The sequence below is a fragment of the Leptolyngbya sp. PCC 6406 genome (assembly GCF_000332095.2).
Lineage (GTDB): Bacteria > Cyanobacteriota > Cyanobacteriia > Phormidesmidales > Phormidesmidaceae > PCC-6406.
Genome location: NZ_KI913949.1, coordinates 5,065,096 through 5,122,766, shown reverse-complemented (window position 1 = coordinate 5,122,766; position 57,671 = coordinate 5,065,096). Strand labels below are relative to the sequence as shown.

Annotated in this window: 48 protein-coding genes (2 of these 48 only partly in view); 29 read left to right on the top strand and 19 right to left on the bottom strand. The window is 56.6% G+C overall.

The window, feature by feature from the left end; genetic code table 11:
• Positions 1–75, top strand: partial view of a GntR family transcriptional regulator gene (locus tag LEP6406_RS0222925; protein WP_008308021.1) — the final stretch only. It extends 702 nt beyond the left edge of the window; the window shows 75 of its 777 coding nt (coding positions 703–777); its start codon lies beyond the left edge, outside the window; its stop codon occupies positions 73–75.
• 71 nt (positions 76–146) lie between these two features.
• Here the strand turns inward: LEP6406_RS0222925 and LEP6406_RS0222920 are convergent, their stop codons facing one another.
• On the bottom strand, positions 147–497 hold the full coding sequence (locus LEP6406_RS0222920; RefSeq protein ID WP_027269372.1) for a rhodanese-like domain-containing protein: 351 nt from the start codon (positions 495–497) through the stop codon (positions 147–149).
• Positions 498–1,291: 794 nt separating this feature from the next.
• Between LEP6406_RS0222920 and LEP6406_RS0222915 the strand changes: the two genes are divergently transcribed.
• Both LEP6406_RS0222915 and LEP6406_RS29395 read left to right on the top strand, forming a co-directional pair.
• Complete coding sequence (locus tag LEP6406_RS0222915) at positions 1,292–2,476, top strand: MFS transporter (RefSeq protein ID WP_008309223.1); 1,185 nt, start codon at positions 1,292–1,294, stop codon at positions 2,474–2,476.
• An 11-nt stretch (positions 2,477–2,487) separates the two neighbouring features.
• Positions 2,488–3,036: a hypothetical protein gene (locus LEP6406_RS29395; protein WP_008309225.1), complete on the top strand. Its 549-nt coding sequence runs from the start codon at positions 2,488–2,490 to the stop codon at positions 3,034–3,036.
• Between the two features lie 45 nt (positions 3,037–3,081).
• On the opposite strand, the gene LEP6406_RS0222905 is transcribed toward LEP6406_RS29395, so the two are convergent.
• Positions 3,082–3,762, bottom strand: a complete 681-nt coding sequence (locus tag LEP6406_RS0222905; protein WP_008309227.1) for a Mo-dependent nitrogenase C-terminal domain-containing protein — start codon at positions 3,760–3,762, stop codon at positions 3,082–3,084.
• A 307-nt stretch (positions 3,763–4,069) separates the two neighbouring features.
• The gene (locus tag LEP6406_RS0222895; protein WP_008309229.1) at positions 4,070–4,627 is read right to left on the bottom strand and encodes a YdcF family protein; all 558 of its coding nucleotides are present in this window, start codon (positions 4,625–4,627) and stop codon (positions 4,070–4,072) included.
• A 269-nt stretch (positions 4,628–4,896) separates the two neighbouring features.
• Between LEP6406_RS0222895 and LEP6406_RS0222890 the strand changes: the two genes are divergently transcribed.
• From LEP6406_RS0222890 to LEP6406_RS0222870, 3 genes are all read left to right on the top strand, one after another.
• Complete coding sequence (locus LEP6406_RS0222890) at positions 4,897–5,601, top strand: hypothetical protein (protein ID WP_008309231.1); 705 nt, start codon at positions 4,897–4,899, stop codon at positions 5,599–5,601.
• Between the two features lie 184 nt (positions 5,602–5,785).
• A complete protein-coding gene (locus LEP6406_RS0222885) occupies positions 5,786–6,754 on the top strand; it encodes a protochlorophyllide reductase (protein ID WP_008309233.1) in 969 nt (322 codons plus the stop codon).
• An 829-nt stretch (positions 6,755–7,583) separates the two neighbouring features.
• Positions 7,584–8,120 carry a GIY-YIG nuclease family protein gene (locus tag LEP6406_RS0222870; RefSeq protein WP_008309236.1) on the top strand — a complete coding sequence of 179 codons (537 nt, stop codon included), beginning with the start codon at positions 7,584–7,586 and terminating at the stop codon, positions 8,118–8,120.
• On the opposite strand, the gene LEP6406_RS0222865 is transcribed toward LEP6406_RS0222870, so the two are convergent.
• From LEP6406_RS0222865 to LEP6406_RS0222855, 3 genes are all read right to left on the bottom strand, one after another.
• Complete coding sequence (locus tag LEP6406_RS0222865) at positions 8,117–9,751, bottom strand: CHAT domain-containing protein (protein WP_008309238.1); 1,635 nt, start codon at positions 9,749–9,751, stop codon at positions 8,117–8,119. The two genes, LEP6406_RS0222870 and LEP6406_RS0222865, sit on opposite strands and share 4 nt — an antisense overlap.
• Before the next feature lie 66 nt (positions 9,752–9,817).
• On the bottom strand, positions 9,818–12,163 hold the full coding sequence (locus LEP6406_RS29390) for a PP2C family protein-serine/threonine phosphatase (RefSeq protein WP_008309241.1): 2,346 nt from the start codon (positions 12,161–12,163) through the stop codon (positions 9,818–9,820).
• Positions 12,164–12,350: 187 nt separating this feature from the next.
• Positions 12,351–12,695: an NAD(P)H-quinone oxidoreductase subunit M gene (locus tag LEP6406_RS0222855; RefSeq protein ID WP_008309244.1), complete on the bottom strand. Its 345-nt coding sequence runs from the start codon at positions 12,693–12,695 to the stop codon at positions 12,351–12,353.
• A 202-nt stretch (positions 12,696–12,897) separates the two neighbouring features.
• On the opposite strand from LEP6406_RS0222855, the gene LEP6406_RS29385 reads away from it, so the two are divergent.
• The 6 genes from LEP6406_RS29385 (at position 12,898) to LEP6406_RS0222820 (ending at position 19,547) form a co-directional block, all read left to right on the top strand.
• Positions 12,898–13,656 (top strand): histidine phosphatase family protein, encoded by a 759-nt coding sequence (locus tag LEP6406_RS29385; protein ID WP_008309245.1) that lies wholly within the window; start codon positions 12,898–12,900, stop codon positions 13,654–13,656.
• A gap of 1,271 nt (positions 13,657–14,927) precedes the next feature.
• Positions 14,928–15,824, top strand: a complete 897-nt coding sequence (locus LEP6406_RS0222845; RefSeq protein ID WP_036031485.1) for a hypothetical protein — start codon at positions 14,928–14,930, stop codon at positions 15,822–15,824.
• Between the two features lie 373 nt (positions 15,825–16,197).
• Entirely contained in the window at positions 16,198–17,196 is a 999-nt protein-coding gene (locus LEP6406_RS0222840) for an IS110 family RNA-guided transposase (RefSeq protein WP_027268693.1), read from the top strand.
• A gap of 57 nt (positions 17,197–17,253) precedes the next feature.
• Positions 17,254–17,775 carry a hypothetical protein gene (locus LEP6406_RS0222835; RefSeq protein ID WP_008316787.1) on the top strand — a complete coding sequence of 174 codons (522 nt, stop codon included), beginning with the start codon at positions 17,254–17,256 and terminating at the stop codon, positions 17,773–17,775.
• Positions 17,776–17,843: 68 nt separating this feature from the next.
• Positions 17,844–18,413, top strand: a complete 570-nt coding sequence (locus LEP6406_RS0222830) for a dihydrofolate reductase family protein (RefSeq protein WP_008316784.1) — start codon at positions 17,844–17,846, stop codon at positions 18,411–18,413.
• 399 nt (positions 18,414–18,812) lie between these two features.
• Positions 18,813–19,547 (top strand): succinate dehydrogenase/fumarate reductase iron-sulfur subunit, encoded by a 735-nt coding sequence (locus tag LEP6406_RS0222820; RefSeq protein ID WP_008316780.1) that lies wholly within the window; start codon positions 18,813–18,815, stop codon positions 19,545–19,547.
• A gap of 16 nt (positions 19,548–19,563) precedes the next feature.
• On the opposite strand, the gene LEP6406_RS0222815 is transcribed toward LEP6406_RS0222820, so the two are convergent.
• Complete coding sequence (locus LEP6406_RS0222815; protein ID WP_008316778.1) at positions 19,564–20,943, bottom strand: (Fe-S)-binding protein; 1,380 nt, start codon at positions 20,941–20,943, stop codon at positions 19,564–19,566.
• 74 nt (positions 20,944–21,017) lie between these two features.
• On the bottom strand, positions 21,018–21,803 hold the full coding sequence (locus tag LEP6406_RS29380) for a hypothetical protein (protein WP_008316775.1): 786 nt from the start codon (positions 21,801–21,803) through the stop codon (positions 21,018–21,020).
• 591 nt (positions 21,804–22,394) lie between these two features.
• On the opposite strand from LEP6406_RS29380, the gene LEP6406_RS0222805 reads away from it, so the two are divergent.
• From LEP6406_RS0222805 to LEP6406_RS0222760, 9 genes are all read left to right on the top strand, one after another.
• Entirely contained in the window at positions 22,395–23,342 is a 948-nt protein-coding gene (locus tag LEP6406_RS0222805; protein ID WP_008316773.1) for a COX15/CtaA family protein, read from the top strand.
• Positions 23,343–23,573: 231 nt separating this feature from the next.
• Positions 23,574–24,575: a heme o synthase gene (locus LEP6406_RS0222800; RefSeq protein ID WP_008310107.1), complete on the top strand. Its 1,002-nt coding sequence runs from the start codon at positions 23,574–23,576 to the stop codon at positions 24,573–24,575.
• Positions 24,576–24,617: 42 nt separating this feature from the next.
• Positions 24,618–25,301, top strand: coding sequence for a Bax inhibitor-1/YccA family protein (locus LEP6406_RS0222795; protein ID WP_008310105.1), 684 nt, complete (start codon positions 24,618–24,620; stop codon positions 25,299–25,301).
• A 98-nt stretch (positions 25,302–25,399) separates the two neighbouring features.
• Complete coding sequence (locus LEP6406_RS0222790) at positions 25,400–25,750, top strand: phage holin family protein (RefSeq protein ID WP_008310102.1); 351 nt, start codon at positions 25,400–25,402, stop codon at positions 25,748–25,750.
• Positions 25,751–25,774: 24 nt separating this feature from the next.
• A complete protein-coding gene (locus LEP6406_RS0222785; protein WP_008310100.1) occupies positions 25,775–26,230 on the top strand; it encodes an NfeD family protein in 456 nt (151 codons plus the stop codon).
• Between the two features lie 461 nt (positions 26,231–26,691).
• Positions 26,692–27,537: an SPFH domain-containing protein gene (locus LEP6406_RS0222775; protein WP_008310096.1), complete on the top strand. Its 846-nt coding sequence runs from the start codon at positions 26,692–26,694 to the stop codon at positions 27,535–27,537.
• A 120-nt stretch (positions 27,538–27,657) separates the two neighbouring features.
• Positions 27,658–28,767, top strand: coding sequence for a dual-specificity RNA methyltransferase RlmN (gene rlmN / locus LEP6406_RS0222770; RefSeq protein WP_263971214.1), 1,110 nt, complete (start codon positions 27,658–27,660; stop codon positions 28,765–28,767).
• Between the two features lie 94 nt (positions 28,768–28,861).
• Entirely contained in the window at positions 28,862–30,250 is a 1,389-nt protein-coding gene (locus tag LEP6406_RS0222765) for an MFS transporter (protein WP_027269365.1), read from the top strand.
• Between the two features lie 271 nt (positions 30,251–30,521).
• Positions 30,522–31,385 carry a transglutaminase family protein gene (locus LEP6406_RS0222760; protein WP_008310090.1) on the top strand — a complete coding sequence of 288 codons (864 nt, stop codon included), beginning with the start codon at positions 30,522–30,524 and terminating at the stop codon, positions 31,383–31,385.
• A gap of 3 nt (positions 31,386–31,388) precedes the next feature.
• On the opposite strand, the gene LEP6406_RS0222755 is transcribed toward LEP6406_RS0222760, so the two are convergent.
• From LEP6406_RS0222755 to LEP6406_RS33135, 3 genes are all read right to left on the bottom strand, one after another.
• Complete coding sequence (locus tag LEP6406_RS0222755; protein WP_008310089.1) at positions 31,389–33,209, bottom strand: ABC transporter substrate-binding protein; 1,821 nt, start codon at positions 33,207–33,209, stop codon at positions 31,389–31,391.
• Positions 33,210–33,453: 244 nt separating this feature from the next.
• Positions 33,454–36,951, bottom strand: a complete 3,498-nt coding sequence (locus LEP6406_RS30645) for a substrate-binding domain-containing protein (RefSeq protein ID WP_008310087.1) — start codon at positions 36,949–36,951, stop codon at positions 33,454–33,456.
• Positions 36,952–37,162: 211 nt separating this feature from the next.
• Positions 37,163–37,327 (bottom strand): hypothetical protein, encoded by a 165-nt coding sequence (locus tag LEP6406_RS33135; RefSeq protein ID WP_008310085.1) that lies wholly within the window; start codon positions 37,325–37,327, stop codon positions 37,163–37,165.
• A gap of 258 nt (positions 37,328–37,585) precedes the next feature.
• Here LEP6406_RS33135 and LEP6406_RS0222740 point away from each other — a divergent pair, with 258 nt between their 5' ends.
• Entirely contained in the window at positions 37,586–39,805 is a 2,220-nt protein-coding gene (locus LEP6406_RS0222740; RefSeq protein ID WP_008310084.1) for a phosphoketolase family protein, read from the top strand.
• Positions 39,806–40,510: 705 nt separating this feature from the next.
• On the opposite strand, the gene LEP6406_RS0222735 is transcribed toward LEP6406_RS0222740, so the two are convergent.
• From LEP6406_RS0222735 to LEP6406_RS0222710, 6 genes are all read right to left on the bottom strand, one after another.
• Positions 40,511–41,023, bottom strand: coding sequence for a DUF1993 domain-containing protein (locus LEP6406_RS0222735; RefSeq protein WP_008315391.1), 513 nt, complete (start codon positions 41,021–41,023; stop codon positions 40,511–40,513).
• A gap of 1,289 nt (positions 41,024–42,312) precedes the next feature.
• Complete coding sequence (locus LEP6406_RS0222730) at positions 42,313–42,651, bottom strand: type II toxin-antitoxin system PemK/MazF family toxin (RefSeq protein ID WP_008315408.1); 339 nt, start codon at positions 42,649–42,651, stop codon at positions 42,313–42,315.
• Positions 42,651–42,887 carry a ribbon-helix-helix domain-containing protein gene (locus LEP6406_RS0222725; RefSeq protein ID WP_008315407.1) on the bottom strand — a complete coding sequence of 79 codons (237 nt, stop codon included), beginning with the start codon at positions 42,885–42,887 and terminating at the stop codon, positions 42,651–42,653. Before LEP6406_RS0222725 ends, LEP6406_RS0222730 begins: the two co-directional genes overlap by 1 nt.
• Positions 42,888–43,220: 333 nt before the next feature.
• The gene (locus LEP6406_RS0222720) at positions 43,221–43,733 is read right to left on the bottom strand and encodes a hypothetical protein (protein ID WP_027269363.1); all 513 of its coding nucleotides are present in this window, start codon (positions 43,731–43,733) and stop codon (positions 43,221–43,223) included.
• 1,467 nt (positions 43,734–45,200) lie between these two features.
• Complete coding sequence (locus LEP6406_RS0222715; RefSeq protein ID WP_008313600.1) at positions 45,201–45,509, bottom strand: HigA family addiction module antitoxin; 309 nt, start codon at positions 45,507–45,509, stop codon at positions 45,201–45,203.
• A 9-nt stretch (positions 45,510–45,518) separates the two neighbouring features.
• The gene (locus LEP6406_RS0222710) at positions 45,519–45,800 is read right to left on the bottom strand and encodes a type II toxin-antitoxin system RelE/ParE family toxin (RefSeq protein ID WP_008313601.1); all 282 of its coding nucleotides are present in this window, start codon (positions 45,798–45,800) and stop codon (positions 45,519–45,521) included.
• Positions 45,801–45,963: 163 nt separating this feature from the next.
• On the opposite strand from LEP6406_RS0222710, the gene LEP6406_RS0222705 reads away from it, so the two are divergent.
• From LEP6406_RS0222705 to LEP6406_RS0222685, 5 genes are all read left to right on the top strand, one after another.
• Positions 45,964–47,298 (top strand): omega-aminotransferase AptA, encoded by a 1,335-nt coding sequence (locus LEP6406_RS0222705; protein ID WP_008313602.1) that lies wholly within the window; start codon positions 45,964–45,966, stop codon positions 47,296–47,298.
• Between the two features lie 569 nt (positions 47,299–47,867).
• Positions 47,868–48,344, top strand: a complete 477-nt coding sequence (locus LEP6406_RS0222700) for a porin family protein (protein WP_008313603.1) — start codon at positions 47,868–47,870, stop codon at positions 48,342–48,344.
• Between the two features lie 266 nt (positions 48,345–48,610).
• Positions 48,611–49,378, top strand: a complete 768-nt coding sequence (locus LEP6406_RS0222695) for a YebC/PmpR family DNA-binding transcriptional regulator (RefSeq protein WP_008313604.1) — start codon at positions 48,611–48,613, stop codon at positions 49,376–49,378.
• A 31-nt stretch (positions 49,379–49,409) separates the two neighbouring features.
• Positions 49,410–50,390: a methyltransferase domain-containing protein gene (locus tag LEP6406_RS0222690; RefSeq protein ID WP_008313605.1), complete on the top strand. Its 981-nt coding sequence runs from the start codon at positions 49,410–49,412 to the stop codon at positions 50,388–50,390.
• Positions 50,387–51,691, top strand: coding sequence for an FAD-dependent hydroxylase (locus LEP6406_RS0222685; RefSeq protein WP_008313608.1), 1,305 nt, complete (start codon positions 50,387–50,389; stop codon positions 51,689–51,691). The genes LEP6406_RS0222690 and LEP6406_RS0222685 overlap by 4 nt, the downstream gene beginning before the upstream one ends.
• 194 nt (positions 51,692–51,885) lie before the next feature.
• Here LEP6406_RS0222685 and LEP6406_RS0222680 read toward each other — a convergent pair whose 3' ends face one another.
• The gene (locus tag LEP6406_RS0222680; RefSeq protein ID WP_008313610.1) at positions 51,886–54,036 is read right to left on the bottom strand and encodes a polyribonucleotide nucleotidyltransferase; all 2,151 of its coding nucleotides are present in this window, start codon (positions 54,034–54,036) and stop codon (positions 51,886–51,888) included.
• Positions 54,037–54,466: 430 nt separating this feature from the next.
• On the bottom strand, positions 54,467–54,952 hold the full coding sequence (locus LEP6406_RS0222675; protein ID WP_008313612.1) for a DUF1643 domain-containing protein: 486 nt from the start codon (positions 54,950–54,952) through the stop codon (positions 54,467–54,469).
• Between LEP6406_RS0222675 and LEP6406_RS0222670 the strand changes: the two genes are divergently transcribed.
• Positions 54,936–56,810: an ABC transporter ATP-binding protein gene (locus LEP6406_RS0222670; protein WP_317133861.1), complete on the top strand. Its 1,875-nt coding sequence runs from the start codon at positions 54,936–54,938 to the stop codon at positions 56,808–56,810. The genes LEP6406_RS0222675 and LEP6406_RS0222670 overlap by 17 nt on opposite strands.
• Before the next feature lie 89 nt (positions 56,811–56,899).
• Positions 56,900–57,671, top strand: the 5' portion of a protein-coding gene (locus LEP6406_RS0222665; RefSeq protein WP_202807549.1) for an Eco57I restriction-modification methylase domain-containing protein. The gene runs 764 nt beyond the window's last position; the window shows 772 of its 1,536 coding nt (coding positions 1–772); the start codon lies at positions 56,900–56,902; its stop codon lies beyond the right edge, outside the window.

The following is a 57,671-nucleotide window of genomic DNA, read 5'->3' as shown; positions in this document are numbered from 1 at the left end:
AACTTCCTGCCCGTCGCGCCAGAGTCAAAAATACAGGGAGTGACAGAGTATTCCACCCCTGAAAAGCCCGTTTGACCAATACAATACTCTCCTAGGGCGCGTGGAGAATTAACGGGGAAACCCTTGCGGGGCAGGCATGACCACACCTAATATCGAGGCACAGCGGGATCTACCCGAACTGAGTAGACATCAATGCCCCCAGTGACATTTTTCACGGCTGTGAATCCCTGACTCAGAAGCCACTGACACATCTGAGCCGAGCGCATTCCATGGTGACACAGCACAATCGTCTCCCGATCTGCCGCCAAGCGGCTGTGGATCGTGTCCCCCCATTCAGCAAATTGGCTCAGGGGCAAATTTTCAAACCCCGCGATCGCGGCCAGTTCTAGTTCCTGGGGCTCACGCACATCCACAAGCTGCACCTCAGGGTCGGCAGTGGCCAACACTTGAGCGAGGGTTTCTACGTCGATGTCTTGAAAGGCAGGTGATGAAGTCATGGAAGAAATTTTATCACTCCATTTCTCCATCGCTGATATCGCTGACGAAGACGCTCCGCATAGGCGAAGCCAGTCCTCATCCTGCACTGGGCGCGGAAACCGCGCCCCTACGGCGGCACCCCAATATCGTTCACCCGCGCACCAGACAACCACCCTACGGCTAAATCAGGGCAAGCCCTATGCCCTCCGGGCAGGCTCCGCCTTAGCGTTAGCCATGCCCGAAGGGCTATACGGCTTCGTTGCTCCTGCGGAGCCGCTACGCGAACAGGACAGGCAAGGGATTGCCCCTACGGAAAACAGGGGAGGCAGAGCCTCCGACGGAGGTACCCAGGCAGAGCCAGGGCACCAGAAAACACCCCATCACCCCACACCCACTTCTGGATTTCCCGACCAACACGAGCCAAACCCGCCCCTACGGCGACATCCTGCATTGGGCGCGGAAACCGCGCCCCTACCCCCACGCCCCCATATCGGTCACCCGGCAACAAGGGCAACCACACGGGATTGCCCCTACGGATCCAGATCAATATCGGTCACCCGGCACTGGGTAGGGCGGGTTTTGAGCCTCCCATTTGGGATTTCCCAGTAGACACGAGCTAAACCCGCCCCTACAGGATTGACCCCAACACCCCATCACCCCAACACCCCATCACTCCCCCACTCCCTATCACCCCACCCCCTACACTGACAAAGGACATTCAACCCCAAAGGGAGACTGATTAAGATTGCGTCAGAGAATTCAGAAGTGGCTACCGCAGCTAGACCATCGAGTATGGATTCTTGCGGGAGGGCGAATGCTGTCCCAGTTAGGCATTGGCTTTGTCCTGTTCTATGCCCCCATCTTCTTTGTGAGTCAGGTGGGGCTGTCGGCAACCCAGGTGGGGCTGGGCATTGGTAGCGAGGCGCTATCGGGATTAGTGGGGCGGTTTCTGGGGGGATCCATGGCCGACTCGCCCCGGTGGGGACGACGCAAGACCCTACTGATCTCGGCCCTGATCTCAGCCCTAGCAGATGGGGTACTGCTGCTGACCCACGATTTTCCCACCTTTGTTATGGGCAATTTGCTGATGGGGCTGGGGGTAGGGCTGTACTGGCCATCTACAGAAGCGGTGGTGGCAGATATCACTCCCAGTCAAAACCGCAACGAAGCCTTCGCCCTCGTTCGCACAGCGGATAACCTGGGCCTGGGGTCCGGGGTGGTACTGGGGGGCATTTTGATCTCCACCACCGCCTCCTACCGACTGCTATTTGCCATGGATGGGATTACGTTTCTGCTCTTTTTTGTGGTCATTTATGCCGCGATCGCAGAAACCCTGCCTCCCGACCGCCAACAGCGCTCTTTTCTGACCGGTTGGGGAACAGCCCTCCGCGATCGCAGCCTGCTGATCTACGCCGCCGTGAACATTGGGTTTACCAGCTACATTGCCCAGACTCAGAGCACCTTGCCCCTGTATCTGAACCGCTTTGTACCTGCGGGAGATTTTGGCATCGGGCTGCCGGAGGTGATCCTCAGTGGCCTATTTGCAGGCCATGTTGCCCTGACGGTAATTTGCCAATTGCCTATGGTGCACGCTCTGAAAGGGCTGAGTCAGCCGCGATCACTGATGCTCTCTGCGGTTCTCTGGGGTATCACCTTTACCCTAATCTGGGGGACGGGTAAAGGACTGATCCCAGCAATTTTAGGAGCAGCATTGGCCCTGACGACAGCATCCCTGGCCACCGCTGCCCATACTCCCGTGGCCTCCTCCCTAGTCGTGACCTTGGCCCCGGAAACCCTGCGGGGGGTCTATCTGTCGATCAATTCCATGTGCTGGGCCATGGGCTACTTTATCGGTCCCCCTCTGGGTGGTTGGGCTTTAGATCAGCCCCGCGCCATCGCCGATGGCTTTTGGCTGGTGGCGGCTCTGAGCATCTTTGTCGCCATTGCAGTACTGGTCTACCTGGAACGCTGTTTGCAAACCCGATCCGAGTCGCATTGAAATCTAATCCCATGGCTCACCCGCGACGATTTTGGCTCCGCCGTGCCCCCTGGCTCTTGGGGGGGCTGCTGCTGGCGGGAACTTTGGGGAGCTGTCAGGCGGAGGTGGTTGAAGACTACACCGTCACCGCCATCACCACCTATACCTGGGCCGCTGACTATCGGCCAGCGGGGGTCAGCCCCGATCGCCCCTCAGATACTCGACAGGAAACCTTTGCCACTAGTCAGTTGGTGATGGAAAATAACCAGCGCCCTGCCAATGCGGTGGGAGCCGCTGATGCCCAGGGACTCTGGTGGCCATCTCTACCACCCCAGCCTACGGTGGATGAGCTAGAGGCCCGCCAACGGGAGCGAGAGCGGGCATCAGCACCCCGAGTGATTCAATCGGTGGCATACCAACTCACCTTTGCCCTGGAAGGTGAGCAGAGGACGCTACCGATGCAGTATCCGGTGTATCGCAAGGCGCTTCAGGCTCAATCGCAAGGAAGTGCGATCGCGATTACCCTCGCGCCAGGTCAGGGCCTTGTTACCCAGGTCGAAGCAGTCAGCACTGCTCCCTAGAGTCGCTCACGCCACCGCCACGATGGTTTTTGAGAGGGAATACGCTTAAAGGTAAGGCGTGACATCTTCGCCGTAGTCATCGGCAAGGTAAGACAAGGCCCGGAACCGGAGTCCCACCAATTGCTCATAGAGGGGATTGAGTTTGCACATGGGGGGGATGTGGACGATCTTGCGACCAAACAAAGTCACATCGCGCTCAAAGGGGCATTGGGAGGGAATTAGCTTGCACATGAAACGGGCAAGACGAGGGTCGTGGACCTCCAATTGATCCAGCCACTCACGGACAGGCTTCAGGGGTTCCAGGCCATGGTCATCCTTGGGGCCAGGAAGATTGGGATCAGAGTCCGCCTTCAGGTTGTAGAGGGTGGAGCGCACCGACTCCAAAATGGTGGCATCTAGCTCCAGCACCGTACAAAAACTGTGGAGCTTTTCGTCCTCTTCCGTAGAGTAGACCCCATCCGCCAACGCCACCATCACCGCCATCCGCAAAAAGTTCTCAGCGGCAGCGCTGTTTGGGCCTAAGGTTGTCGCCAATTCCTCCGGCGTCACGGACTGGAGGGCATCAAAAAAATCAAGACTGGGGGCCAGCTCATCCTGGGTGATGGCAGTGATCAGGTTTTTTTCTTCCTCATCAAAATGACCATCAGCCCAGGCAATGGTGAGCAAACCCCGGAGCCATACCTTAATCTGTTCGGGGGTGTAGAGAGATTGAACGGCGGACGGCATGGAACTACCTAACGCGACGCTGCAACGGACCGAGGCCCAATGCGACTCAATTCTAGCCGTTTATGCTGAGAATACCCTGATTGTCAGGGTCTCTGCCAAAGCTCTTTCGCAGCCTCTGCCAAAGCTCTTTTTCCATGAAAACTCTCAATGGATGAGCCCAAAAAGGGGCATCAACGTAAGCCTAGACAATATGGGCTCAGAGGAATTCAGGAGTCAGGAGTCAGAATCCAGTACTCTCCTAGATTCTGGCTCCTAACTCCTAACTCCTCCCCACGAGATTTGTCCCGCTTTGAATGGAACACTAGGATTAGCTGACAGATTGCCGTAAGGAGGATCCAGTACGCCCCGTAAACACCCAGAAGAGAGCACGGGCTCCATCCCGCATTCCCCGTAGCAGCGGCTCGGGGTCTGGGTCGTTAGAGGGCACCACAACGGGCTTGAAGGCAATGTCGCGGCTACCCAACACGATCTGACCGATAATTACTGCCCGCCGCATGTGATAGTCAGAAGTGATGAGATAAACGCTGCGGATGCCAGCAGCTTCCAAGTCATCTACTAGGGTTGTAAAGTTGGTGACGGTATCGACGGCCTGATAGTCGAGCCGCAGGCGATCTCGACCGATGGCGGCCTCCTGAAACAGCCACTCGGCGTATTCGGGGTTGCTGCCCGAGGAGACCCAAATCTCCAAATCAGGATGCTCTTGGGCAAACTCTGCGGCGAAATGTTCCCGCGTTGTGGATCCCCCCAGCACGAGGATGGCCTCTGGTTCGCGCAGGTGGGCCTTGACTTGGCTTTGCCCTACCCAAAAGAGGGCTAACGCCAATATTAAGAGTGGCCAAACTCTAAAGGCGCGGCGCGATCGCATTCCCAAGATCCTGATTGAGTTCCAGCTCTTAAGGATAGCCCCTCAAACGGATAGTGGAGGGAATCCCTTGGCTTGTTTTCACCTTTGGGTCAGTAGGGAAGGTGCGGAGGTAGTGACTTCCAGCTCTTAAGGATAGCCCCTCAAACGGATGGCGGGGGGAATCCCTTGGCTTGTTTTCGCCTTTGGGTCAGTAGGGAAGGTGCGGAGGTAGTGACGCACTCCCCTCTTGTCCCCTTGAGATATCCCCATCCCTAAGAGCCAGGAGGCTTATGGTTACCCTCGATCACGATCTGCAAAACCTACGCAGCCACGTCCTCGACATCCTCAGCGCCTATGTGCAGGATCACGCCCCCACCTTGGCCCTAGATGCCCTGCGGCCCACTCTGCTGGCGATCATACCGATGGTGGCCGATGGCTCCCTGACGCGGGCTGAAACCGAAGCGATTATGGCCCATGTAGGGGAACGCTTTAACCTGCAAGCCATTTTGCAGCGCGGGGTTGCTCCGGCTTGGCGGGGCGTCGCGGCCCAAGTGGCCCGCTGTTTGCAACAAGGGGATTTGGAGGCAGCGCTTTGGGACACGATCCATGCCTACCTTCAAACCCACCAACTGCCTCTGGTGGAAATGGGGGAAACGCTGATTGAGCGCCTGATGGCCCTGGTGTTGCAGAAGTCGGGAAAGTTCAATATTGACGTGACGATTGATCCCGAAACCCAGCGGTGGCTGGTACGCCAGGTCAGCTTCAAGCTGCATTGGTTGGAAGCCTCTCCGCCGCCCTCTAAAACAGCCTTGGAGATTGCCCAGCAGATTCAAATCGAGGCGGCAGATTATCGCGATCGCACTAAGCCCCTCAACTATATGCCCGCGATCCATGGCTACGAGGGCAATGAAGTCAGTTCCACCCTGGGAGGGCCGTTGGAGATTGGCATCATCCTAGCCCCAGAGGCTGATGGTGAGCCTCCTGTTGCCCCGTGAGCAGCCTCTGATTCCCCGGCAATTCCCTGGATGATCCCTCAGCAATTCCCTGGAAACCCACCGCGAAGTAGCATTGTCGTTGAAAAACTTAACGCCCTAGACCCACTAAATCCCATTCGAGGGGCTCGTCCTTGTGAGATTCTGAACAAAATCAGTAGTTGTACTACAAACCCCCTTAATAACTATGGAACAGCAACAGACCCCCACCGCCATCATCACCGGAGCCTCATCTGGAGTGGGGCTATATGGTGCAAAAGCCCTAGCTAAAAAAGGCTGGCACGTCGTTATGGCCTGTCGCAATCTAGAGAAAGCAGAGCAGGCAGCCCAGTCCGTAGGCATAGCCCCCGGCAGTTACACCGTTTTGCCCCTAGACCTAGCCTCCTTGGCTAGCGTGCGCAAATTTGTCCAGACCTTCCGTGAAACGGGCAAGACCTTAGAAGCCCTGGTTTGTAATGCCGCCGTCTACCTACCCTTGTCGAAGGAGCCCCAGTACAGCCCCGACGGGTATGAACTCAGCGTTGCCACCAATCATCTGGGCCACTTTCTCCTCTGCAATCTGATGCTGGAGGATCTGAAGCATTCCCCCGCCCCAGAAAAGCGGCTGATCATCCTGGGTACCGTCACCGCCAACAAGGCAGAACTGGGGGGCAAGATTCCCATCCCCGCACCCCCGGATCTGGGTAACTTTGAGGGCTTTGAGCAGGGCTTCAAGGCTCCTATCACCATGATCAACGGCAAAGCGTTTAAGTCGGGCAAAGCCTACAAGGACAGTAAGCTCTGCAACATGCTCACCACCCGCGAGTTGCATCGCCGCTTCCATGAGAGCACGGGGATTGTGTTCAACTCCCTCTATCCGGGCTGCGTTGCGGATACCCCCCTCTTCCGCAACCACTACAGCCTATTCCGCACTATTTTTCCCTGGTTCCAAAAGAACATTACCGGGGGCTATGTCTCCCAGGAACTCTCTGGAGAGCGGGTAGCGATGGTGGTGGCCGATCCTGAGTTTCACCAGTCCGGTGTCCACTGGAGCTGGGGCAACCGTCAGAAAAAGGGACGCGAGGCTTTTGTGCAGAAGCTTTCAGCGGAGGGTAGCGACGATGCTAAGGCCCAGCGGATGTGGAGTCTGAGCGAAAAGCTAGTGGGATTAGCCTAGGGATAGGTGCTGCAATAAAATAACCTGGGTTCGGGATAAGGAAAGGAGGGGCTTTGTAAGCTGAAGGGTGAAAAACCAAGTATCAGCAGGCCCCCCTATTATCGATGACTTCTGCCAGCAATTTGAGCCCCGCTGGCAACGATCTCGGCATCGCAGCCCTACCAATTTCATGGTCAATGTCATCTTTGGCTTAATTGCTTACTGTCATCAGCCCAAGAAGCCATCGCTCAATCTTAACTTTGCTCTCCCTCAATCCGCTTAACCCGAACTCAGGTTAGTGTACTAGGCGCTGTGGAACATCAAAGCCAGATTCCTGGTTATGGGGCAGTTAAAGCCCCTCGCTTGATTTAGTAGAGCGGGCGTGGTCATGCCTGCCCGGTAAGGGTTTCGCCGTTGATTGTCCCCGCGCCCTAGATCAACTGCTGGCTGGATAGAAAAAGGACGGTTAGACGAAACAGATTGAGCCCAATAAAGCCCAAGAGCACAATGGCAATGATGACGTTAATAACGTTGCGGACAGACTGCATAATTTCTAGGGGCGATGCTTAGGCGTAGAGATCAAATAACGTGGGATAGCCGGGACGGCTGTCCACGGTCAGGCATCTTGCCTGACCCACAAGAATTGCACATTATTAAGGATTCGGGTTCCTTAGAAATGGCTCCAGCAGAGCGATGGTTAGAGACCGACCCAAAGGGGCTATCGCGTTCCCTTCACCTTGAAACACCGGGTTAGGGCGCGGCAAAAACGGCAACGATTCTTAACGGGACTATCCCCCCTCCTAGGGGCTTCGCTATAGCCTGGAAAGACTGCCTGTTGCGAGCCCTGCCCATGACCTCCCAAGCCCCTGCCTCGACCCTAGCGACCCTAGACCTCCTACCCTATCTAGACGCCGCCGGAGAAATTCCCACCACCCATCAGGGTCGGGTCGGTATTTACGCCATTTTTGACCAAGCCCAAGTGTTGCAATATGTGGGCTATTCCCGCGATGTTTACCAGAGTCTCAAACAGCACCTGGTGCGCCAGCCCCACGCCTGCCACTGGTACAAGGTGCAGACCATCGACCGTCCCAGTCGCACCCTACTAGAGGGGATTCGTAGTGCTTGGATTACGGAGAACGGTACGCCCCCCGGCAACCAGGATGAGGCAGCTTGGACCGCCGCCATCGATGCCGCCGCCACCATGACCCCGGAGGAAAAGGCCCACTATGCCACCCTCGACGAACTCGGGCAAATCAAGTTTTTGAAAAATATGGCTCGCCGTTTGGAAGGCGATATTTTCGCAGCCCTGGAAGCGCGGGGGGTCACCATGGCCCTACGCTTTAATCCCAAGCTCAAGGAATCAGGGCTTCTGGACCTGAAATCCTAACTAGGCACCTCTAGGACGAACTCCATCAGACGCCCTTGGGGACTGCCAAAGCGTAGCTGGGTGCCAGTGGTCAGAGCCACTTCCTGGCGATGGACTTGGGACCAGCGCCCATTGGTTTGGTAAAGGGTGCCATAGCGGGAATAGTCCCTCAGGTAGTAGGTCAGGGTGGGACCAGACTCCGGGGTCCCACTGGAGGTTTGACGACAAAAAATTTCAGCGTGTTTGCTGGATACCCAGGGTTCGGGAATAACCAAGTCATTGTCGGGCAGACGGCCCACCCGCATCATGCCCCCGTAGATGGGCCATATCAAGGTGGGATTATCGACGGAGCGGATGGCGGCAATTTGCTGGGGGCCACTGCCGCCCCCCGGCAGGCGGGTAATTTCAGTATCGGGGATAGCCAGAACCTGACCATCAAAATCGGGGTGCATATACAGCACGGGCAGGGTCCAGGCAGGCTGGTTGAACTTGTAGAGGGTGAGGAGTTGTTGCCGTGCGATCGCAACCGCCCGGTCTACGGAATGCTGCTGAGCTAGGGCCTGGGTAAAGGCTTGGATAAAACTCAAGGCTTCCTCATCGGCGATAGAGTCCCGCATGGCGAGCACAGCAGGAACGCCATGGTGCAGTAACACCTCCGCTAGGCTACTGCGGGCAATGGCCTGTTGGCGCTGCTGATCGGGCTGAGCCCCCCAGCATGTGTTGAACACCGCTACCTTAACCCGACAACGGGTTAGCACTTGGGCTAGTTCGGTGCCATTGAGAGGAGCCTGGGGCTGAAGGAAGAGGAACCCGCCATCGGGGGCGGGCACGCCATGGCCGGCATAGAAGAAAACATTGTATTGTCCCCGTTCCAGAGCCTTAGTTAGGGCAGCAGGGGAGGGCTGGAGTAGCACATCTACTTGGCAGTCCGCCATCAGGCCCCGCCGTATGGCCGAGGTCATGTCCCCCTGGAGCAAGCGCTTGAGGGTATCAGCCTCTGCCTGAAGTTGGAGGGTTGCGATGCTCGCAGAAGGAGAACTGGTGCTCCCAGGTAGGTCATCTTGGCCCAGCACCAGCAAAATCTTGAGACTGCGATCCAGGTGCAGCTCCGGTAGGGGATCCACATCACTGGTGGTACGGCTAAAGCGCACACTTTCGGCGAGGGAAAAGGCTTGCCGTCCTGGCTGGGACTGCATAATTTCCCAGGGTAGGGAGATCAGATCGGGATCGCGGATATCCAGCCCTAGGCGTAGGGGCTTGTCCTGTCCCATGGCAATGCCCAAACTTTGATCCAGACTGCTCTGGATTGGCCCGTCAAACAGCCATTCCCAGAGCTGGAGACCCAGGGTCTGCATGAGACGGCTGGTGTAGCCCTTAGGACTCGTTTGGCCTCCCGAATCCGTCAGACCATCCGCAACAAACTGGGGCACATAGGCCGAGGGGACATGGGGAACCTGGGGCAGCCCCCGGAGAGAAAAATACTCTAGCCACGTTTGCCACAGACTTTGCTGATCCGCAGACCAAACCTGATCGTGGTGAACATAACCACCGGGATAGGGCGACTCTACGACCCAGATAGCATAGTGATTGCCGCTGGCGCTAGAGAGCCGCTCGATAGCAATTCGCAGAGAAACGGGATCAGCAGATGTCATTACAGGGAGGCATCAAGGCGGCACGGGGACGGGGACTGACAGCGGGGAGCATTGGTCCAGGGGAGCCTAGGAGCAGGCATTGGGGGTGCCGTCCTGGGGGGTGAGGCGCTGTACCGTTGGCTGAACGGTAGTTTCTAGAATCCAGCCCTCATCTCCGGGCTGGGCAAACCGAAGGGCGTTATCTCCCTGGGAAATCGGCCCTTGACCACCGCCACTGGGCAGGTTACTCCCTGGTTGATTGGTAACCCCAATACTTGAGGGTTCCCCGAAAGAGGCCCCTGATGAAGATTCCCCGGACGGAATAGAACAGACTTTTAACCGCATCCAAAGCTGATTGTCTGGTTCTTTTTGGCGGGTGACAATCTGTATTGTGCTCCCCACAGGCAGAACCAAGGCAGGCTGCGTGAGGGCATCGGGTGGGGGAGAGGCAGGAATTTCGGGAACCAAGGTCAGCCTACCAGACTGTGACGGGGGAACTGGGGATCGCACCTGAAGCACCTCCCCCACGGCAAGATCAGTCACCCCCGCTGGCGTCCCAGGGGGAGCGGCGGCAGGGGACAGGGGTTGGCCCGCTCCGGTCGGGGTAGATGCGGACTGTCGCAGGCGGGGTTGGCCCCAATTCCACCAGGCCAATGCGGCTCCAGCCCCGAGGGCCGTAACCACAATCCCGCTCAGCAGCAGGGGCAGGAGCCGCAGGTGGCGCTTCGTGCGGGACGCGGACGGGGAAGGAGCAGCCATCCGACTGGACTTTGAAGGGGTGGTTTCCACCTTGGGAATGGCCAGGGTGGCTTCTAGGGTGGGTAGGGTTTCTGCCGAGGGCACCGTCATGCGGAGCAGCCCCAAGGTGACGTTGTCGTGGCCGTTGTGGGTATTGGCAAGCTGAATCAAGCGTTGACCGGCGATCTCTACGGAAGGGCTTCCCTGAAGCACCGGCAGGAGTTCCTGGGACCACAGCCGCTCCACGAGATCGTTGTCACTGAGGCCATCGGAACAGATCAGCACCAAGCTATCCTCTGCCAATACCTGCATCTGGACGGTGGGATGGAGGTACTGGGAATCTGCCATGCCGATGGCCTGCACCAGGGAGCCGGAACCCGGATTTCGCAGGGCCTCATGGTAGAGGCTATGGCCTAGGCGCATTTCTCGACTGGCCACATCGTCATCAAGGGTGATCTGGCGACAGCCTCCGGGGCGAATCTGGTAGGCTCGACTGTCTCCGAGGTGGGCTAGGTAAAAACGGGCTCCGTAGACAACGGCAATGACGAGGGTGGTGCCCATGCGATCTCGGGCTTGGCGCTGGGCTTGATCATTTTGTTCTGATAGGGTTTGGTTGGCTTGGAGAACCGCTTGCTCTAGGGCCGTTGCTAGAGTGGCATGGGATAGATTGGGCGTAGCCAAAAGGTGCTGGAGGTGCTGGGTTACAGTTTCAATAGCCACACGCGAGGCTACGTCGCCCCCCTGGTGCCCGCCGATGCCGTCACAGACCAGTAGTAATGGTGCCGGATTACGGCCATTCACCTGGGCGGCGACCACTGGGCTTGCACCGACGGTACCCGAGGGAGGATAGCAGGCATCTTCGTTGCGCTGACGGGTAGGCCCCTTATCGGTGTAGGTGACAAACTGGACGAGGCGTTGGGCCGGAACGGTGAGTTGCTCTAGGGCTTGGAGCAGAGATTGTTGGAGGGAGTATGGGGTAAAGGCCCCTTGCCGGAGTCCTTGGATCAGGGCTTCTAGGTAGGGACGCAATGGGGGCTGGGCCTCACTGATTAGCTCCTGCCACTGCTGCCCCAAGGCCACCAGATCCACCGAGGTCTCTGCCAAATCCACCTCCAGAGCTAGGAGGCGTAGATCCGCACCATCTACCCGCACCAGATCCTGCTGGAAAAGGGAGGCGATCGCCTTTTGACCCTGGAGGGGTTCCCAGAGCTGGGCCACCTGCCACAGCCAGGAGATTTGGTGGATAGCACTGGCAGAGGGCCAAGCCTCGATCAAGCTAGGCAGGATTAGGGGAGGCTGGGCTGGATCCGGTGCTGTTTGTACCGGCACCTCTTCCAGTAGCAGCAGCGAGCCGGAACCCGTGGGGGACTCGACTAAGGCGAAGGGTCGGGGAATGGTCCGGAGATGGGGAGACAGGTAGAGGTAGGGTAGGGCCTCGGCGGGCACATCCTCTAGCGAAATGGGGGGTCGCGAAGGGTGAATATCTAGGAGAATCTGAGACTGTACAACCCGATAGCGTCCTGCCAACAGCGTGCCTGGGGGAAGCTGATCGGCTCCCACCCCCACAGCCCAGAGAAACCTTCGAACTAGGGGCCAATGACACTTTTGGCAGACGGTGTGGGAGTCGCCATTAGCAGCCTGACAGTTGGGGTTAAAGCAATGAATCACGGGCTTTTGCAGAGGGGACAAGGGCATGTGGAGGGGACGGTGCGCTCCGCCCTAGGGCGTGTGGGCAATTAACGAGGAAACCCTTGCGGGGTAGGCATGACCACGCCCGCCCTACTGAATCAAGCTAGGGGCTGTAACCGCCCTATAACCAGGAACCTGGCTTTGATTGTCCACAGCCCCTAGTAAACCTGGAGAGTGTTTCTGCCACTGGATTCTAGGCGTCGGGTTTGGCAACGACCTGGGGTAGCCCCATGCTGTAGTTGATGGCGCGACTGCGAATGTTGTAGCTGATTTCGCCCTGTTGCAATAGGGTCCGAATGAAATGTTCGAGATCCGACCCGATGCGGCGCAGGTTGTAGTCGGTTAGGTCTGCGCCGCTGGATGCCTCCACCAGCCGTTCAAATTCCTGATAGACCTGCTTGAGGCTGTCCTCAGACCAGTTGAATTCATTGTCGGGATCAACATCCAGGGTGAGGACGGACTCGCTGGGGACGAAGTCGTCGTTCTGCAATTCAGCCGTGTAGATTTGGACGTGGCGGGTGGTGGATTTCAGCATCATGGCACTGAGGCGCGGGGCTAAAGGTTAAGGTCTGATAGCCATTGTAAGAGGATGGTTGAAAAGTTCTAGGGCGTGTGGACAATTAAGGAGGAAACCCTTGTGGGGTAGGCATGACCACGCCCGTCCTACTGAATCAAGCTAGGGGCTGTAACTGCCCCATAACCAGGAATCTGGCTTTGATTATCCACAGCCCTTAGCACCAATGAAAGTTCTGCTGATTCGCCATGGGGAATCGACGGGGAACCAAGAGGGACGGATGATGGGCCATGGGGTGGATGGCCTCACGGCCCGAGGCCGGACCCAGGTGGGGCAGCTAGCCTGCTGGCTTCGGAATCAGGGGTCGCCCACTCACATCTATACCAGCCCTCTGCAACGGGCAGTGGAGACGCTGGATATTGTGTTAAGGGTGGGGGTGGGCTCGGCGGGGCTACCCCAGGACTGGGGCGCAGCGGAAGCGTCCCCGCATCTGGTAGAGAATGGGGGACAGGCCATCGTGGTAACGGCTACGGCGGCGATCGCGGAATTTCAGGCGGGCATTTTTACTGGGCTAACTTGGTCTCAGGCTCAAGCCCAGTATCCTGACCTCTGCGCGGCGTTGGAAACTAATCGGGATTGGATTCCTATCCCCGAGGCGGAAACGCCTCAAGCAGGCCGAGATCGCGCCCAAGCTTTCCTCCAGAATTTGCTGACTCAGCATCAGGATCAGGATTGTCTTTGGGTGATCAGCCACCAGTGGATTTTGGAGCATCTGGTGGCGCAGGTCATGGGGTGCGATCGCACCTGGCAAATCCCTATGGCCAATACGGCCCTGTTTGAATTCGAGCTAGACTTGGGCCGCTGGTCCCAGACCGATATGGCTCGCCATACCAGTAATCTTTGGCAGATTCGCCACTTTGGCACCTGTCCCCATTTGGATGCGGGAGCGGGGAGGGTGACAGGTGACAGGAGTTTTGAGTTTTGAATTACCCGTAGGGGCGCGGTTTCCGCGCCCAAGGCAGGATGTCGCCCTAGGGGCGGGTTTGGCTCGTGTTGGTCGGGAAATCCAGAATGGGAGGCTCAAAACCCGCCCTACCTTGTGTACGCCCAGCATGGGCGTGAACTAATGGGGTGAAAGTCCCCTGTGGGAGAACCAGCCATCCAAATGCTCGCAAGTCATAGGAGCCGAGAGATGGACAACCACTAGCTTAAGGCAAGGGTGTTTCCGCGAGGAAGGGTCTGAAGGAAGCCAGCGGCAAAAGTGCGAGCCGACGAACAGAAACGTCATAGAAGGCCGAGTCCCTAGGGCGAGTTGGCACAACACAACAAAGCCTTTTGGTTCAGGGGATACGGTAAATGACGCGGCGGTGCACCGACAGTTCACGTTCTTATCTGGGGAGGTCTGCCTTCAAGGCAGCTTTGGAGGCTAAGGGAGCCTGATTGAGGTCTGGCCGGAAACGGCCAGGTAGCCACAGAACCCTACGGTCATCAAGGCGGCCCGACGGTTGGCAACAACCGCCGCCGGAGGCAGAAGTCAGCCGAGGCCATAGTAGTCAAATGCTGGTCTGTAATGGACCAGACAGGGCGAAGGGCCGAACCATGGAAAGCAGAGAGGAGCCACCGGGGCTCGTTCTGAGCGTTGAACCCGTTCGGGGGAGCTATAGGAACGGCGCTTAATGGTGTAGCCAGCTTTGGGAGTCAGAGTCGAAAGAATCTTGACTTCTAAACCTTTCTGAGGAACCGCCCGGTGCGGACCCGCACGCCGGGTGGTGTGGGAGGGGGAGATCGTGAGGTTTTCCCCTATCCCGATTGGTCGGGAAATCCAGGATGGGAGGTTCAAAACCCGCCCTACCCAGTGCCGGGAAATCCAAGATTGAGGTTAATTCCGTAGGAGCAATCCCTTGCCTGTCCTATGCCCAGTGAGCGAGTGGTCAATATTGGGCTGGAACACTCTAACCTGACATAGGATGTGAAGTTGCGATGTAACCGTTCACATCGCCCCCTACCTTCGAACGAGGAATCAAGGGTGATAGCGGTTTAGCCGGGGGGGAGTGAATCATTACGTTGCGATTGTAAAGTTCTCGATCAATTGTCCGTAACTGGTCTAATATCAGCTTCGACCGAGGTGCTTTTCAGGGAAAAGGAGACCCATCCCAACATCAATATTCGGTGTAGGGTTCTGTTTCTAGGGGAATCCCGTGGGGACATGTTGTGCTGGAAACCATCTGACCTCTTGGGGCCACAATGCTACTCACCATGAGCCAATCTACTCCCGTCAACGATATTAGAGGCCAAGCCCGCCAGGGAAGTGTGGCGGCTATCATTCAGGTGCTCAACGACACCCTGGTGGAGGAGGGTATCCGCACACGGGCGGTAATTGCCAACGGCATGCTGCAATTGCTCTGTGAGGCTCCGACGGTGGATCAACTACCCCAAACGGAGGTGGTGGAGCGGGTCCGCACCATTTTGGAGGATCTGTCTCCCCGCAAGATCCGTCGGGTCCATCTCTACAGCCGCATTGTGCGAGAACAGCAACTCCTCTGGCTGGAGGAGATCACCCGTAATGTGGATGACCAACTGTTGTGGTCAGAGGTGATCAGTCTTAAGCAGCCCAACCCCTTCACCCGCTTTTGGCAGGATCTTCGGGAACCGAAGTCTCACTACCCCATCCCCAAGGGGGAACGGATTCAGCGCATCAATTTCCAACGGCAGCATTTCTGGCGGGGACTGTTAGGGGGAGCCAGTCTATGTCTCTTTCTACTCTTGGTGGGATGGGCGGTGAAAAACCGTCTGGGTATTACCTTGTCCCTAGGCCAAGCCTCAACGGAAGCGGAGGTGACACCGGAGCCAGTGGACATTCCCCCTGCTGTACCGCCTCAGCAGGATCCTTTTGTCCAGGCGGTGCGGCTAGCGGAGTTGGCGGTGAACGATGGTCAGAATGCGACGACGGCGGCAGCTTGGCTGGACTTGGCCGCCCGTTGGCAGCGGGCCTCGGACCTGATGGCGGAGGTGGAGACGGAAGATGCCCGTTACCGCACGGCCCAGGACCGGGTGGTTGCCTATCGTCAAAATAGTGAGCAGGCGCTGTTGCGATCTCAGCAAATTCGAGAAGCGGAGCAGGCTGACGCGGCGGCGGAAGAGACGCCGGAATAGAACCCAGTGCATCCCCGCACGCCACTAGTGGTCTGTCAACTTTACCTTTGTGAGTCTGCGTAGGTTGGGTGAAACGAAGTGGAACCCAACAGCGGTAGGCCATGTTGGGTTCCGCTAGCGCTGCACCCAACCTTGTATGTAAGCGGCCTGCCATCGAGAGTTATTTTGGAAGCAGACCGTCAGGGGAGAACTCCGAACCCAACCCCAAGCCTTCAAGCTTGTTTCGTAGATTCATTGAGCCTCCCCCCTCCCCCAAGGGCATCGCCAATCAGCCTGGACAGTATCATGAGCGGCCCGACTGGGCACCTCGAATTTAGCAAGGATAGTGCGATTGTTGAGCCCCTGCCAACCTCTATTCTCTGGAGCCAGTCCAATGAGTACAGCCCCCATCATCTTCCTCGGTATTGATATCAGCAAAGCCACCTTTGACGTAGCTTTACTGAGTGGTGGTAAGCGTAATGGCAAATCCTCTAAACACGCCAAGTTTGACAACACCCCCAGCGGCTTTGAGCAGTTGAGCCATTGGCTCCAAGGGAATGCTCTCGGGGCAATTCATGCCTGTCTGGAGGCGACCAACATCTATGGCCATGACTTAGCTACCTATCTCCATGAGCAGGGCCACCAGGTCAGTATCGTCAACCCAGCCCGCATCAAGGGGTATGCCAAAAGTCAACTCAGCCGCACCAAGAACGATGCCGCTGATGCCGCCCTGATTGCCCGCTTTTGTCGAGATATCCAGCCCAGTCTGTGGCATCCCACGCCAGCGGCGATCGCCCAGCTCCAGAGCCTCACCCGCCGTCTGAAGGCGCTGGAGCAGATGCTCACCCAAGAGAAAAATCGCCTTGAGCTCTGTCGTGACTCGGAACTGAGAACGGATATTGAGGCCCATATCGAGTTTCTCGAAAAACAGGCTAAGGCTCTCAAGGAGCGCTGCCAGCAGCATATTCAAGGGGAGGAATCGTTGGCGGAGCCCTGCCGCTTGTTGACCTCCATTACTGGCATTGCTGAACATAGCGCTAGCATTATCCTGGCGGAAATTGGCTCGATTAAGGTCTTTGGCTCTGCCGCTCAACTGGCGGCTTTTGCTGGGTTGACTCCCCAGGAGCATCAGTCTGGCTCTTCTATCAATGGCAAGGCGCGGTTGTGCAAAATTGGCAATGCCCATCTGCGCGAAGCTCTTTTTTTCCCAGCGCTGAGTCTGATGCGTCATTGCCCTGAGGTCAGAGCTTTTCGCCAACGGCTCTTGGACAATGGCAAGCACAAGATGGCGGTGGTGGGGGCGGTGATGCACAAGCTCATTCGTGTGATCTATGCGGTCTTGTCCTCTGGACAGGAATTTGACCCCAAAAAGCTAGCGCCTCAGCAGTCTTGACCCTAAGGCGCTAACACAGTATCTACAAATTTAGACTTGACAGAGCACTAGTACGCCATGGGAGACTCTCCAGACCCGACCAATACAAACGCTGCCAATCCAGATTTGACGGCGGACCAAGCTCTCACCCAGGAGATTCTGGCGGGGCGCACTTTTTCCCTAGCGGATGCCATCGGACGGGCGGGCAGTGGCTTCCTCAAGGGAGAATCCACCCTGCCGCGTTTAGTCAGGGCACAACTGGAAATAAACGGCTTTATCAATCAGCATCTAATCGATGTCCCCGGAGCCCTCCAGGCCACCCTGCACCAGTGGGTTCAGGCCGATGCCGCTGGTATTAGCCAGCATTTGGAGTTTCCCCTAGGAGCTTTGGTGAACCTGCTCAGCCATATTTTGGCGGAACCTCCGGTGCTCTATGAACTGGTGTGGCAAGTGGATATGAAATGGGGCCAACTCTCGGGGGAGCGCCCCCATTTTCAGAAGCCCGGACAGTCTCCCCATCCCGATGATGAGTACACCCACGAGTCCGTCCGCCAGAGTTTGACTCAGTTGCTGGAGATCGCTCAATCTGCCGAAACCTGAGGAGATTCCCGGTGCAGCCCACAGCGGATTTTGCGAAGTCATTTGGAAATTAGAAGGTACTCGCCACAATGAAGACTCAGTACTACACGGCGACGAGTCTTGACGGATTCATCGCCACCGAAGATGACTCGCTAGACTGGCTGTTCCCGTTGGGCGATGTGGACGACACGAGCTATCCCGCATTCATCGCCGAGGTAGGTGCATTGGCAATGGGCTCAGCAACCTACGAGTGGATGCTACGGCATTCTGACACGGTGGCCGCCGAAACGGGATCAGCATGGCCTTATACCCAGCCCGCCTGGATCTTCTCCAGCCGAGGACTTCCATCGATTGAAGGGGCGAACACGAACTTTGTCCAAGGTGATGTGCGACCCGTTCACGCTGAAATGAGCAAAGCGGCAGGCTCGAAGAACATCTGGATTGTGGGCGGAGGAGATCTTGCTGGTCAGTTCTTCGACGCTGGCCTGCTAGACGAGGTCATCGTCCAGGTCGGTTCGGTCACGCTACAGAAGGGTAAGCCCCTATTCCCACGGCGCGTTACGAGCCCGCCCCTTGTCCTGGTTTCCGTTCGGCAGATTGGTACGGCCTTCGCGGAGTTGCGCTATGAGGTACCCCGAAATGATGCCGCCACCACCTGAGTCACCGCCTGCATTGGGCGCGGAAACCGCGCCCCTACCCCCACGCCCCAATATCGGTCACCCGGCAACAAGGGCAACCACCCTACGACTATGCTCAGGGCAGGCAAGGGATTGCCCCTACGGATCCAGATCAATATCGGTCACCCGGCACTGGGTAGGGCGGGTTTTGATCCTCCCATTTGGGATTTCCCAGTAGACACGAGCTAAACCCGCCCCTACGGCGGCATCCTGCATTGGGCGCGGAAACCGCGCCCCTACGGGATATTAAATTCAAAATTCAAAACTCAAAATTCCTGTCACCTGTCACCCCAACACCCCCCCACCCCATCACTCACACCCCCCCTCCTCTTAAACTAAAGACATCCCCCGAAAGTCCCCCACAGGCAGGTTGGCAACGCTGTGAAACTTCATCTCAAGATTTGGCGACAGGATGGCCCCGAGCAGGTGGGACGGTTTGAGCGCTACACCGTGGCCGAGGCGGACCCGGATATGTCTTTTTTGGAATTGCTGGATGTGCTGAATGAGCAGCTTATCCACCAGGGACAGGCTCCGGTGGAATTTGACCACGATTGTCGGGAGGGTATTTGTGGCTCCTGCGGGGTGGTCATTAATGGTTTGGCCCATGGCTCCCAGGCTCAAACCGCGACCTGTCAGCTTTATCTGCGCCACTTTGCTGAGGGGGACACCCTGACGGTGGAACCCTGGCGGGCCAAGGCGTTCCCCGTGATTAAGGATCTGGTGGTGGATCGCTCTGCCTTTGACCGCATCATTGCTGCCGGGGGTTATATTTCGGTGAAAGCTGGATCTGCTCCTGAGGCCAATGCGCTGCTGGTATCTAAGGCGGATAGCGATCTCGCTTTTGACTATGCCGCCTGCATTGGTTGCGGAGCCTGTGTTGCGGCCTGTCCCAATGCCTCCGCCTCCCTCTTCACCGCCGCGAAGGTGGCCCACCTGTCCCTGTTGCCCCAGGGCCATCCAGAACGACACCAACGGGTGGTATTGATGACGACCCAGATGGCGGCAGAAGATTTTGGGGATTGCTCTAACCATGGGGAATGTGAGGCGGTATGCCCGAAGGGAATTTCCATTGCCGCGATCGCGCGGATGCGGCGTGAATATCTGATGGCCCTGTAGCTCACCGATAGCCCATCTATTCCCCCAGCCCTACCCCCCGTAGGGATTTATCCAGGAGTTCTAGGGGATGGAAGAGGGGAATATCTTGTCCCTGGCGGCGCAGGTGGCGCTGAATTTGGAGGGCACAGCCCGGATTGGGGGAGGCGATGGCGGCGGCTCCCGTACTCACCAAATTCGTGGCCTTCATCTGGCCCAGTTCCTCTGCTACCTCTGGTTGCAGCATGTTGTACACCCCGGCACTGCCACAGCAGAGGGCGGCATCCAGGGGTTCTCGTAACTGCACTAGGGGAATTTGCTTTAGGAGTTGCCGAGGTTGCAGGCTGATCTTCTGGCCGTGGAGCAGGTGGCAGGCATCCTGGTACACCAGGGTCAGGGGCTCGGGGGTGAGGGCATGGAGGGGGGCAGTGAGCCCCACCGTGGCCAGAAATTCCTGGGCATCTCGGACCCGTGCGGAAAAGGCATGGGCGCGATCGCGGTATTCCGGATCATCCTGCAAAATATGGCCATATTCCTTCAAGGTGTGGCCACAACCAGCGGCGTTGATGATGACGTAATCCACTGCCGCCGCCTCAAAGGTGTCGATCATGTGGCGGGCCAGATTCGCCGCTTGCTCCGATTCCCCCTGGTGGGCGGGCAGGGCAGAACAGCAGCCCTGGGCTTTGGGGATCACCACCTCGCAGCCATTGGCCGCCAACACCCGCGCCGTGGCCTCATTCACCCCAGAGAAAAATACCCGCTGGACACAGCCCAACACCATGCCCACCCGATAGCGCTGTTGGCCCTGGGCAGGCACCACCTCTGGCAAGTTGTCCTGGAAACTCTGGGGGGTAACGGTAGGCAATAAGGCTTCCATCGCCGCCAGGTTAGGAGATAGCCGCTGCAAGAGCCCCGTGCGCTGCACCAGTTTCGATAACCCCAAGCCCTGGTAAAGGGCCAGAGGAGCCAGGAGCAGTCGAATCCGATCGGGATAGGGAAAGAGGGAAAAAATAAGTCCCCTAAGTAGCCGCTGGAAGTGCGATCGCGAATGCTGGCGCTGTACCTGGGGCCGGACCGCCGCAATCAGTTGGTCGTACTGCACCCCAGAAGGACAGGCAGTGGTGCAGGCCAGACAGCCCAGGCAGGAGTCAAAATGCTCTACGGCAGCGGGAGATAGAGGTACCTCCCCCTTATTAAGGGCATCCATCAGATAGATGCGGCCCCGAGGCGAGTCCATTTCCGTGCCTAGGACGCGATAACTGGGGCAGGTGGTGAGGCAAAAGCCACAGTGGACACAGGCATCGATGAGGGGCTGAGCGGGGGGATGGTGGCTATCAAAACCCTGGGGGTGGGGAATCCTGGTGGGCACTTTAGTGTGGGCTTCAGTTTGGGAAGGGGAAGCGGAATCTGCCGTCTGCATAGCCAGGAAATTACCTTACTGCCTTTATCCCAGAGTATCGCGGGAGCTTCTGTCTGTGCCCGTAGCGGGGCAACCTAGCCCAGCAGCAATTGCTTCAAATCCTGCCGGAAGAGATCGGGATGGTTGTCTAGATCGATGGCGGTCAGTAGCTCCTCTGAAACATCCAGCAGGCCAGCAATGCGAGGGTGAGCCACCACCTTGTTGCCACAGACTTGGTAGGTCAAGGCTTCGACAATGTCATCCGCAGTCCGTCCCGTCCCGGCAATAATGACAATTTCTCGGCCCGCGTCGATGCTGGCGTAGGCATCCTGAACGGTGACCGACCCCCCATTAATCAGAATGGTAAGGGATTGATGGGAATCCGAGAGGAGCGTGGCCACCTCCGCAATCCAGACAGATTCATCACCCCACTTGTCTCCCGGTACCAGCAGACAATGGGTATGATGGGGTTCCAGAATCGAGGCTTCAGGATGATCGATGGGCTGATCCGGAAGACTCACCAGCGATCGCGGTGCCACGCCCACCAAGGGAAAGGTGCCTCCAATGGCAGTACGGGCCTGCCCCATCAACCGCATCACCCCTGCATCCGTACCCCCATCCACGACATAGAGCTGCATTTCCTCCGCTAGCGGTGCCAAAACCTGCCGAAACAAAGTCTCAAGTTGCATCTGCTGATCCGCATCCATGCCGCTAGCCCCCCCCACAACCACCAAGGTATGGCGGCGGTCTGACAGCCCCATTGCCTCTAGCCAACCTGGCAGATGAGTCGGGTTCGTAACCTGCCCAACTTTCACCCCACCAGGGTTCTGGCTGTCATTTGCCGATTCTGTAATCTGATACACCTGGATCGGGAAGGTCATAGGTAATCGCGATCGCATAAAACCGCGCTAAGACGGCAAGGGATTTATACACCAACAAAGTCCCATCCGTAGGGACATTTTGGGGGATAGGGGGCAGGGGAAGAGGGTGATGGGGTAGATTCCGTAGGGGCGGTTTTGGTTCGTATTGATTGGGAAGTCCAGAATGGGAACCCCAAAACCTGCCCTACCCGGCGTCGGAAAATCCTAAATTTAAGTAGCATACCCCCGAAATGATTAGGCTTATCGTATGGTTGTAATCTTTCACGACGGAGCGGGCGTAGTCGTAGCTCAATCCAACGGCTTTAGCCGCATCAGCGTTGTGTTACATTGCCAATCTGTTACAGGTGTCTCTCATTTTTCCCATAGATTCCGAAAAAAAGCCTAAACGTTCTCTGGTGAGAGGATTTCCATCTCTAAAGTGGGAGGCAACTGAGTCGGATCTGCCTGGACGGGGCGGAGAGGAACCGGGAGAGTCACGACTCGCGGTTCTGATCCCTTGCTAACAATGGCCCGTGGTAACAACGGTGCTGTGGTAATAGCCCTTGAATGGTGACTTGGATTTGGCTTGTCTGGAATAGTCGCCTTCCCTAAATGTCTGCACAAATTCCTTTCTCTGCTTCCCCTGCTACCCTGTCCCTAGCCCCCCCTGAGGGTTCCGGTGTGGCCCAAGATCGCATTCGTCGCCTGGTATGGAAGCTTGCGATCGCGACCCTGGCTCTGATGGCGGTGGGCAGCGCTACACGGGTCATGAACGCAGGACTGGCCTGCCCCGACTGGCCCCTCTGCTACGGTCAACTGGTGCCCCGCCAGCAGATGAACTTCCAAGTCTTTCTAGAGTGGTTTCACCGCCTGGATGCTGCCCTGATTGGGCTGATGTCCCTGTGGTTTGCCGCCCAGACTTGGTGGTGTCGCCACGACCTACCCCGTTGGCTACCTGGGGCCGCCCTGGGGGCAGTTAGCCTCATCCTCATTCAGGGGGGCCTCGGGGGACTAACAGTCACCCAACTCCTGCGCTTCGATATTGTGACCGCTCACCTCGGCACCGCCCTGGCGTTTTTCATTACCCTGTTGGTAATTGGTCTAGGGCTAACTCCCCATCAAGGCTTAGGGACAGCGGGCTCACTGAAGGGTTGGGGCGGTTTAGCTACCGGGTTGGTGTACATCCAATGCCTACTAGGGGCATTGGTGGGCTCCCGTTGGGCAGCTCACCAGTGCCTGGGCATGGCGGAATTGTGCCAGGTGATGAATAGCCATCTGATGGGGGTTGTGCCCCCGACCCTGGCTACTGTGGTGTTAGTGCTCCAGGCTTGGCGCACCCCAGCCCTGCATCCCCGGCTACGGAGTCTGGCGAACCTAGCGGGTATTCTCCTAGCATTTCAAATCTTGCTGGGTATTATCACGTTGCAACTGCGGTTACAGGTGGAGCCGCTAACAGTAGCCCATCACACCCTGGGAGCAACACTACTAGCAGTACTCGTAAGTTTCACTGTGCTAGCTTGGCGCGATGACCCAAGGCCACTCGAAGACCACAGTATGTAAGGGTGGGAGGGTATGAGGGTGGGAGGGTATGAGCACAATGCTTGCATTGGTGGGCAACGAAATTTCCACAAAGTAAACACGCTAGGCGATGCCCACCCTACGGTTTTGTAACCTGTCATCCCCTGCATTGGGCGCGGAAACCGCGCCCCCACTCCCCCACTCCCCCACTCCCCCACTCCCCCACTCCCCCACTCCCCCACTCCCTGAAGTCATCTTAAGGATTGCCCCTACATGCAAACCACACCGCCCTGGCAGGATTCTAGTCGTCATCACCAAACCTTTGGGCAGGTCTGCCGCAGCTACTGCCAGCTCACCAAGCCCCGCATTATTCCCCTATTGCTGATTGAAACCGCCGCCAGCATGTGGGTAGCGGCCCAGGGGCAGGTGGATCCCGTGCGGCTGCTGATTACTCTGCTAACGGGAACCCTGGCAGCAGCTTCGGCCCAGAGCATCAACTGCATTTACGATCGCGACATTGACTACGATATGGAGCGCACCCGCCATCGCCCCATTCCCTCCGGGCGGATTCAATTGCGGGATGCCTTGATTTTTGCCATTGTCCTAGCGCTAGTGGCCTTTACGCTCCAATGCTGGGCCGTTAACCTGCTTAGCGCATTGCTGGAGATGGCGGGTTTAGTTGTCTATGTCTTGGTCTATACCCACTGGTTGAAGCGGTCCTCTCCCCAAAATATTGTCATCGGCGGTGCAGCGGGGGCGATCCCTCCCTTGGTAGGCTGGGCGGCGGTGACGGGGGAGCTGACTTGGTCAGCTTGGCTATTCTTCGCCATTGTCTTTGTGTGGACGCCGCCCCACTTTTGGGCCTTGGCCATGGTGATCCAGGATGACTACGCCAAGGTGGGGGTACCCATGCTGCCCGTAGTGGTGGGAGACGATGCCACCGCCAAGCAGATTTGGATCTATACCCTGGTGTTGGTACCGATCACGTTCTTGATGACCATCCCTTTGGGGGCTACGGGGGCCTTATATTTGGCGATTGCCCTGGGACTGGGCAGCGTTTTTGTCAAGAAGGCATGGCAATTGTTGCAGGCCCCCTCTGATCGCGACATCGCCAAATCCCTGTTCAAATATTCCATCCTGTACATGATGGCCCTGTCCGCTGGGATGGTTCTGGATAGCCTGCCCATCACTCAGCGACTGACCCAGTACTGGGTTGGTGAGGTGACCGTTGGTCTGACGGGGATCACTGAGGGTCTGCTGGCTCTGTTGGCCTAGGGTTGGGCGGCGTTAGTCCCGCTATGTTCTTTCAACACCACCATGATTACTGTTGCCCAAGCTCGCCCAAGCGATCGCGCTCTATTTATCCGCCGCACCTATCTGCATTTAGCCGGGGCGGTTGCTGCCTTTATCGCCGTTGAGTTTCTGTTGTTCACCACAGGAATTGCTGAGACGCTGACCAATTTTTTGGCGGGCAGTCGCTTTATGTGGTTGGCACTCCTGGGGGGCTTTGCCATCCTGGGTTGGCTGGCCCGGAGTCTGATCGCCCAGGCTAAGTCTGGGGAGCAGGAGTATCTGGGGCTGGGGATTTTCGTGGCGGCAGAGGCGATTCTGTTTGCCCCGCTGCTCTACATCGCGGCCTATTTTTCCAGCCCAGATGTGATCCCCATGGCGGCGATTCTGACGCTGCTGATGTTTGGGGGGTTAACTGCGATCGCAGTTACCACCAAAACCGACTTTTCTTTTCTGCAAGGTTTCTTGACCATCGGCAGCTTCGTGGCCCTAGGGTTAATTGCCTGTAGCCTGATCTTCGGCTTTACCCTGGGCCTGCTGTTCTCTGGGTTCATGGTGATTTTCGCCTCTGTGGCGATCCTCTACGACACCTCCAAGGTGATGCATCACTATGCCACCCATCAACATGTGGCGGCATCCCTAGAACTGTTTGCCTCAGTTGCGCTGCTATTTTGGTATGTGCTTCGCATTCTCATGGCAGTCCGTCGCTAGGTAGACATGCCAATCCATCGCTAAGTAGACGCAGCAAACAGACGGACAAAACTAAACTGTTTGTCATGGGTTTTGCACATTGAGGATCATTTTTCACCATGGTTGTTTTCCTTCTGAGCATTTTGGTTCTGGCCATTGGTCTGCTGGTGGTGTCAAAGCTGCCTTTTGGCGTTGAGATTGACAGCCCCGTGACCGCCTTGATTGGGGGTGGCATCATAGGTCTGCTGACTAGTATTGTCAGCAGCTTTCCCCTCAGTGGCTTTTTCAGAGTGATTAGCTTTGGCCTGATCCCCCTGATCAGTGCCACCGTTATTTTTGGCCTAGCCGCTGTCCTACTAGACGGGTTTCGCCTTAAATGGGGAATCTGGAGTGCTCTGCTGGGGGCGATTTCCCTTGCGGTCGTAAGCTCCATCCTCCGCGCCATCTTGTCCGCCGTAGGGCTGCTATAGCAGATTGATTAGGATCTTAAAGCGGTGACACTACCTGATTTGTTGTCCCTGACCGTGGGACCAATCCCTTGGCTAGTCTGGGGATTGGGGCTGTTGGGGCTGAGCCTATTGCTACCGGAACCGACAATTGTTTCCCTGGGCTGCGCCAGCCTAGTGACCTCCCTAGTGGCTCTGACCCTTACGGGGCTGCCCCAGCAGTTACTGGTGTGGGGTATTTTGTCCTCCGCCTTCATCTTGATTTTTCGGGGGTTAGTGCCTCGACAGTCCAAAGCATTGGCCCCAGCCCGCTATGCCCAAGTACGAGAGATGATTCCAGCGGCTGGAGTGGGGCGTGTGTTTTACGAAGGGGGTCTGTGGCAGGCGCGCTGCCAAATTAGCGATGTAGCGATCTCCCCCGAGGAGACGGTGTCCGTGGTGGGTCGCCAAGGTAACGTCCTATTGGTGACTCCTTTGCCAACTGCTGAGTCTCAAGCCCAGTAGGGGATTGGCATGCCGATGAAGTCCCGTTTGTAGGGGGTATTGGGGTGACAGGTGACAGGAATTTTGAATTTTGAATTTAATATCCCGTAGGGGCGCGGTTTCCGCGCCCAATGCAGGATGTCGCCGTAGGGGCGGGTTTAGCTCGTGTTGGTCGGGAAATCCAGGATGGGAACCTCAAAACCCGCCCTACTCGTGTTGGTTGGGAAATCCAGGATGGGAACCTCAAAACCCGCCCTACCCAGTGCCGGGAAATCCTGATATTGGGCGGGTGGTAGGGTGAAATTTAATTGCCCGCCCCTAAGCGTTTTCCAGTTGAAAAATCCCCTGGGTTGAGCAAAAGACATCCCTTTGACTGAGGGGCTTTTCTGGAGTCTGGCCAAATCTGGTACAGGACTTTAGCTGGAACCCTCTAAAGCGATTAGACTTATCGGTGAATTGGTACGCTAGGGGGACAGATCCCAGTGGGTTCTTCTATTTTCGCAGTGCTAGCCCTGTTGATCACCGGCTATTCCGTTGGGTCAGTCCGTATCGTTAATCAGGGCACCGAGGCCCTAGTGGAGCGTCTAGGGCGTTACCACCGCAAGCTCCGCCCTGGGTTGAACTTTATTGTCCCCTTCATGGACATCATTGTCCTAGAGGAAAGTACACGGGAGCGGCTGCTGGATGTGGAACCCCAGCCCGCTATCAGCCGCGACAATGTCTCCCTGGATGTGGATGCCGTTGTCTATTGGAAGGTGCTGGACCTAGAGCGCACTTACTATGCCATTGAGGATGTGGAGGCGGCTATCCGCGAATTGGTGATTACCACCCTCCGCTCTAGAATCGGGACCATGCCCTTTGAGGACACGTTTTCTTCCCGTGATGATCTCAACAAACTCTTGTTAGATCAATTGGATGAGGCCACGGAAGCTTGGGGAGTGAAGGTGACTCGGGTGGAGGTGCAGAGCATTAAACCGCCGGATTCCGTACTGGAGTCTATGCAGCAGCAACAAGCTGCTGAACTGAAGCGTCGAGCTACGGTGCTGGAGGCCCAGGGGGATCAAGAGGCCACGGTCAAACGTGCCCAAGGGACAGTGGACTCCATCCAACTGCTGACGAATGTCCTCAAGGAGCGCACAGACTCTCGGGAGATTCTGAATTTTCTCATCGCCCAGCGCTATGTGGATGCGAATCAGAAGTTGGGAGAAAGTGACAACTCCAAGATTGTTTTCATGGATCCAAAGGCCCTCACTGAGGGGCTAGTGGATTTGATGAATTACAAGACGGGGCCAGATCAACACCCGTCAGGAACGGATCATCACCCATAGGTTTTCCACAGTTTTTCCACAGTTGACGGGCTTCTCCGCACCGCCTAACCCCCTTTTCAAACACCCTTCAAGCTGCCTTGTTAGGATGGGAACCTGTGTGTCCCTAAGGCTGCTATCCCTGTGTCCTCGTCTCCCGTCTCCGCCATGTTTTCCCCTGATGCCACTGCGGCTATTGTCTCCGCTGAGGAGAGTCCTTCTTCCCCTTTGGACCTGCCCTTACTGGGTCAGTCGCTAGCCCAGTTGCAAGCCTGGGTGGTGCAGCAGGGGCAACCCGCCTATCGGGGGAAGCAACTCCACCAGTGGATCTATGCCCAGGGGGCGCGATCGCTGACGGACATTACAGTTTTTTCTAAGGCTTGGCGGGCGACGGTGGCGGATGTCCCCCTGGGGCGCTCTGAACTGCATCTGCGATCCGTTGCTCCCGACGGCACCGTTAAGTATCTACTGCGGTTAGCGGATGGCCACATTATTGAGGCCGTGGGCATTCCCACGGCTAAGCGGCTGACGGTTTGTGTGTCTTCCCAGGTGGGTTGCCCCATGGCCTGTGACTTTTGCGCCACGGGGAAGGGGGGCTTTGCCCGTAACTTGGCCACCCATGAAATCGTGGATCAGGTGCTGACGGTGCAGGAGGATTTTGGCCAGCGGGTCAGCAATATCGTCTTTATGGGCATGGGGGAACCGCTGTTGAATACCGACAGCGTGGTAGCGGCAATTCGCTGTCTGAATGGGGATGTGGGTATTAGCCAGCGGGCGATAACCCTGTCTACGGTGGGGATTCCCGGTCGCATTCGTCAACTGGCGGAGCAGCATCTCCAGGTAACCCTGGCGGTTAGCCTCCACGCCTCCAATCAAGGGCTACGGGAGCAGTTGATCCCCAGTGCTCGTGCCTACCCGCTGACGGCTCTACTGACGGAATGTCGGGACTATGTGGCGGTGACGGGGCGGCGGGTGAGCTTTGAATATATTTTGTTGGCGGGGCTGAATGACCTGCCGGAACATGCAGGGGAACTGGCGGATCTCGTGGGCGGGTTCCAAAGCCATGTCAACCTGATTCCCTATAACCCAATTAGTGAAGTGGATTACCAGCGCCCCAGCGATTACGATATTCAGGACTTTGCCGAGGCCCTGAGGGAGCGTCATGTGGCGGTGAGTGTGCGCTATTCTCGCGGATTGGAGAAGGATGCGGCTTGTGGCCAATTGCGGGCGACGAAGCTGGCTGCGGCTGGCTAAGGATCCAGGAAATATTTTAAGGATCCAGGAAATATTTAATGATCTTGTAGATGGAATACTCTAGGCGGGCCTCACCGGACCTGGAGAACGACGTGTGACTTCACAGCAAACTAAATCCCAGTTAACGTTTTGGCAGCTCTGGAACATGAGCTTCGGCTTTTTTGGTATCCAGTTTGGCTGGGGATTGCAGATGGCGAATACCAGCGCCATCTTTGAACATTTGGGAGCCGAGGCGGAGCAAATTCCAATCTTGTGGCTGGCGGCTCCCCTGACGGGGCTGGTGATTCAGCCCATTATTGGCAATCTTAGTGACAATACTTGGGGGCCATTGGGTCGCCGTCGCCCCTATTTTCTAGTAGGGGCGATTTTGGGCAGTTTGGCCCTAGTGTGGATGCCTAATGCTGGCAGGCTCTGGGTTGCGGTGGGGCTGCTCTGGCTGCTGGATACGGCAGCGAATGTGACTATGGAGCCGTTTCGGGCTTTTGTCAGTGATTTGTTGCCGTCGAGTCAGCGGACCCAGGGGTTTGCATGGCAGAGCCTGTTTATTGGCCTGGGAGCGGTGCTGGCGTCTGCCTCTCCTTGGCTGTTAACCCATAGCTTGGGGGTGTCGGCATCGGCCCAGGGCACTGATGCGATTCCTCCGTCAGTGCGGTGGTCGTTTTATGTGGGGGCGGTGGTCTTTTTGGGTTCCGTGCTCTGGACGGTGTTGTTTACGGAGGAGCGGCCTCCACGAGATATGGTGGCGTTTCGGGCGCAACAGGAGCGGCGGCTGGGGGTGATGTCTACTCTGCGGGAAATTGCGATCGCGTTTCGAGAGATGCCCACTACGATGCGACAGTTGGCCTGGGTGCAGGGCTTTAGCTGGTTGGGGATGTACTGTGTGTTTCTGTACTTTCCCCCGGCCATCGCCCACAACCTGTTTGGGGCCATGGACGAAGCCTCTGCCCTCTATGGGGAAGGGGTGGAATGGGCGGGGCTCTGCATGGCCACCTATAATGCGGTCTGTTTTGGGGTGTCCTTTGGCCTGCCCAGTCTTGCTGCGGCCACCAATCGCCAAGTGGCCCATGCCCTCTGTTTGACCTGTGGGGGGCTGGGGTTGATCGCCCTGATGTTTGTGCCTTCCCCCCTCTGGGTACTGCTGCCCATGGTGGGTTTGGGGGTGGCCTGGGCAGCCATGCTGTCTCTCCCCTATGCCATGGTGGTGGGGGCGCTACCCGAGCGCAAGGGCGGTATTTATATGGGTATTTTCAATCTGTTTATTGTTTTGCCTGAGATTGTGGCCTCCTTGGGTTTGGGCTGGGTGATCACCCACCTGCTGGAGGGCAATCGCCTGTTGGTCTTGGGCTTGGGGGGTATCTGCTTTCTGATCGCTGCCCTGTTTACCCTACGGGTCCGAGAGATGCCCGCTACCAAGGGAACTGCGGTCCTAGAGAAGGGGGAGCCTGGAAGCAAGGCGATGGCGGTGGATACGCTGCCCTCCTAGACAGGGCTTGGCATTGTGCGTAACGATGCCTGAAACCAGAATGCTTTAAGATCCATGGGCGATCTTCAGCCCTGGCGCGATGGCCCCTGTGGGCCGGTCTCTGACCATCGCGAATTCGAGGCGGGGCTATGGACAGGTTCGTGATCAGCGGGTCATATAGCACTGGCCATTCAGGTTAGGACAAGGGGCTTAAGCCCCTTGTTCGTTCCAGGTTTTGAAACGTCCTAACGATAGTGACTCCTGCTATACAACAGACATCATCAATACACCTATGCGTTACCGCATTCTGCACACCACCCACTACACCTACAGTCAATCGGTCTTTCTCAAATACCATGTTCTGCGATTGCGACCCCGCAGCGACGGCAGCCAACTGCTACGACGGTTTGAGGTGAAGATCGATCCCCTACCCCACATGCAGACTGAGGATCTAGATCCCAGCGGTAATGCCTGCCTGGGGGTCTGGTTTGAGAACCAAGCCACCTCCTATCTGACGATTAAAACGGTTATGGAGGTGGAAACCTGCCGGACCAACCCGTTTGACTATCTGGCGAATGCCTGGGCGGTGAATTTGCCCGTGGATTACCCCACCTTGGTAGCAGCAACCCTAGCCCCCTATCGTCACTGTCCCCTGGGGATGGCAATCTCGCCAGGGGTAATTGATTTGGCCCAGACGATGCTCCACGAGGTTAACTACAACCTGAGTTATTTCTTGACCACCCTCACCCAGCGCATTTACGACGAGTGCACCTACGCGGTGCGTCCAGAAGGGGATCCGATGCCAGCGGGCACCACTTGGCGCACCAAGCAAGGCAGTTGTCGAGACTTTACGGTGCTGTTTATGGAAGCCTGTCGGGCAGTGGGTCTAGCGGCTCGCTTTGTCAGTGGCTATCAAGAGGGAGACCCGGACCAGCCCGCCCATGACCTCCATGCCTGGGCGGAGGTGTATATCCCCGGTGGAGGCTGGCGGGGATTTGACCCCACCCATGGCGTTGCAGTGAGTGATCGTCACATTGCGATCGCGGTGGGAGCCCATCCCCGCCAAGCGGCACCCGTCAGCGGCACCCTACGGGAGGGGGTAACAGCCCGTTCGGCTCTGACCACCCAGATCACAGTAGAGGGGTTGGGGGTTTAGGGATCAATCCGTCATTGTCAGCTCATAGATATTCCACAGGGCTCCACCGAGGGCGCTGTATTGGACCCCATCGATCTTATTGCGTACCGCCCCCAGAGAGAGTTGATTCACCAGATAGGTAAAGGGTAAATACTCCTGGGTTAAGCGCTGGGTTTCCACATAGATGGCGCGGCGCTCGTCCTCATCCACCGCCTGGGCTCCCTGAATATAGAGATCGGAAATCTGCCGTTCCCAATCCGCCGCTACCCAGCCCTCTAGCGGGGTCTGGCTGGCCTGAGCCTGCTGGTTAAAGGCATGGAGAGATCCTTCCAGAGACCAGACATTGAATCCATTATTGGGTTCAATGCCCCCCGTCAGCCCCAGGATGTGGGCCTCCCAGTCCAGGCTATCGGTGAGCTTATCCACCAGGGTATTAAAGGCAATGGGCTGGAAGTCCACTTGGATACCTACCTTTTCCAAATCCTGCTTGATTTGTGCCCCCACCGATTCGCGGATCTTGTTGCCGGAGTTGGTGATCAGGGTAAAGCGGACCCGGTTGCCTTGATCATCCAGTAATTGCCCTGCTGGGTTGAACTGAAACCCATCCCCCTCTAGCAGTGCCTTGGCCTTGTCTAGGTCATGATCGTAGGTGCGGATGCCGTCCTCTGGTCCTGCATAGTAGGGACTCTGGACCGAAATGGGCGAGATCTGGGGTTCCCCTAGCCCTTGGTAAATGTTGTTCACTAGCGCCTCCCGATTGATGGCGTAGGAGACCGCTTGGCGAAAGGGGACGGAGTTGAACCAGCGGGATTTGACGGGATCGACCAAGGGTCTGCCATTGCGGCTGGCCTGGTTGAGGTTAAAGGCCAGGAACAGGGTTCCCGTAGCGGGACCACCGTTGTAAATAGTGAAATCCCCCCGCTCCTCCTCCCGCTTTAGCAGGGCAAAGCTGTCGGGGGTAGCGGCGGTCAGATCCAGGCCGCCGGAGCGGAACTGGAGCAGGGCATTGTCGGTGGATTCGATGATCTGCCACACCAGTTGCTCAATGTAGGGCTGGCTATTACCTTGGTCATCCTTGCGCCAGTAGTAGGGGTTGCGCTCAAAGACAACACGCTCACCAGGGATGTAGCGTTGGAGGCGATAGGGGCCGTTGCAGATAATCTGCTCTGGGGGAGTACTGGTGGTCCAAGTGGAGAGGAAGCGCAGATTGCCCTCACTATCGCGCTCCTCTAGACTGTTGCGAAGGGCATGGGCCGGTAGGATATCCAGCCCAGTGGTCCGGAGAAAGGGGGCAAAGGGCTCCGGCAGGGTGAACTGGACCTGGCGATCGGTTACCTTTGTGACCTCTGGCAGCAGTCCCTGTTGGCCAATGCGGAGGACATCCCGACTGCTGGTGGGAATCTCTTCGTTGTAGATCACCTCGTTGTAGGTGAAGACCACATCGTCAGCGGTAAGGGGTTCGCCATCGGACCATTGCAAGCCCTCCCGTAGCGTAAACACAATGGTGGTACCGTCTGGGGAGATGTCCCAAGATTCCGCTAGCTCTGGCACCACTTCTCCAGTGAGGCCATCCTGGGTGGTGAGCCCTCGGGTAATGTAAAGAAATACGTTGGGGGACTCGTCGTTGAGAACGGCGTTAAAGGTTTTGGGGTCGCTGAGGTTACTGGAGACAATGCGCGATGTCGCGATATCGGCGGTGGTGAATTGGGTAGGGTTGCAAGCGGCGACTGCGATCGCACTTAGCGCCACCAACCCCAAGGCCCATAGCCGTCTCCCTAAGCGCGACTGCCATTGACCCCATTGCCGTTGCACCATTCTCCCCACTTGGTGGGCTATCCTGACCATGGCTGTCCCCTCCGTGTCAGATTGCAGCTTGCGATTCCCATAACGGATTCTGGGATTCTGGTTCCTGATTATGGCAGGTGTGGCCTTACTTCGGGTATTAACTCAAGGCGGGACAACTCTCCTGGGGAGGAATTAGGAGGCAGGAGTTAGGAGTCAGAATCCAGGAGCCAGGAGAGTACTGTCTTCTGGTTGCTGGCTTCGGAATTCCTCGGAACCAATATGGCCTCAGTTGACATTGATGCCCCTACTCCGTCCCAGGGGGAGGAGATTGCAAGCGGGGGTTGCTAGGGGGTGGGGGCGGCAGCGGACGCCGGGGCGGCGGTGGCGGTGGGGTAGCACGGGGCCTGATAAACCGATCGGGGGAATCTTCGGGGATGCCTTCGAGGGCAGCGAGGACTTCGGGGGGAAGGTCACCCCAGAGATTGAACTCGCCACCGCCCACCGGGTCGGGCACATCGGGGACTGCCGCCACATCAGGGGAACCGGCAACCTCTGGGGTTACTGCCCGCCCTAAATCGGCACCCGGCGTGGAGGCTGGGCTGGGGACAATAGTGCTGAACAGGGTGAGATCATCAATGGGTTCACCATCGAGCTCTGTCCCCATCTCGCGGTCCATGTCCAAAATCGCCTGTATATTCTGCGAAGAGAGGTCCGGGGAACCCAGATTTGGGGAAAGCAGGTCTGGGGAACGGGGATCGGGGGAATTGAGATCGGGGACACCGATATCGGGCGGGGATAAATCCGGCAGAGCGGGGGGGGCTGCAATCTCCGGAGAGGGTGGTGCAGAAGCCAGATTCCCCGCTTCCAGTAGGGTCTGAACTTCGGGAGGAATCGCCATGGGGGGCGTCTCCGGATTCCCGTTAGGGGAGTCGGCCTCGGAGGGCAAATCCGCGATCGCATCCTGAAGGTCTGAGGGGATATCTGCCGAAAGACCGGGTGGGACCGCCAAGACGGGGTCAGCCCGGTCTGGAGCGTCCACCTCTGGGGCAGGGGATAGGGGGACGGCATCCGGGTCATCCCCAGGGACCGGATCGGGCCGCAGGCGTTGGGCCATACGCTCCAAGGCCGCACCGCCAGCCGCCGCACCGCTAGCCGCCGCACCGCCAGCCGCCGCCGTCAGGGGACGATAGGGGGCGCTAGTGCTGGGACCAAATTCCTGGGCCTTTGCCAGGGCCGTGCGGGCTTCCCCCTCCCGTTGCAGCCGTTGGAGGGCGGTGGCCCTGCCCTGCCAAGCCGATCCAGCCTGGGGGTTTAGCTCTAGGGCTTTATCAAAGGAGAACAGCGCTTCATCGGGGCGATTTAGGCTCAGGAGAAGATTGCCCTTGCCCACCCAGGTATCGGGGGTATTGGGATCCATCTCTAGGGCGCGATCGTAGCTTTTGAGAGCATCTTCCCCCCGACCCAGGGCAGCGAGAATCCCCCCTCGCCGTGCCATAGCCTGGGCCACCACGGCCCCCACCCCCACTAGACTCACCCCCGCCGCTAGGGCCTTGAGCCGCTCCAAATCCGCTGCTTCAATGGCCTGATTGACGCGACCTAGGGCCATCTGGAGTTGCCCCGACCGAGCTAACCCGTCTCCCTCAGAGAGGGCAGCCTTGGCCCTCACCAAATCCTTGTCGAGGGAGTTGGCCGCCTCATAGGGGCTGATAGCCGCCACGGCTGCCGGAACTGTGCCGCCGCCTTGAGTCTCATCAGCCTTAGGCATACCGCCCTCAGCATCAGAGGCCAACCCGAGGCCAGCTTCTTCCTCATCTCCCTCAGTGGCTCCATCAGCGGTTCCATCAGTGGCTTCCGCCTGCCAGCCTCGGAGCAGGAAGAACAGCAACAGCCCCAAGAGGGCCACGGGGATCAGGATCCAAATTCGGGGGGGCAACTGCTGCAATTGCCCCCACAGGGCGGAGAGGTCCAGCGGGTTCGTTCCGGTTTCGGCCTCCGATGCAGTCGCCACCAAATCGCCTGAAATGGGATCCCGCAATTGGGGGGGCGTTGATCCCGTCGCCACCACTAATTGCGACCCATCGGGGCTAAAGGATAGGGCTCCCACCGGCACCTCCCCTGAAACAATGGGATCTCCCGCCGGATTGCCATCGGCTCCCCAGACCTGGACAATACCCGCTGCATCCCCCGCCGCAAGCTGCTGGCCATCGGGGCTAAGGGCGATCGCTTTCACCGGATTCTCCAGCGTTCGAGGTTCCCCGAGGGGGTTACCCGTTCCATCCCACTGGCGTACAGTGCCATCTTCCCCCCCACTGACCAAGGTGTTATCCGGTTTCACCGCCACCGCATTCACGGGGCCGCTATGGCCCGCTAGAGCGGTGCGGGGGGTACCATCGGCGTTCCAGAGCTTGATGGTGCCATCCTTACCTGCTGTCACCAGGAGTTGACCGTCAGCGCTAGTGGCCAGATCCCGCACTGTACCCTCATGGGCGGCAAAGGCTGGGGCTAGGGGCGTCCCTTGGTCATCCCAGCGCCGTACAGATCCGTCGATGCTGGCGCTAAAAAAGCTGCCATCGGGCAGAATGCTAAGGCGGGTAACGGGGCTATCGTGGGCGGCAATGGGATCGCCGACGGGAGTGCCAATGGCATCCCAAAAGCGCACTTCGCCATCGGCTCCCCCACTGATGAGCCGATTGCCGTCAGCGGTGAATTTCAGGGCGGTGACGGGGCCGATGTGGGCTTCAAGGGGTTCCCCTGCGGCGGTGCTGTCGGCTTGCCAAAATTCAATGGTGCCGTCGCGATCTCCGGTGACAAAACCTTCCCCATTAGGGCGCATGGCCAGAGCACTGTCAGGGAGTTCCGCCGTCGCCACTTCCGCTGCCTCTGCGGCTTTGGCCGTTTGCACTGCTGCTTGTCCTGTGGGGGTGGTGGCAAAGGCGAGAAAGGCTTCCACCGCTGGGGTGGGGCTACCCCGGTAGACATAGCCCCGAGGTTGAGAATAGGGATAGCGGGGATCGTCTGGCAGGGTGCCGTGCATGGTCAAGACTCGCACGTTGGCCTGGTCGAGAACTTGACTTGCGATCCCATAGCTGACCCCGCTGTTGCCCAGAGCATTCACAACGGCGGCGGTGCTGTCCTCCTCTAGGGTGATAGCGGTGGCTCCAGTGGTAAAACCTGCCGCCTTAAATACGTCATAGTCCCCCAGGGCACGACGGGTATCGCTGGTATCGGGGCGATCGATGAACTGTAGGGGCAAATCTGGACCGCCCACCTGAGACCAGTTGGTGATTTCCCCTCGCAGCATCTGGGCGAACTGCTGAAAGGTTAAGTCTCCCTGAAAAGGATTATCGCTGCTGACAATAATGGCGATTTTTTCGCGACTGATGGGCACCTCGATCAACCCCTGAGCCAATTCCTCGTCGCTAAGGGGTCGCCCCAGGGCAACAAGGTCTACTGTCTCCGTCAGTAGGGCGGCTAGGGCTCCATCTCCCCCCTGCTCCGCTGCTACAACGGTGACATTGGGGAAGGCCGCTTCAAACCCGCGAATCAGGGTGCGGTTAATCGTTGCCATAGCAACGGAGCCATCTAACCGCAGGCGAGTATCGGCGGGGAGGGATTCCGGTAGTAAAAAGGTCGGTGTCAGGGGGGCAAGGGTATTCTCGGCGGGAGCCGATTCGGCGGGAACCGCCTCGGGGGGAACTGCCTCGGGATCCTGGGCTTCCGCCGGGACCAACCCTAGGGGTAGGGCCATCGCCGCCAACACCATCATTACCAGCAGAGAACGATTCCGTAACACCATCATCATCTCCCCCAACTCCCATTCACCCGTTGTCTGATGCTGCCCATCAGGATACTAAGGATCTGGAGGGTAAAACGCCCCTTAGCACAATCTTTTAGACCTATTGCCGGGTCGCTACCTTAGCGCTCACCCTGGATAGGCTGGGAAGGATTTGTTCGGTACTGATGCCCGGTTGGAGAAATCGAAGGAAAACGCCACTATCCTGGGGAACATTTCCCTACTGGTTAATCTCGAAGAAAAGGATCACCAATTCCAGGAACTTGGCATTTTCAAAGATGAGCAAAAAGAGAAGATAGGCCATGAGGATTGCGATAAATCCCACTGTGAACTCCGCGATCCTGACCAAATTTATGCCGAACTGCTGGGCAAAAGGTCTCATCATAGGACTGACTTAAACACGATGAACCGTTACTAACGGATGCTTAAGAAAGGTCTATCCGTTACACCTTATATATTTTAGATTAGCATTGGCTGCTACCCTCCATCGACGGCAGACTGAGGGCTGTCAGTGCGCCGCCACAGCAGTGATCCCCAAAATCCCCAGCCCAGATCAGGGGTCGCCAACCCTGGGATTGACTTTAATCAATCCATTGGCGACCATATATTTAGTAGCTCCTTCGATGCAAAAAGGTATCTGTCCATGACTGCTGTCCCTTCTAACCCCACAGCTCCCGCCTTTTGCGATGGCATTCAGCACTTTGCTGAGGCATTGCCCGACTTCGATACCTACGGCAACACCCCCGCGATCGCGGTTGGAGCCACTGCGATCGCAGATCCCAGCGACGCCACTGCGGTGTACCAAACCTTGCTGGCGGCGGACGCCCTGCGCTATCTGACCCTCCAGGTGACTGCGAGTAAGGAATCTGGTCACCCCGGTGGCTTTGCCAGCATCGCCGACACCATTGCCGCCCTGGTGATGCTGGGGTACAAGAACCTGATTACCGAAGTCGGTCACCATGCCCCCGGCTTCTATAGCACCGTGTTTATGGATGGCTCCCTAGAGGCCATGGGGATCAAAACGGTGCAGGAATTGTGCGATCGCTTTCGCGAAACCTATGGGTTGCTGGGCCACCTGTCGGGACAAATTCCCGGCCTGCTCAGCCCCGCTGGCCCCCTGGGCCAAGGCCAACACTTCGCCATGGCCGGGGCCAAACTCCACCCCGGCACCCTGTTCCCCGTCACCATCGGCGACGGTGGCTTGGGGGAACCCTACATCATGAGTAGCTTTGGCCACTTCCACACCGCCTACCCCACGGTGACCAACTTCCTCCCTATCCTGGTGTGGAACGGCTATTCCCAAGAGCACCACAGCATGGTGGCCACCCAGTCCAACGAGGCCATGGTGGCCTACTGGCGCGGCAATGGTTTTGAGGACGTGATCCTGGTGGATGCCAAAGACTTTGACGATGTCGACCAGCCCGGTGCCTATGTGGACAGCACCGCCTTTTCCCTAAAGCAGCGCCTAGCCTTCACCCAGGCGGTCCTCGCGGCCACGGACAAGGCCGCGAAATCGGCCCTGGCGGGCACCCTGACGGTGCTGATCGTGAAGCAGTTGAAAGGGGCCGGGGTCCACAAGCGGGGAGCCAAGTCCCACAATCTCTACCCCGGCGATAGTTTGGAAAAGGACTACATCGTCGATGCCCTCACCGCCCGTGCCCTCACCCCCGCCGCCTGGGATCTCGTCCGCACGAATTTTGAACGGTCCATGGGGGGACCGAATGCCCAGCAAGCGGTGACGGAATCGGTGTTACCCGTGCCGGATCTAGGCACTCTGCCCCTGGTGGAATTCCCCGTCGGGGGAGACAAGCAGGTGGCGACGACGGCCATGGGGGCATTGGTGGGGTATGTGGGCCACCAGGATCCCCAATTCATTGTCACCAATGCCGATGGCAACGCCGCCTCGGGCATCAACAACATCAACCAAGCCCTGAAGATCATCCACCCCATCGTCGATGACGCCTATTTCCAAGGGCCGGGGGGACAGGTCTATGAGCCCCTAAGTGAGGATGCCTGTGCCGGATTGGCAGCGGCCCAAGCCCTATTTGGGGCTCGGACCCTGTGGTGTTCCTACGAATCCTTTGCTATCAACGGCTTGCCCATCTGGCAGACGGTGACCCAGGCCATGGCGGAATTGCGCCGCCCCACCCCGGCCACGGTGACCCTGTTCACCGCTGGAGCCTTGGAGCAGGGCCGCAATGGCTGGACCCACCAGCGCCCGGAAATCGAGAACTATTTTGCCGCCATGATGCGCAATGGCAATGTGTTTCCCCTGTTCCCGGTGGATGCCAATGGCATCCAAGTTTGCTACGAGTGGGCCTTGGGTCAGCAAAACAAGGGTATTACCATTACCGCCAGTAAGTCGCCGTTGCCGATTCGGATGACCCTGGAGCAGGGACGGCAGGCGATCGCTACCGGAGCCCTAACCTTGCAAACCACCCCTGGCGATAAAACGGTCGTCTTTGCGGTCATCGGCGACATGACCCTAATTCCTGTCCTTGCAGCGGCGGAACAGTTGGCCACTCTGGGCATTGGTAGCCGGGTGGTGGCGGTGGTCAACCCCCGCCGCCTCTATCGCCCCAGTGATGTCGCCTGGGAAACCTGCTCGGAAGCCGATGGCAGCTTCCTGTCTGATGCTGACTTTGCCGCTCTATTTGGGGGGGATGCGGTAATTGGGGTCACTGGAGGCTCTGGGGCCATGCTGGAACCCGTCCTCCTTCGCGCCACCGCTCCCCGTGACCTGTTTGCTTGGAAGCGAGGGGAAACCACCGCCTCCGCTGGTCAGCTAATGGCCCTCAATGGCCTGACAGCGGAGAACTTCGTCGCTAGAGCCAAGGCACTCCTAGTGCAGCGTCAAGCCTAATTTTTAGGGTTCCGTAGGGTGCATAACGCTAAGGCGTGGCTTCGCCCACGCGAAGCAATGCACCGCAGGATGGCCGCGCTACACATCAGGGGTAACCCTAAGGGATGTGCGTCTAAATAAAGTACCGGAACCGTTGAGCACTGGTAGGGTGCACAGCGCTAAGGCGCGGCTTCGCCTTTTATGTCGCTTGCGAAACGCGAAGCAATGCACCAATAGGCAAGGTGGCAATTGGTACCTTATTTTCTTGCGAGTCCCTAAGTTGGAGTCTTGACAGAGCACTAGGTTAATCTGTGCTTTATACGGCTTCAGATTATCTGCGGGTTGACTGATGAATGAGTCCCCCCCATTCTGGGGGGAGACCGAAATTTAAAGAGGGTACATCCCACTTTTGTCATCGATTGCATAGGCGAAGATTGCATGGGCAAATCATCATCTTTTCTCTGACCGGGTTTTCTACTCTCTCGCGATCATGGCTAAATCCAAAAAATCCGAAGATGTTCCTAATGCAATGGCAGTCAAGTTTGACAGCATTGTGAAACTAACCAACGAATTTGCGCGGCAACATCTCAATGACGAGTACGCCCAACTGAATCAGCATCAACAGATAATCTTTAGACTACCGTGCCGGACTGGAAATTGAGCCGCATAACATTTGAGTTAAGTCAGGGTCCTACAGCGGACTCGGCTTGAACGAATAGTTAGGCTTTATGCCTGCCTAACGAATGGCACCAAGTGCATCATGTAATCCCGTTTTCCAATTGGGACACCAGCCATACGGAGAATATCGTAAGCCGTGACCATATGGAAGTAGAAGTTTGGAATCAGAAAGTCGCTCACATAGGCGCTGCCAGACAGCTCGACGTAGAGACTCTGCCCTAGGTCGATTCGCCCAATCTCATCGAGTTTTGCGTCTTCGGCGTTAATGCCCGAAAGGAGTTCTTGAGTATCTTCAATATGCTCGTATGCTTGTGTAAGAGAAATAACTTTCGGATCCAGATTATTCGCAGGTTTTCCGTTACACCAAAGAGCAAAGTTGCGTGGTTGATTGCAGGTAAAAGCGACTTGTGTGCCAAAAGGAAACATATCAGCCGCAATACGCTCCTGCAAGAAAGATTCACTCCCATTGAAATGTGTTTGAGCCGACTTCAAGAGGTGATCGAGAGTTGTTAGGCGGCTTTGGAAGATAGTTTTGATCGAATCCATATTCTGACTTGGCATCTTGTAATCTCCTGAAACCTATTTCAAAGAGCCTAGCTATATTTGGAATCATTTGCAGTCGGGTCAAGGAGGAAGTTTTAAATATTGCTTCCTCCCTCCCCTCAGAACCGTGCATATGACTTTTCTCCGCTGGAGACGCTTCGCGAACACCGTACACGGCTCAAGCAATGTCTTGAGATTCAGTGTCTCTGATTCTTAACAACCCTTGCGGGCTGTCCTGACGGTTACGTTTGCAAACCGAGGTTTACACCTAACTTTTCCCAATCAGTTGAGTTTCATCTCACCTGCATTCAAGCTATCACCTGTCCCATGTCTGCACCCTTGCGGGTTGGGCATTTGCCCTATCCGTCGTGTTATGGATTCCGCTTGCCTTATAGCCCTTCGGGCATGGCTTCGCTAGCGGCTGGCAGCATTATGGGCTCCGCTCACGCTTCGCGAGCGTTATCCTTAGCAATGCATCAACGAGTGCAAGACCTCTGTGCCAAGCCAGCTAACGGTGAAGTTGTGCGGCGGCAGACAAACTCGAACTCAGCACCAAGGTTTCTCGCCCGTCCGTATCAACGCATGTGTACGCCCAGCATGGGCGTGAACTAATGGGGTGAAAGTCCCCTGTGGGAGAACCAGCCATCCAAATGCTCGCAAGTCATAGGAGCCGAGAGATGGACAACCACTAGCTTAAGGCAAGGGCGTTTCCGCGAGGGAGGGTCTGGAGGAAGCCAGCGGCAAAAGTGCGAGCCGACGGACAGAAACGTCACAGAAGGCCGAGTCTCTGGGGCGAGTTGGCACAACACAACAAAGCCCGTTGGTTCAGGGGATACGGTAAATGACGCGGTTGCGCATGGACAGTTCACGTTCTTATCTGGGGAGATCTGCCTTCTTGGCAGTCTTTGAGGCTAAGGGAGTCTGATTGAGGTCTGGCCGGAAACGGCCAGGTAGCCACAGAACCCTACGGTCATCAAGGCGGCCCGACGGTTGGCAACAACCGCCGTCGGAGGCAGAAGTCAGCCGAGGCCATAGTAGTCAAATGCTGGTCTGTAATGGACCAGACAGGGCGAAGGGCCGAACCATGGAAAGCAGAGAGGAGCCGCCGGGGCTCGTTCTGAGCGTTGAACCCGTTCGGGGGAGCTATAGGAACGGCGCTTAATGGTGTAGCCAGCTTTGGGAGTCAGAGTCGAAAGAATCTTGACTTCTAAACCTTTCTGAGGAACCGCCCGGTGCGGACCCGCATGCCGGGTGGTGTGGGAGGGGGAGATCGTGAGGTTTTCCCCTATCCCGATTAGCTGGCGTTGCTAGAGATACAAAATTGTTCGCAAACCCTCATCTACCTCTTCTTGCAAGTAGTCTGTTAGGGAACCAATCCGTTCAACCAAGAACGTCTTATCAATAGTGAAGATTTGAGAGACATTTGCAACAGAGTCTCTTGACAAACCTGATCCCCCACGAGGCAATAGTACATTACCCGGTGCTTCCGCTAACTGAATATTTGAAGTGATAATGACGACGATAACTGTACTAATCCGGCTCTGAGTAAAGGTATCATCTTGAATCACCAAGACGGGACGACGATATCCAGGTTCTGAACCTACCGGATTGGGTAAGTTTGCCCACCAAATTTCTCCCCGATGCATTACCAATCCTCGTGGGGCAAAGACATAAACTGCATCCTTGCCATCACTGGATCAAGTTCAGAGGACTCTGTAGCGTAGACTTGATTCAATTTGAGCAAGATCTGATCACGGTTGTACCTTTTCAGATATGCCTGTAACGCTTTTGTATAAAGCTCACTGCGCGACACCCCTAACTGCTGAGCGAGTACTTCCGCCTCTTCAAAAACTGAATCTGGAAGTGAAATTGCAGTTTTCATAATGACCTTAACTGTAATTCTTACTCTTTAGTTATACCTTGGCTATACCAGGACTGCAAGAACCAGCACGCTGAGATAACAGCAGATAGCTCTTCTGTACGTCTCGAGCCGAAAAAAGGAGCCAGCTAACGTTTCGGCTGAGCGGCTGTAAAGAGTCCTAAATTTCCAGCAAATTTTGATAGTCCGCTCCAGCCGAGTTGTTAGACTGCTGATTCAGTATCATCTCCAAGCACCTTAATGCCTCAAATATAAATACATTTTCGAATTCCCTCTACAGTCATTCACACATTTTGAATAAGTAATATCACAACGATAACTTAGCTAATCGTTCGATTAGAATGCTTTTTTGATTCCATCTGAGTAGGGGCTTAGAAAATAAGAAGCTAAACTAATAGTTAATCCTACAACCACACCGATCCATCCAACGACCAAGAGACCAAGAAAAGGCGATCCCAAAATTATAGTCCACTGAATCGCCTGAAAAACGTGATTTCTGTGGCGAGCAGCACGATAAATGTTTGCCATTTGTTTTGTGCTGGTAGATGGATTTAATAAGTTTTTGGGAGTTTGATACTCGCCTTGATCATTTACGTACGAAATATCAAGTACTGGGTTTGCAACATGAAATATTCCTAAGGGATCAATTTTTATGTCCTCGGACAAAGGCTCGATAACCCCAGGAAGATTCGATGTTAGGCGCAGTAGTTTATTTCTAAGTCTTCTTGGCATCCTTAGCTTCATGTTTATGCAACCATACTCATCAGCATTTTCCTCCAAGAGCAATTCTTTGCCGTAATAAATTCGGCATTTGCTTTTTGGATAGAGTCCGTTGATATGAACTTCCATCTGACTCAAAACCCCTTGTACGAAATTAGGCAATGCCAGCATTAATCGTTAGTAAGAGCGGTCGGGTAACGGAGGAGGTTTTAGATATAAGTAGGTCGATACATAAAGTTCGAGATGTGTTAAGAACAGTAAACTCTCTTGAATCCTTGCGTACAGGCTGTTTCAAGCGATCAAGCCTATGTTCATAAGCCTCGGATTAATTAACCCGATCTACTTAGCCCCCTCCCTCCCCTCAGAATCGTGCATACGACTTTCACCGTACACGGCTCAAGCAACGTCTTGAGATTCAGTGTCTCCGATTCTTAACAACCCTTACGGACTGTCCTGACGGTTACGTTTACAAACCGAAGCCTGTACCTAACTTTTCCCGCCAGTTAAGTCTCATCTCACCTGCATTCAAGACGATCACCTGTCCCACGTCTGCACCCTTTTGGGTTGGGTATTACCCTATCTGCCCCGTTATGGATTCCGGTTACCTTTCGGTTGGCAGCTTTACGGGCTCCGCCCACGCTTCGCGAGCGCTTCTTGGGACATCTTCCACTAGAGGGTTCAGCTTTGGTTGCCCATCGCTTACCTAACCATGACGGCATTGCCAGGACTCTATTGGGGTTACCTCGTTCCGCACGGGGTGGAGATATGGTTGCCTTAGGACTCCTCTTTACTCCGGGGGCGGGGTGTTCGCGATGGATATTTGGACGCTATCCATTCCCATATGCCCCAACATGCTCGTTTCAGCCCTTTCGAGCACCTAAATTAACGAAGCCTCTTCAAGGATTCACTCACGTTATCCTTAGCAACCTTGCCCTAGCCCTCTTAATTGGTTTGGCTCCAAGCTTGTTGGACATTTAACCTCGTCTGCTGATACTGCCCTCCCATTACTGGCCGAACATTCCGAGGCGGACATCTGCCTGAACACTGGCAGGGAAAGGGTTTTGGAGCCCTTTCCAACTCCCCCGAACGACTTCGAGTCGCGCACCTAACTCTTTATTAGAGGGAATCGTTCTGTATAACACCCCTATAGGGGTGATTAGGTGGAAATCTGTCAGCCTAACATCCCGTATCGGGTGATTAGGTGGAAATACGTCTGCCTAACACCCCTATAGGGGCGATTAGGTGGAATGCTTCAGTATAATTATCCCTCCTGAACCTGTTTCGGCTGGTAGCCTCCGGGGGCGGCTCTGCCGCCTGGGGTCAGGATAGCCAGTCTGAGGGTATGCCCGTTGATGCTGCTCTAAAACCGGATGAATCACCACCTTGCGGCGATCGCTGGCATCGCGATCGCGCACTCTAACAGAATTATGCACCACAGGCTCAACCCCAACCGCCGAATCCAACGCTGCCCTTGTCTCACAGCCATACCAGCACCATCCACTTCAAAATCTAAAATTCAAAAGGGTTTTACTGGAGATTAGCGATCACCTTCTGAGTGCTTACGCTTTGACCAGGCAACTATTAGATGAGAAGATTTTATCCTCCTTCACTCACTAAGACAACCACTTCCTTATTCAATTTCTCCCCTACTTTATCTTCAGCCACATCTAAGTCATAATCCATTTGCAATCCCAGCCAAAATCGTGGCGACATATTGAAATAACGAGCTAAACGAAGGGCCGTATCTGCCGTAATACGTCGCTTTCCATGAATGATTTCGTTAATACGTCGAGCAGGAACTCGAAGTGCCAGAGCCATCTGATTTTGACTGAGATTCATTGGCTTGAGAAATTCTTCTAAAAGCACCTCACCAGGATGCACTGGCATCAGCTTATCTTCATTCATACTTTTACCTCAATGATAATCAACGATCTCCACGTCTAAAGCATCACCGTCTTGCCATAAAAAGCAGATTCGCCATTGATCGTTAATCCGAATACTATATTGACCTTCTCTATCACCAATGAGGCGCTCCAATCGATTAGCTGGCGGGACACGAAGATCCTGAAGGGTTTCTGCTCGATTTAGCATCCGAAGTTTCCGCAATGCCACTTGCTGAATGTCCGATGGTAATTTGTGAGAACGCTTACGTTCAAAGACTTTTTGAGTCTCTTTATCTTTAAAGTCTCGGATCATCCGCCAACAATGCCATACCATACTCCTAGTGTATAACGCGCTGCGTTAAACGGCAGGAGGCACGTTGCCAAACTACGCGGCATTAAATTTTTTCGCATAATTTGGGGATACACCTTTCCAGGCCGCTGATCCATCTCCTCAACCCTATCTACGGAACTCGCCCATGACTGACGTAACTGTCCCCCCTAGCGCCGCTGCCTTACCCACCGATTTAGACGCTTTTTGGATGCCCTTTACAGCCAATCGGCAGTTTAAGGAGGCTCCTCGGTTTTTGGTGGGGGCCGAGGGCATGTACTACACCAGCAGCGACGGGCGACAGATTCTGGATGGCACGGCGGGGCTGTGGTGTGTGAATGCAGGTCATGGGCGGCGGGAGATTGCAACGGCGGTGCATGATCAACTGCTTCAGCTTGACTATGCCTCCTGTTTCCAGATGGGGCATCCGGGAGCCTTTACCCTGGCAAATCGGCTGGTGAAGCTGATGCCGGGGGACTTGAACCATGTGTTTTTCACCAACTCGGGGTCGGAGGCGGTGGATACGGCGTTGAAAATTGCGATCGCATACCATCGCCTGCGGGTAGAGCCGGAACGCCAGCGCTTTGTCGGGCGGCAACGGGCCTACCACGGGGTCAACCTGGGGGGCGTGGCGGTGGGGGGCATCGAGAGTAACTGCCACCTGTACAGCAAATTGATCCCAGGGGTAGATCACCTACGTCATACCCATGACTTGCAGCACAATGCCTTCAGCCAGGGCCAACCCCAGTGGGGGGCACACTTGGCGGAGGATTTAGAGCAAGTGGTGATCCAGCAGGGAGGACACACCATTGCGGCGGTGATTGTAGAACCCGTCTATGGGGCGACGGGGGTGTTAATTCCGCCCGTGGGCTACTTGGAAAAGCTGCGGGAAATCTGCGATCGCGAAGGCATTTTGCTGATCTTTGACGAAGTGATCACCGGATTTGGACGACTGGGGGTGCCTTTCGCAGCGGAATACTTTGGGGTGCAGCCGGATCTGGTGGTCACCGCCAAGGGCATCACCAACGGCGCAGTGCCCATGGGGGCGGTATTTGTGCGGCAGGAGATCTACGACACCTTCATGGAGTCACGCCCAGGGGTGGAATTTTTCCACGGCTACACCTACTCCGGTCATCCCGTCGCCTGTGCAGCGGGGTTAGCCACGCTGGATATTTACGAATCAGAGGGATTGTTCCAGCGGGTTCAGTCCTTGGCAGAAACCTGGGCCACAGCGGCCCATAGCCTCAAGGGCACTCCCCATGTGATTGATATTCGCAATCTGGGTCTGTTGGCGGGGATTGAACTAGAGCCCATCCCCCACCAACCGGGGGCACGGGGCTTCCAGACCTTTCTGCGCTGCTACGAGCGGGGGGTGCTGGTGCGGGCCGCTGGGGACACCATTGCCCTGTCACCACCATTGATCATTGAACCCGGCCAAATAGATCACCTGTTTGACACCCTGCGGGATGCGATCGCAGGTTAGAACTTTGCCATTAACCTCAGTTCGGCATGTAGCAGTGGCCATTCAGGTTAGGACAAGGGGCTTAAGCCCCTGGTTCATTTAGATGATTGGCTCTACTAGGTCACCCTCTTCGGAGGCTCTGCCTCCATTCATGGGGTTGGCGGAATAGCGGCAGAGCCGTAGGGGGGAAGTGCCGATGCAAGCGTCTCAGCCTTTTTTTTTGGGCTTCAGCACTGTGCCACTCCACTGTGCCACCCCCCAGACTGACCGCTAAGGGGAACTTATGTACCCCCCAATACGGCCTAGAACCTATCCCTGTGGAGCGGATGGCCCAGCCGCAAAGGCCCGTCAGGCTTGGACTTTACCCCGACTAGGGTTGCAACTCTCTACCATGCCTTGGTTTTTGCCACTGTAGTAAGTGACACAACTACGTCTCATGGGTTGAGGCTTCTGGCGCTAGAACAAGCATAGAACGAGGGCGAAACAACCCTCCCCTCGTCGCCTCCACACCAAACCCTGTTGGGAGGCATAGATCAACCCCAATCAGGGTTTGACGGACTACTCACATTGGAATTGCTGGAGAATAAACCATGAAAGCTCACCTGTTTACCGCGATCGCATTTGGGATTTCTGCCGCCGCGATCGCAGCTCTACCCATGACCGCCCAAGCCCAATCCCTACCCACCGACTACAACTATGTAGGCGCTGGCGTCGGCATCAGTGACACCGTCGGGCTATCCATCAATAGCAAGATCACCGTAGCCGACCATGTCTCTGTGCGGCCTGGAGTCATCAGTGACCTCAACTTCAGCGGCAACGGCCAAACCTCCTTCCATCTGCCGGTAACCTACGACTTCAACGCCATCACCCCCAACGGCAAACTATTGCCCTACGTGGGTGGCGGGGTGTCGGCGATAACGGGCAACGAAAACCGGGTGGGGCCAATGGTCACCGCTGGCATGGACTATCGGATTAGCGATCGCTTCACCTTAAATGGTGGCGTCAACGTATCCCTCTACAACAACACCCGTGTCAACGGCACTCTAGGCGTGGGCTACACGTTCTAGGTCAGTGGCTATCCATCGACCCAGACTTTGCCTTGATACCACTCCACTCCACTTCGCTGATCGGGCATCCGATCAGCGATCCCAAAAAGCCCCAACTGTATCAGCGATACAGTTGGGGCTTTTTGTTCCAACTCGCCTAAGACCCTTGTAGAGCAAGCCTTTCAGATGTTTATCATCTCCTTGGAGACCAGTGCCGGATTGCCCCCAGCGTAGAGGGGTAGGATGGATTGAGAGCAGTTCAGGGATGATTCCTTCCTTTAGGAGCTATGGCAGGTCATAGTAAATGGGCCAATATCAAGCGGCAAAAAGCCCGTGTAGATGCTGTTAAGGGCGCAATATTCGCTAGGGTTTCTCGCGCCATTATTGTGGCGGCCCGCACCGGGGGCGGTGACCCGGCAGGTAATTTTCAACTCCGCACGGCCATTGAAATGGCCAAGGCCGCCGGAGTCCCCAACGACAATATCGATCGCGCCATCGCCAAGGGTTCCGGCCAAGGCTTCGATGCCGATCGTCTAGAGGCCATCCGCTACGAGGGCTATGGCCCCGGCGGCGTAGCGGTGTTGATTGAGGCATTGACAGACAACCGTAACCGCACCGCCGCTGACCTCCGAGCTGCCTTCAGCAAGAATGGCGGCAACCTGGGGGAAACCGGCTGTGTGGGCTGGATGTTTGACCAGAAGGGCGTTGTCGCCGTGGTCGGTCCCCTAGATGAAGAGGCACTACTGGAAGCCGCACTGGAGGGAGGGGCGGAATCCTATGAGCTGACGGAACTGGAAGAAGACCTAGAGGGGGTGGAGGTATTCTGTGCCCCAGCGGACCTAGAGAGACTGAGCGATACCCTAAAGGCCCAGGGCTATACCCTGCATCAGGTGGAAACCCGCTGGATTCCCAGTAATACTGTAGAAGTGGCAGATCCCGATCAGGCGCGATCGTTGTTGAAAATGATGGACGCTCTGGACGATCTCGATGATGTGCAATCGGCAACGGCCAACTTTGACATGACCGAAGATCTCATGGCCATGAGCACCCTGTAGTACCGAAAAGCAGAAGGAGAAAGGCAGAAGGATGAAAGTTGCGTATCTATTAATCGGCTTTTTTCTGCTGCTGTTGATTACGAGTGTGGTGGCATACCTCATCACCGCTCGTCGGTATCAATCCTCCGCTTCCGTCGCCAGCTCCTACGATCAATGGACCCAGGACGGCATTCTGGAATTTTACTGGGGCGAGCATATTCACCTAGGCCACTATGGCTCGCCGCTGCGACGTAAGGATTTTCTTGCCGCCAAGGCTGATTTTGTCCACGAAATGGTGGGCTGGGGAGGCTTAGATCAACTGCCCCCCGGCACCACAGTGCTGGACGTAGGCTGTGGCATTGGGGGTAGTAGTCGGATTCTGGCGCGGGATTATGGTTTCACCGTCACCGGCATCACGATTAGCCCGGAGCAGGTGAAACGAGCCCAGGACTTGACCCCAGCGGATCTGGAGGTCGAGTTTTTAGTCAACGACGCCCTGGCTATGTCCTTCCCCGATGGCACCTTTGATGTGGTCTGGTCCATTGAGGCCGGTCCTCACATGCCAGACAAGGCCCAATTTGCCCAGGAACTGATGCGGGTACTCAAGCCCGGTGGCGTTCTGGTCGTGGCGGACTGGAACCAGCGAGACGACCGGCAACGGCCCCTGAATGCCTGGGAGAAACCCGTCATGCGCCAACTGCTGGATCAATGGTCGCACCCCGCCTTCTCCAGTATTGAAGGCTTTGCGGAACTGCTAGCGGCGACGGGATACGTGGAGGGGAGGGTGACCACCGCCGACTGGACCGCCGCGACCCTGCCCTCCTGGCTGGATTCCCTTTGGCAGGGCATTATCCGCCCTCAAGGACTGGTGCGGTTCGGTTTCTCGGGCTTTATCAAGTCCTTGCGAGAAGTGCCGACTATCCTCCTCATGCGGCTGGCCTTTGGCACCGGGCTCTGCCGCTTTGGCCTGTTTCAGGCGCGGCGGGCCAGCGTCCCAGCCACTGCTGCGAGGCAACCCTTAGAAACGGTATGAATAGCATGACTGCGGTGGAGAGTTATCCCAGCCCTGGCAAAGCCCATGGGCTTCCCGTCCGCCACTACGACGTGGTGATCGTGGGCGGTGGCATTGTGGGGTTGACCCTGGCCCATGCCCTGGGTCAGTCGGGGCTAAACCTGGCGATCGTGGAAGCCCAGACCCCGGCCCAAGCTGCTAGCCGCCAGCGGGCCTATGCTTTTTCCCCCACCTCGGCGGATATTTTCCGACAACTGGGGCTCTGGGAGCAGGTGTCGCCCCACCTCACTCATTTTCAGCAGGTGCAGTTGTCCGATGGCGATCACCCCATTGTGGTGAGGTTTAGCCCCGCAGATTTGGCGGCGGATGACTCGGAAAATTCAGGCCAGAGGGCGGTTTACTATGCCGCTGCCCATGGGGTGTTGATGGCGGCGTTGCAAGGGAATTTGCAGCAGGGCACCGCCGTTGATGGCGTGGATTACTTGGCCCCAGCCCAACTTCAGCAGGTGGTATACGAATCGGAGCGGGTGCGCTGCACTTTGGCTCAGGCGGGCACAATCTGGGACTGTACTACGGACCTGATTGTGGCGGCAGATGGGGCGAGATCGCACTTGCGAGAACAGGCGGGCATTGACACCTTTGGCTGGCCCTACTGGCAATCCTGCATTACCACGGTGCTGATGCCAGAGCGTCCCCATAACAACATCGCCTATGAGCGGTTTTGGCCCAGTGGCCCCTTTGCCATTTTGCCCTTGGTCGATGGCCGCTGCCAGATTGTGTGGACCGCTCCCCACGGAGAAGCGGCGGCATTGTTGCAACTTCCCCGCGATCGCTTTCTGGCGGAACTCCAGCGCCGCTATGGCGACCAGATGGGATCGTTGGCCATGGTGCAGGAGCCTCTGATATTTCCGGTGCGACTTATGCAGAGTCGCCGCTATGTCCAGCCAAGGCTGGCTCTAGTGGGAGATGCGGCCCACGGCTGCCACCCCGTCGGCGGTCAGGGTTTGAACCTGGGTATTCGGGATGCCGCCGCCCTAGCTCAGGTGCTGATCGCAGCTCGCGATCGCGATCGCAATGCAGATCTAGGCAGTCTGCGGGTGCTGCGCCGCTACGAACGCTGGCGACGCTGGGAAAATGGGTTAGTCCTAGCCCTGACGGACCTACTCAACCGTAGTTTTTCCAATCACTATTGGCCCCTGGTTCCGTTGCGGCGACTGGGGCTTTGGGCAATGCACCGCATTCCCCCCTTGCGGGCCTTGGCCCTGCGCCTCATGACCGGACACTTTGGCCGCCGCCCGAGGCTGCCGAACCCACAAAAGTAGGGTGATGTCTGGAAAACATGGTCTCAAGCTGAGCTCAAGCTGGAATGTCCTATCCCGAAGATCGCCTCACAACCCATTAAAAAAGACAGCAAAAAAGACAGCCAACGATATTGGCTGTCTTTTTTGGGGACTATCAGCACCGAGTTGACCGGGCTAGAGATCCATGCCCTTGACAGGCAGGGGTGGGGATAGCGTTAAGCCAGCCCCACCTTGGCACGGGCAGCGGCAGCTTCATCGGGGTGGATGTTGAGGCGAGTGAGGTTGATGCGGCCTCGGCCATCCACCTCCCGCACCTTCACCACCACATCGTCACCCACGGCGACCTCATCTTCCACCTTGTTGACGCGGTAGTCCGCCAGTTGGGAGATATGGACCATCCCTTCCTGACCGGGAAGGAATTCCACAAAGGCTCCAATGGGGATGACCCGAGTCACTTTGCCGGCAAACACATCTCCTGCAGAAGGTTTGTAGACAATGGCCTCGATCATGGCCTTGGCCTTTTCTCCCTTGGCTGCCTCCAGGCAAGCGATAGTCACAGTGCCATCGTCGGAGATATCGATCTTGGCCCCTGTTTCCTCGGTAATGCCCTTGATCTTCTTGCCGCCGGGACCAATCACCATGCCGATCATATCGGGGTTGATCTTGAGGGTGATCAGGCGGGGTGCAAAGGGAGAGAGGGTAGTGCGGGGCGCGTTGATCGCCTTTAGCATCGCCTCCAGAATGTGGAGACGGGCAGGAAGGGCTTGACGGATGGCATCGGCAATCACCTCTAAAGGCAACCCGGTGATCTTCATGTCCATCTGAAGAGCGGTGATGCCAGTATCAGTCCCCGCCACTTTGAAGTCCATGTCGCCGAGAAAATCCTCCATACCCTGAATATCGGTGAGGATGCGAACCTCATCCCCCTCCTTGATCAGGCCCATGGCGGCACCACTGACGGGTTTGGTAATGGGCACCCCCGCATCCATGAGGGATAGGGTCGAGCCACAGACAGAGCCCATGGAGGTTGATCCATTGGAGGATAGGACCTCCGATACCACCCGAATCACGTAGGGAAAGTCTTCCTTGGGAGGCAGAACGGGCACTAGGGCACGTTCCGCGAGGGCTCCATGACCAATCTCCCGGCGACCGGGGGATCGCATGGGGCGGGTTTCCCCAACGGAGTAGGGAGGGAAATTGTAGTGGTGGAGATAGCGCTTCTCTTCATCGGGATGGAGATCGTCCATCATCTGGGCATCTCCGGCGGTGCCTAGGGTCGCCACTGAGAGCACCTGGGTCAGCCCTCGTTGGAACAAACCACTGCCATGGACGCGGGAGGGGAGCAGACCCACCCGGCAGGACAGGGGCCGGACCTGATCTAACTTGCGGCCATCTACCCGCACGTTGTCTTCGATGATTTGCTGCCGCATCAGCTTTTTAGTCACGCCCTTGTAGGTCTTGCCGAGGGCTTTGCCATCAGCGGCGATGGCTTGGCGAATTTCATGGTCTTCCGGCAGGGCGGTAATCTCTGCGGAGACCTCTGCCTTGATGGCGTCTAGCTTTTCGTCCCGCTCGGGCTTGGTGAGGTGGAACTCGGTCAGCACCTGTTTGACGGGAAGCGTAACGCGATCGCGGATATATTGCTCCAGAGTGGGATCCACTTCAGGCGTGGCCAGGGTGACCTGTTCAATCCCCAACTCCGCGATCAGATCGCGCTGGGCCTGAATGAGATCTCGCACTGCCTCATAGCCAAAATCAATGGCCTCGATCACGTCTTGCTCGGGCAATTGGTTCGCACCCGCTTCGATCATGATCACCCCATCGGGGGAGCCCGCCACGATTAGATCTAGGTCACCGTTTTCAATTTCTTGGAAGGTGGGATTGATCAGAAAATCATCCCCTACCAGACCTACCCGTACGGCAGCCATGGGACCGTAGAAGGGAATCTTGGCCAGGAGTACCGCCAGGGAAGCCCCGGTAGCGGCCAACACATCCGGTGGCACTTGGTCATCCATCGATAGGGTGGTGGCCACAATCTGAATATCGTCCCGGAGCCATTGGGGGAAGAGGGGGCGCATGGGGCGATCGATCAAACGGCTCACTAGGGTTGCCCGCTCTGGGGGCCGACCTTCTCGACGCAAAAAGCCGCCGGGGATTCTCCCTGCGGCGTAGAGTCGTTCTTCGTAATCCACCAGCAAGGGTAAAAAATCAATGCCTTCGCGGCCTGTGGAGCGGGTTGCCGTCACCATGACGGCGGTGTCACCAGACTCGACCAAAAGCGCGCCGCCCGCCTGGGGGGCAAATAGACCAACCTTAAGTCGAATATCCCGTCCATCGAAGGATATTGACTTGTCAATTTCCTGCATGTACTTCTTTGTCCTTCTTACTTCTTCATCTTGTTCTTTCTGGGAATTATCCTAGCATTGTTGTTGCTAGAGAATTTTCTTTCCTGCTATGATGCTTCATTGACTCAAGTCTTGCCATTCATTTCTGGCAGACTAGTGCTGGCTGGCATAAGTCCTGTGCCCATTTCCCCTAGGTGGTGCATTGCTTCGCGAATGCACCCTACGAAATTTCTTTCCTGGTTCCCAGGCTCTGCCTGGGAATCCTCACCGAGGCTCTGCCTCGTCGCTAGAAAACGGTAAGGCTATTTACGCCGCAGCGTACTAGGGGCTGTGGACAATCAAAGTAAGATTCCTGATTTTATGGGGCGGTTACAGTCCCTAGCTTGATTCACTAGGGCGGGCGTGGTCATGCCTACCCAGCAAGGGTTTTCCCATTAATTGTCCACACGCCCTAGATTTCATGGAATTTTGACCAAGGGTGCAGGGATGCGCCCCGAGGAAGGTAGAGGGGATGGCGGGGATGGCCCTTCTGAGTCACGCCTAGGTGATAAAGCTGGGGAGACCCAGGGTGAATGAGGGCTAGCACATCGCGATGGCGCCCTGCCCCACGATTTCCCCAAGCCAGGACAATCGGATGGTCTTGGGCACACACCTGACGTAGATGGGCGTCATTGTCGGGACCGATGGGATCGGCAGCAGCCTGCAATTCCTGGGGATAGGGTGTGCAGTAGGCAAAGAGATTCACCACCGTCAGTCCACCAAAACCCCAGAACTGGGCCAAGCCAATACAACGCCGTAGGGTCGGGTCATCCTGTTGCTCATCGGCACGACTGGGATTGAGCAGAATGAAGGTGATGGCGGTTCCCTGGGACTGCCAGCGGCGGGTCAAGCGATAGCGATACTGTCCTGTCGGGTCAAAGGTGGCGGTTCTCTCCATGGCTCCAGGGGAGGCTCTAGGGGAAGGTTGGACTGATCTGGGGGAGGGGGGTGCCGGGAGTGAGGACGCCCGTCGTCTAGGATGGGAAAGCAATGCGGATGGTATGAGAATGGCGCGATCGCACCTACGAAAACTGGGCAGTTATCTGCGACCTCACTGGCGGCAAACGGGGCTAGGGGTGGGGGCGCTGCTGTTGGTGAACCTTGTTGGGGTGTGGATCCCCCTGCTGATTCGCGATGGCATTGACGAGTTGCGAGTCAGCTTTGGTTTCCAGCAAATTGCCGCCTACTCTGGCTTTGTGCTGCTCTTGGCCTCGCTCATGTGGGGGCTGCGAATGGGATCACGGATTCTCCTGTTTGGGGTGGGGCGACAGGTGGAGTTTGACCTCAAGCAGAACATCTTCGAGCATCTCTTGACGATGGAGCCCACCTACTTTGCCCAAAATACCCCCGGCGATTTGATTAGCCGTGCCACCAGTGATGTAGACAATGTGCGCCGCCTCCTGGGGTTTGCGGTGCTGAGCATCGTCAATACCCTCTTTGCCTACGCCTTCACGGTGCCGGTAATGCTATCCCTCAACGTGCGGCTGACGGTGGTGGCGCTGATGGTGTACCCGGTGATGTTGGTGTTGGTGCAGGTCTTTAGCGATCGCCTCCGGAATGAACAGTTGCGGGTGCAGGAGGCTACCTCCCGCCTCAGTGATCTGCTTCAGGAGGACATGAGTGGCATTTCCCTGATCAAGATCTATGCCCAGGAAGCTAACGAACGTCAAGCCTTTGCCGATCTCAACCAGGATTTACTAGAGGCCAATCTGGCCCTAGCCCGCACCCGCAACACCCTGTTTCCCCTGCTGGGGGGACTGGCGAGCATTAGTTTGTTGGTGATTCTGGCCACGGGGGCAGGTGCGATCGCAAATGGTATTCTGACCATCGGCGACTTTATTGCCATGGTGCTCTACGTGGAGCGGTTAGTTTTCCCCACGGCATTGCTGGGTTTCACCATTACCGCCTATCAGCGGGGCGAGGTCAGCATCGATCGAGTCGAGGCGATCCTCAGCAGCCAGCCCAAAATTGCCAACGCCTCCCCCCATATATCCCTGGATTTGGAACAGGTGCGGGGCCAACTAGAGGCCCGCGCCCTCAGCTATCGCTATCCTGGTGCCTCGGCCCCCGCCCTAGATGGGGTCACCTTTACCATTCAGCCGGGTGAAACAGTAGCCCTGGTGGGGCCAATTGGCTCCGGCAAATCCACCCTAGCCAATGCCCTGCCCCGCCTTGTAGATATTGCCCCAGGGCAGATCTTCCTCGACGGCTGCGACATTACCCAACTGGCCTTAGCCGATTTGCGACGAGCCATCGCCTATGTGCCCCAGGAAAGTTTTCTCTTTAGCAGCACAATCCAGGACAACATTCGCTACGGTGATCCCTTGGCGGAGTTGATGGAGGTGCAATACGCCGCCAAGCAAGCCCAGATTGATCCTGAAATTCAAAACTTCCCCCGCCAATACACCACCCTAGTGGGAGAGCGAGGCATTACTCTCTCTGGTGGTCAGCGCCAGCGCACTGCCCTAGCTCGGGCTTTGATGGTGGATGCGACGGTGCTGGTGCTAGATGATGCCCTCTCCAGTGTGGACAACCAGACCGCCACCCACATTTTGCAGAATCTCAGGGCGGGGACTCAGCGCCAGACGGTGATTTTCATCTCCCACCAAATGGGGGCCGCTGCCCTAGCCGATCGCATCCTCGTCATGGATCAGGGGCGGATCATGCAGGTGGGTCGCCACGATGAGTTGGTCACCCAGCCCGGACTCTACCAGCGTCTCTGGGAGCAACATCAGTTGGCGGAGGTCTTGACCTAGTACTGCGTCGTGGAAGTCTCCTCATCAGCGTTGCGCTTGCAGCAGGTTAGAAGCCTGCACTACGGAAGAGAACTCTGTAGAAGCGATATTTGCCCTCCATTAAATTAGCAAGTTTAGGACGTAACGCAGGAGAGCAAATCTTGTTATCAGCGGTTGAGCAAAAAAGACTACAAATTTCGAGAAACACCGAGGCGAAAAAGAAGTCACAATTCGGTCAGTTTCTTACGCCTGAGAGAACATCTACTTTCATGGCTAGTCTTTTTCCAGATGCAACTGGACACTGCCGCTTGCTAGATGCCGGGGCCGGGATTGGCTCGCTTTCTGTGGCATTTCTTGAACGATGGCGTCAGGGTGGTTTCCACTTCCAAAATATAGAATTGGATGCATTTGAGGTGGATTCCAGCCTGCATCCATATTTGTTAGAAACCCTTAATAAGTATAATCATGACAATAATTTTTCCATAAGGATTCGCGGAGAAGATTTTATTCATGCTGCGGTAGGATCTCTATCCGGCAACCTTTTCGCCGAAGTACTTCCTGATTACACACATGTAATCCTTAATCCGCCCTATAGGAAGATCAACAGTAAATCAGCACACCGCCTAGCCCTTCGTCGCGTTGGCATCGAAACCGTTAATCTGTACTCAGCTTTTGTGGCGCTGGCTGTAGAACTAGTCTCGCCGGGGGGACAGATCGTGGCGATCATTCCACGTAGTTTCTGTAATGGGAGCTATTATCGCCCATTTCGCGATTTCATCCTTGAGCGGGCAGCTATTCAGCACTTACATCTGTTCGAGTCCCGCAGTCATGCTTTCAAAGATGACAACGTCCTGCAGGAAAACATCATCATTCGACTGGAGC

Bases quoted from the DNA above. Each gene is read 5' to 3' on its own strand.
- LEP6406_RS0222895 (WP_008309229.1), bottom strand. From the start codon at position 4,627: ATGCGATCGCGCCGCGCCTTTAGAGTTTGGCCACTCTTAATATTGGCG.
- LEP6406_RS0222905 (WP_008309227.1), bottom strand. From the start codon at position 3,762: ATGCCGTCCGCCGTTCAATCTCTCTACACCCCCGAACAGATTAAGGTA.
- LEP6406_RS0222760 (WP_008310090.1), top strand. From the start codon at position 30,522: ATGCGTTACCGCATTCTGCACACCACCCACTACACCTACAGTCAATCG.
- LEP6406_RS30645 (WP_008310087.1), bottom strand. From the start codon at position 36,951: ATGATGATGGTGTTACGGAATCGTTCTCTGCTGGTAATGATGGTGTTG.
- LEP6406_RS0222815 (WP_008316778.1), bottom strand. From the start codon at position 20,943: ATGCAGACGGCAGATTCCGCTTCCCCTTCCCAAACTGAAGCCCACACT.
- LEP6406_RS0222865 (WP_008309238.1), bottom strand. From the start codon at position 9,751: ATGACATCTGCTGATCCCGTTTCTCTGCGAATTGCTATCGAGCGGCTC.
- LEP6406_RS0222870 (WP_008309236.1), top strand. From the start codon at position 7,584: ATGACCTCCCAAGCCCCTGCCTCGACCCTAGCGACCCTAGACCTCCTA.
- LEP6406_RS0222690 (WP_008313605.1), top strand. From the start codon at position 49,410: ATGAAAGTTGCGTATCTATTAATCGGCTTTTTTCTGCTGCTGTTGATT.
- LEP6406_RS29395 (WP_008309225.1), top strand. From the start codon at position 2,488: ATGGCTCACCCGCGACGATTTTGGCTCCGCCGTGCCCCCTGGCTCTTG.
- LEP6406_RS29390 (WP_008309241.1), bottom strand. From the start codon at position 12,163: ATGCCCTTGTCCCCTCTGCAAAAGCCCGTGATTCATTGCTTTAACCCC.
- LEP6406_RS29385 (WP_008309245.1), top strand. From the start codon at position 12,898: ATGAAAGTTCTGCTGATTCGCCATGGGGAATCGACGGGGAACCAAGAG.
- LEP6406_RS0222675 (WP_008313612.1), bottom strand. From the start codon at position 54,952: ATGGAGAGAACCGCCACCTTTGACCCGACAGGACAGTATCGCTATCGC.
- LEP6406_RS0222725 (WP_008315407.1), bottom strand. From the start codon at position 42,887: ATGAAAACTGCAATTTCACTTCCAGATTCAGTTTTTGAAGAGGCGGAA.
- LEP6406_RS0222805 (WP_008316773.1), top strand. From the start codon at position 22,395: ATGTCTGCACAAATTCCTTTCTCTGCTTCCCCTGCTACCCTGTCCCTA.
- LEP6406_RS0222800 (WP_008310107.1), top strand. From the start codon at position 23,574: ATGCAAACCACACCGCCCTGGCAGGATTCTAGTCGTCATCACCAAACC.
- LEP6406_RS0222830 (WP_008316784.1), top strand. From the start codon at position 17,844: ATGAAGACTCAGTACTACACGGCGACGAGTCTTGACGGATTCATCGCC.
- LEP6406_RS0222710 (WP_008313601.1), bottom strand. From the start codon at position 45,800: ATGATCCGAGACTTTAAAGATAAAGAGACTCAAAAAGTCTTTGAACGT.
- LEP6406_RS0222740 (WP_008310084.1), top strand. From the start codon at position 37,586: ATGACTGCTGTCCCTTCTAACCCCACAGCTCCCGCCTTTTGCGATGGC.
- LEP6406_RS0222700 (WP_008313603.1), top strand. From the start codon at position 47,868: ATGAAAGCTCACCTGTTTACCGCGATCGCATTTGGGATTTCTGCCGCC.
- LEP6406_RS0222840 (WP_027268693.1), top strand. From the start codon at position 16,198: ATGAGTACAGCCCCCATCATCTTCCTCGGTATTGATATCAGCAAAGCC.
- LEP6406_RS0222885 (WP_008309233.1), top strand. From the start codon at position 5,786: ATGGAACAGCAACAGACCCCCACCGCCATCATCACCGGAGCCTCATCT.
- LEP6406_RS0222920 (WP_027269372.1), bottom strand. From the start codon at position 497: ATGACTTCATCACCTGCCTTTCAAGACATCGACGTAGAAACCCTCGCT.
- LEP6406_RS0222795 (WP_008310105.1), top strand. From the start codon at position 24,618: ATGATTACTGTTGCCCAAGCTCGCCCAAGCGATCGCGCTCTATTTATC.
- LEP6406_RS0222685 (WP_008313608.1), top strand. From the start codon at position 50,387: ATGAATAGCATGACTGCGGTGGAGAGTTATCCCAGCCCTGGCAAAGCC.
- LEP6406_RS0222730 (WP_008315408.1), bottom strand. From the start codon at position 42,651: ATGCATCGGGGAGAAATTTGGTGGGCAAACTTACCCAATCCGGTAGGT.
- LEP6406_RS29380 (WP_008316775.1), bottom strand. From the start codon at position 21,803: ATGACCTTCCCGATCCAGGTGTATCAGATTACAGAATCGGCAAATGAC.
- LEP6406_RS0222705 (WP_008313602.1), top strand. From the start codon at position 45,964: ATGACTGACGTAACTGTCCCCCCTAGCGCCGCTGCCTTACCCACCGAT.
- LEP6406_RS0222720 (WP_027269363.1), bottom strand. From the start codon at position 43,733: ATGGAAGTTCATATCAACGGACTCTATCCAAAAAGCAAATGCCGAATT.
- LEP6406_RS0222695 (WP_008313604.1), top strand. From the start codon at position 48,611: ATGGCAGGTCATAGTAAATGGGCCAATATCAAGCGGCAAAAAGCCCGT.
- LEP6406_RS0222755 (WP_008310089.1), bottom strand. From the start codon at position 33,209: ATGGTCAGGATAGCCCACCAAGTGGGGAGAATGGTGCAACGGCAATGG.
- LEP6406_RS0222845 (WP_036031485.1), top strand. From the start codon at position 14,928: ATGAGCCAATCTACTCCCGTCAACGATATTAGAGGCCAAGCCCGCCAG.
- LEP6406_RS33135 (WP_008310085.1), bottom strand. From the start codon at position 37,327: ATGATGAGACCTTTTGCCCAGCAGTTCGGCATAAATTTGGTCAGGATC.
- LEP6406_RS0222855 (WP_008309244.1), bottom strand. From the start codon at position 12,695: ATGATGCTGAAATCCACCACCCGCCACGTCCAAATCTACACGGCTGAA.
- LEP6406_RS0222680 (WP_008313610.1), bottom strand. From the start codon at position 54,036: ATGCAGGAAATTGACAAGTCAATATCCTTCGATGGACGGGATATTCGA.
- LEP6406_RS0222735 (WP_008315391.1), bottom strand. From the start codon at position 41,023: ATGCCAAGTCAGAATATGGATTCGATCAAAACTATCTTCCAAAGCCGC.
- LEP6406_RS0222835 (WP_008316787.1), top strand. From the start codon at position 17,254: ATGGGAGACTCTCCAGACCCGACCAATACAAACGCTGCCAATCCAGAT.
- LEP6406_RS0222715 (WP_008313600.1), bottom strand. From the start codon at position 45,509: ATGAATGAAGATAAGCTGATGCCAGTGCATCCTGGTGAGGTGCTTTTA.
- LEP6406_RS0222890 (WP_008309231.1), top strand. From the start codon at position 4,897: ATGGTTACCCTCGATCACGATCTGCAAAACCTACGCAGCCACGTCCTC.
- LEP6406_RS0222790 (WP_008310102.1), top strand. From the start codon at position 25,400: ATGGTTGTTTTCCTTCTGAGCATTTTGGTTCTGGCCATTGGTCTGCTG.
- LEP6406_RS0222915 (WP_008309223.1), top strand. From the start codon at position 1,292: ATGCTGTCCCAGTTAGGCATTGGCTTTGTCCTGTTCTATGCCCCCATC.